Annotated in this window: 33 protein-coding genes, 3 tRNA genes and 2 pseudogenes (1 of these 38 running past the window's edge); 13 read left to right on the top strand and 25 right to left on the bottom strand. The window is 65.6% G+C overall.

Annotation, left to right across the window (positions count from 1 at the left end; all coding sequences use genetic code 11):
• From H977_RS0125370 to mtf2, 6 genes are all read right to left on the bottom strand, one after another.
• Nucleotides 1-464 carry the 5' portion of a GAP family protein gene (locus tag H977_RS0125370; protein ID WP_029110490.1) on the bottom strand. Its footprint begins 340 nt before the window's first position, so the window shows 464 of its 804 coding nt (coding positions 1-464); its start codon is at nucleotides 462-464; its stop codon lies off the left edge, out of view.
• Nucleotides 465-473: 9 nt separating this feature from the next.
• On the bottom strand, nucleotides 474-8213 hold the full coding sequence (locus H977_RS0125365; RefSeq protein WP_029110489.1) for a non-ribosomal peptide synthetase: 7740 nt from the start codon (nucleotides 8211-8213) through the stop codon (nucleotides 474-476).
• Nucleotides 8210-18535 carry a non-ribosomal peptide synthetase gene (locus H977_RS33895; protein WP_036477165.1) on the bottom strand — a complete coding sequence of 3442 codons (10326 nt, stop codon included), beginning with the start codon at nucleotides 18533-18535 and terminating at the stop codon, nucleotides 8210-8212. Before H977_RS33895 ends, H977_RS0125365 begins: the two co-directional genes overlap by 4 nt.
• 26 nt (nucleotides 18536-18561) lie before the next feature.
• Nucleotides 18562-18792, bottom strand: a complete 231-nt coding sequence (locus H977_RS0125355; protein WP_029110487.1) for an MbtH family protein — start codon at nucleotides 18790-18792, stop codon at nucleotides 18562-18564.
• A 545-nt stretch (nucleotides 18793-19337) separates the two neighbouring features.
• Entirely contained in the window at nucleotides 19338-19583 is a 246-nt protein-coding gene (locus H977_RS0125350) for a hypothetical protein (protein ID WP_029110486.1), read from the bottom strand.
• A gap of 68 nt (nucleotides 19584-19651) precedes the next feature.
• Nucleotides 19652-20470: a fatty-acid O-methyltransferase Mtf2 gene (gene mtf2, locus H977_RS33890; protein WP_051289069.1), complete on the bottom strand. Its 819-nt coding sequence runs from the start codon at nucleotides 20468-20470 to the stop codon at nucleotides 19652-19654.
• A 111-nt stretch (nucleotides 20471-20581) separates the two neighbouring features.
• Here mtf2 and H977_RS0125340 point away from each other — a divergent pair, with 111 nt between their 5' ends.
• Nucleotides 20582-21835: a glycosyltransferase gene (locus tag H977_RS0125340; RefSeq protein WP_029110485.1), complete on the top strand. Its 1254-nt coding sequence runs from the start codon at nucleotides 20582-20584 to the stop codon at nucleotides 21833-21835.
• Between the two features lie 12 nt (nucleotides 21836-21847).
• On the opposite strand, the gene H977_RS33885 is transcribed toward H977_RS0125340, so the two are convergent.
• The 5 genes and pseudogenes from H977_RS33885 to H977_RS0125315 form a co-directional block, all read right to left on the bottom strand.
• The gene (locus H977_RS33885; protein ID WP_502691204.1) at nucleotides 21848-22612 is read right to left on the bottom strand and encodes a TylF/MycF/NovP-related O-methyltransferase; all 765 of its coding nucleotides are present in this window, start codon (nucleotides 22610-22612) and stop codon (nucleotides 21848-21850) included.
• 165 nt (nucleotides 22613-22777) lie between these two features.
• Nucleotides 22778-23560: pseudogene (locus H977_RS33880) on the bottom strand (TylF/MycF/NovP-related O-methyltransferase); the annotation flags it as partial.
• A gap of 184 nt (nucleotides 23561-23744) precedes the next feature.
• Nucleotides 23745-25013: a glycosyltransferase gene (locus H977_RS0125325; protein ID WP_029110484.1), complete on the bottom strand. Its 1269-nt coding sequence runs from the start codon at nucleotides 25011-25013 to the stop codon at nucleotides 23745-23747.
• 31 nt (nucleotides 25014-25044) lie between these two features.
• Entirely contained in the window at nucleotides 25045-25845 is an 801-nt protein-coding gene (locus H977_RS0125320; RefSeq protein WP_029110483.1) for a TylF/MycF/NovP-related O-methyltransferase, read from the bottom strand.
• Nucleotides 25846-26291: 446 nt separating this feature from the next.
• Nucleotides 26292-27548: a glycosyltransferase gene (locus tag H977_RS0125315; protein ID WP_029110482.1), complete on the bottom strand. Its 1257-nt coding sequence runs from the start codon at nucleotides 27546-27548 to the stop codon at nucleotides 26292-26294.
• A gap of 488 nt (nucleotides 27549-28036) precedes the next feature.
• On the opposite strand from H977_RS0125315, the gene rfbA reads away from it, so the two are divergent.
• On the top strand, nucleotides 28037-28903 hold the full coding sequence (gene rfbA / locus H977_RS0125310) for a glucose-1-phosphate thymidylyltransferase RfbA (RefSeq protein WP_029110481.1): 867 nt from the start codon (nucleotides 28037-28039) through the stop codon (nucleotides 28901-28903).
• Nucleotides 28904-28910: 7 nt separating this feature from the next.
• On the opposite strand, the gene H977_RS0125305 is transcribed toward rfbA, so the two are convergent.
• Nucleotides 28911-29819, bottom strand: a complete 909-nt coding sequence (locus H977_RS0125305; RefSeq protein ID WP_036477191.1) for a sulfotransferase family protein — start codon at nucleotides 29817-29819, stop codon at nucleotides 28911-28913.
• Between the two features lie 907 nt (nucleotides 29820-30726).
• Between H977_RS0125305 and H977_RS0125300 the strand changes: the two genes are divergently transcribed.
• Nucleotides 30727-31065: a hemophore-related protein gene (locus H977_RS0125300; RefSeq protein WP_019348667.1), complete on the top strand. Its 339-nt coding sequence runs from the start codon at nucleotides 30727-30729 to the stop codon at nucleotides 31063-31065.
• 107 nt (nucleotides 31066-31172) lie between these two features.
• Here H977_RS0125300 and H977_RS33875 read toward each other — a convergent pair whose 3' ends face one another.
• The 4 genes from H977_RS33875 to H977_RS0125275 form a co-directional block, all read right to left on the bottom strand.
• Nucleotides 31173-34100: an MMPL/RND family transporter gene (locus tag H977_RS33875; RefSeq protein ID WP_036477162.1), complete on the bottom strand. Its 2928-nt coding sequence runs from the start codon at nucleotides 34098-34100 to the stop codon at nucleotides 31173-31175.
• A gap of 7 nt (nucleotides 34101-34107) precedes the next feature.
• Nucleotides 34108-36990 carry an MMPL/RND family transporter gene (locus tag H977_RS0125290; RefSeq protein ID WP_036477160.1) on the bottom strand — a complete coding sequence of 961 codons (2883 nt, stop codon included), beginning with the start codon at nucleotides 36988-36990 and terminating at the stop codon, nucleotides 34108-34110.
• On the bottom strand, nucleotides 36987-37406 hold the full coding sequence (locus H977_RS0125285; protein WP_029110478.1) for an MmpS family transport accessory protein: 420 nt from the start codon (nucleotides 37404-37406) through the stop codon (nucleotides 36987-36989). Before H977_RS0125285 ends, H977_RS0125290 begins: the two co-directional genes overlap by 4 nt.
• Nucleotides 37407-38761: 1355 nt before the next feature.
• Nucleotides 38762-38844 (bottom strand) — tRNA-Leu (locus H977_RS0125275).
• A 273-nt stretch (nucleotides 38845-39117) separates the two neighbouring features.
• On the opposite strand from H977_RS0125275, the gene H977_RS0125270 reads away from it, so the two are divergent.
• The 7 genes from H977_RS0125270 to pknB all read left to right on the top strand — a co-directional run bounded on the left by H977_RS0125270 (nucleotide 39118) and on the right by pknB (nucleotide 48853).
• Nucleotides 39118-40560, top strand: a complete 1443-nt coding sequence (locus H977_RS0125270) for an FHA domain-containing protein (protein ID WP_029110476.1) — start codon at nucleotides 39118-39120, stop codon at nucleotides 40558-40560.
• 131 nt (nucleotides 40561-40691) lie between these two features.
• Complete coding sequence (locus H977_RS0125265; RefSeq protein WP_029110475.1) at nucleotides 40692-41159, top strand: FHA domain-containing protein FhaB/FipA; 468 nt, start codon at nucleotides 40692-40694, stop codon at nucleotides 41157-41159.
• An 85-nt stretch (nucleotides 41160-41244) separates the two neighbouring features.
• Complete coding sequence (locus H977_RS0125260; RefSeq protein WP_029110474.1) at nucleotides 41245-42762, top strand: PP2C family protein-serine/threonine phosphatase; 1518 nt, start codon at nucleotides 41245-41247, stop codon at nucleotides 42760-42762.
• Nucleotides 42759-44174 carry an FtsW/RodA/SpoVE family cell cycle protein gene (locus tag H977_RS0125255; RefSeq protein ID WP_029110473.1) on the top strand — a complete coding sequence of 472 codons (1416 nt, stop codon included), beginning with the start codon at nucleotides 42759-42761 and terminating at the stop codon, nucleotides 44172-44174. Before H977_RS0125260 ends, H977_RS0125255 begins: the two co-directional genes overlap by 4 nt.
• Nucleotides 44171-45646, top strand: a complete 1476-nt coding sequence (gene pbpA, locus H977_RS0125250; RefSeq protein ID WP_029110472.1) for a D,D-transpeptidase PbpA — start codon at nucleotides 44171-44173, stop codon at nucleotides 45644-45646. Before H977_RS0125255 ends, pbpA begins: the two co-directional genes overlap by 4 nt.
• A 61-nt stretch (nucleotides 45647-45707) precedes the next feature.
• On the top strand, nucleotides 45708-46985 hold the full coding sequence (locus H977_RS0125245) for a protein kinase domain-containing protein (RefSeq protein WP_029110471.1): 1278 nt from the start codon (nucleotides 45708-45710) through the stop codon (nucleotides 46983-46985).
• The gene (gene pknB, locus H977_RS0125240; RefSeq protein WP_029110470.1) at nucleotides 46982-48853 is read left to right on the top strand and encodes a Stk1 family PASTA domain-containing Ser/Thr kinase; all 1872 of its coding nucleotides are present in this window, start codon (nucleotides 46982-46984) and stop codon (nucleotides 48851-48853) included. Before H977_RS0125245 ends, pknB begins: the two co-directional genes overlap by 4 nt.
• On the opposite strand, the gene H977_RS0125235 is transcribed toward pknB, so the two are convergent.
• Together H977_RS0125235 and H977_RS0125230 are read right to left on the bottom strand one after the other, a co-directional pair.
• Nucleotides 48831-49505 (bottom strand): aminodeoxychorismate/anthranilate synthase component II, encoded by a 675-nt coding sequence (locus tag H977_RS0125235; protein ID WP_029110469.1) that lies wholly within the window; start codon nucleotides 49503-49505, stop codon nucleotides 48831-48833. The two genes, pknB and H977_RS0125235, sit on opposite strands and share 23 nt — an antisense overlap.
• Nucleotides 49506-49536: 31 nt before the next feature.
• Complete coding sequence (locus H977_RS0125230) at nucleotides 49537-50286, bottom strand: DUF881 domain-containing protein (RefSeq protein ID WP_029110468.1); 750 nt, start codon at nucleotides 50284-50286, stop codon at nucleotides 49537-49539.
• A 94-nt stretch (nucleotides 50287-50380) separates the two neighbouring features.
• On the opposite strand from H977_RS0125230, the gene crgA reads away from it, so the two are divergent.
• Both crgA and H977_RS0125220 read left to right on the top strand, forming a co-directional pair.
• Nucleotides 50381-50665, top strand: coding sequence for a cell division protein CrgA (gene crgA, locus H977_RS0125225; protein WP_029110467.1), 285 nt, complete (start codon nucleotides 50381-50383; stop codon nucleotides 50663-50665).
• Nucleotides 50666-50820: 155 nt separating this feature from the next.
• A complete protein-coding gene (locus H977_RS0125220; RefSeq protein ID WP_029110466.1) occupies nucleotides 50821-51237 on the top strand; it encodes a PH domain-containing protein in 417 nt (138 codons plus the stop codon).
• Nucleotides 51238-51314: 77 nt separating this feature from the next.
• Here H977_RS0125220 and H977_RS0125215 read toward each other — a convergent pair whose 3' ends face one another.
• Nucleotides 51315-51860, bottom strand: coding sequence for a peptidylprolyl isomerase (locus H977_RS0125215; RefSeq protein ID WP_081681845.1), 546 nt, complete (start codon nucleotides 51858-51860; stop codon nucleotides 51315-51317).
• A gap of 128 nt (nucleotides 51861-51988) precedes the next feature.
• Between H977_RS0125215 and cwsA the strand changes: the two genes are divergently transcribed.
• Nucleotides 51989-52387, top strand: a complete 399-nt coding sequence (gene cwsA, locus H977_RS0125210) for a cell wall synthesis protein CwsA (protein WP_029110464.1) — start codon at nucleotides 51989-51991, stop codon at nucleotides 52385-52387.
• 20 nt (nucleotides 52388-52407) lie between these two features.
• Here cwsA and H977_RS36265 read toward each other — a convergent pair.
• From H977_RS36265 to H977_RS0125175, 6 genes and pseudogenes are all read right to left on the bottom strand, one after another.
• Nucleotides 52408-52605 (bottom strand): annotated as a pseudogene (locus H977_RS36265) (hypothetical protein); the annotation flags it as partial.
• 539 nt (nucleotides 52606-53144) lie between these two features.
• Nucleotides 53145-53217: transfer RNA gene (locus tag H977_RS0125195), tRNA-Ala, on the bottom strand.
• A gap of 155 nt (nucleotides 53218-53372) precedes the next feature.
• Nucleotides 53373-53446: transfer RNA gene (locus H977_RS0125190), tRNA-Ile, on the bottom strand.
• A gap of 56 nt (nucleotides 53447-53502) precedes the next feature.
• Complete coding sequence (locus H977_RS0125185) at nucleotides 53503-54429, bottom strand: DUF3566 domain-containing protein (RefSeq protein WP_029110461.1); 927 nt, start codon at nucleotides 54427-54429, stop codon at nucleotides 53503-53505.
• A gap of 52 nt (nucleotides 54430-54481) precedes the next feature.
• The gene (gene gyrA / locus H977_RS0125180) at nucleotides 54482-56986 is read right to left on the bottom strand and encodes a DNA gyrase subunit A (RefSeq protein WP_029110460.1); all 2505 of its coding nucleotides are present in this window, start codon (nucleotides 56984-56986) and stop codon (nucleotides 54482-54484) included.
• A gap of 35 nt (nucleotides 56987-57021) precedes the next feature.
• A partial coding sequence (locus H977_RS0125175) for a toprim domain-containing protein (RefSeq protein WP_029110459.1) occupies nucleotides 57022-57671 on the bottom strand: 650 nt, incomplete at its 5' end.

Here is a 57671-nt window from a genome sequence, read left to right as displayed (position 1 = left end):
TCCATGAGCCGCCGAACCGTGGTAGCCAGATTCGACATCATGCTGCGGATGCGCCCCGCCGGCGCTGCCGGGGCGGCCGGCTGATCCGGTTCCATGACCAGCACCGGTGACTCACCGCCGGCGTTCACGGGCGCGCCCTGATTCACTCGCTTGCGCATCCTCACCCGCACCGCGAGCAGCCCCGCGATCGCCACACAGACCAGACCCGAGACGAGTTGGAATGGCTTGACGGTCGAACCGGGTTCCGGGGTCACCAGATCCTGTGCCACCGAACTGAACGACGGCACCGAGGCCAGTACCAACGTCGAGATCACGAACATCGGGATGTTGATGATCAGGCTTCCGGCCCAGAACGCGATGAGATTCTGTATCGGCCGAGGCCGGGAGATCACCAGCAGGATGAAGCCGAGAAGCACCGGATTGAGTGACACCAATAGTGCCATCCCGAAGATATCGCCCCACACAGCGCTGCCCTAGAGCATCCCGAGCGACTGCAGGTCGGCCACATACTTCAGGATGACCTCCGGCGCGACTCGTGGAATATCGTTCGCGGCACCGACTTTCGCTCGGCGAACCGCGGCGCGGAACCGGTCGGCAGGCGCGTAGGAGCCCTGCGTCGGCTCGGGTGCCCGGAGCTCGCCACCTTGCTGTCGCAGCAGGGTCAGCATCTGCAGGACCGAGTTCTGCCGCTGCCGTTCCGGCAGGGCCTTCAGGCCGGTTTCGAACCGCTGCAACCATTCTCCGAAGTCGTCGACACGTTCGATCGGGTAGCCGGCCTCGATCAGCCAGTCGATGTAGGTGTCGATGCCGATACCGTCGTCGTGCGGGTTCATCACGTGGTAGGTCTCGAAACCCGCTGAGGCCGACCGGGCCACCTCCCAGCCCAACGTGGCGATGGACTCCGCGACGAAGTTGACGGGCAGCCCGTCGAAGTGCGCACGTTGCCGTTGGCCGTCGTCGCCCAGCCGGTAGAACGACGCGGGCGCAACGCCGGTGGCCACGATGCTCAGCACCATGCGGCTGACCGTGTCGGTGAGGTTCAACTGTCCCGCATAGGTCGGGTCGGCCATGATCATGCCGGAGCGGAAGACCGCGATCGGCAAGTGGCAGAGATCGTGCGCCTCACGTAGCAGGACCTCACCGGCCCATTTGCTGTTGCCGTACCCGTTGGCGTAGCCCGCATCGACGGTGCGGAGCGGGCTGGCAAACCGGATGTCGGCGTCCTCGGTGAACTTCGACGGCTCGATCTGGCGGCCCACATCGGAGGTAGACACGAAGTTGTAGGGCTTGAGCTTCGTGGTCAACGCGAAGCGGATCAACTCGGCGGTACCGACGACGTTGGGTCCGAACAACTCTCGGTAGGGCAGCACGCTGTTGACGAACGCCGCGGAGTCGACGATCAGGTCGACACGCTCGGCCAGCTGCCGCCAGCGCTCGTCGACCAGTCCGAGATTGGGTTCGCCCTTGTCGCCTGCGATGACCTCGAGCCGTCCGTCCGCGAGTTCCCGGAAGTGCCGGAGCAGCACCGGGTCGGTGTCGAAGGTGGCTTCCAGCCGCCGGCGCGCGTCGTCGTCGGAGTCGGCCCGCACCAGGCAGATCACCGAGTCGTCGACCCGGCGCAGCCGTTTGAGCCAGTCCAGCAACAGGTATCGGCCGAGAAATCCCGTGGCCCCGGTCAGCAGGACCGTCTGCACCTGCCCATTCGGTCGCGGCAGGGCCCGCGCGGTGCGCAACGTGGCTCCGTCGATGAACTTGTCGAGGGTCAGGTCCCGCGCGTACACCTCACCGACGACGGTTCCGTGCACCGACGTGAAGCTCACCCCGGTGGGTGCGGCCGCCACATCCGATCCAGCCTCGCTGGTCAATTGGAGGCTCAACCCTGCCACCGACGGCTTCTCGAAGAGCGTGCGCACCGGGAGCTCGGCTTCGAACGCCGTGTTGACCGCCGCGATCGCCCGCATCGCAGAGATCGAATCGCCGCCGAGATCGAAGAACGAATCGTCGATGCCGACGCGGTCCAACCCGAGCACCTGGGCGTAGATGCCGGCGAGCGTGTGCTCGGTCGGGGTGGCCGGGGCGCGGTACCGGGCGGCGTCCCGGTACTCGGGAGCCGGCAGCGCACGGCGATCGAGCTTGCCGTTGACCGTCAGCGGCAGTACGTCCAGCACCACGATCGCGGCGGGCACCATGTAGGCCGGGAGCCGTTCGCCGAGTTCCTTGCGCAACTGAGTCGGATCGGCGTTGCCGGTGATGTAACCGACCAGGCGCTTGTCGCCGGGACGGTCCTCGCGTGCGACCACCGCGGCCTGGTTCACTCCGTCCAGCTCGGCGAGTGCCGCCTGGATCTCGCCGAGTTCGATGCGATAGCCACGGATCTTGACCTGCTCGTCGGCCCGGCCGAGGTAGTGCAGCTGGCCGTTTTCATCCCACTTGACCAGATCGCCGGTGCGGTACATGACCTGACCCGGAGCGTCGTCGCCGCCGAACGGGCAAGCGACGAAACGGGATGCGGTCAGCCCGGAACGGTTGAGATATCCGACGGCCACACCGCGGCCGGCGAGATAGAGCTCGCCCACCACGCCTGCGGATACCGGACGCAGCCACTCATCGAGAACGAACGTGGCCCCGGAGGGAACAGCTGACCCGATCGGAACGCCACCACCGGCCGCACCCGCGGCCAGGGGTGCGCTCATCGCGCCGTAGATCGTGGCCTCGGTCGGTCCGTATGCGTTGATCATCACCCGGCCCGGTGCCCAGCGTTCCACCACCTCACTGGGGCAGGCTTCGCCGGCCACCACCAGAGTGGTGTTCTCCAGACCTTCCGGCGACAGCATTCCCACCGCGGACGGCGTCTGGTACAGCACGCTGACGCCTTCGGCGACCAGAAGATCGTGCAGATCGTCCGGCGAACCGGCCACCGCCTCCGGCACGATCACCAGTTTGGAACCATGCAGCAATGCGCCCCAGATCTCCCACACCGATACGTCGAACACCAGTGAATGCCATTGCGACCAGACCTGTCCCGGGCCTGCGGGCAGATCCGGATGCAGCCGCTCGAGCACCTGGGTGACATTGCCGTGCGTGACGGCGACGCCCTTGGGGGTGCCTGTGGTTCCCGAGGTGTAGATCAGGTAGGCGATGTCATCGGCAGAGGGCGGGAGCAGGTCGGCGGTCGGGTAGATCAGTCCCGCGGATTCCACGGCGGGATCGTCTATCTCGACGATCTGCACGTCCGCACTCTCGAGCCGGGATCGCAATTCGGCCGTCGTGATCGCGATGATCGGTGCGGCGTCGGACAGCATGAACTCCAGCCGGGTGGCCGGCACCGCGGGGTCGATCGGCAGGTAGGCCGCGCCGGTCTTGAGCACGGCCAGGATCGCCACGATCGCCAGGTCTGACCGCGGCGCCAGCAGCGCCACGGTTTCGCCCGGACCGGCACCCATGAGTGCCAACAGGTTTGCCAGCCTGCGGGCTTCCTCGTCGAGCTCGTCGTACGACAACGAGCGATCGTCGAAAGTCAGCGCCGGGGCGCCGGGATCACGGTCCACCTGCCGGCTGAACATCTCCGGGATCGAGACGGGTGCGGTCACCGGTTGGCCGAGGATCTCGCGGTGGCTCCACACGTCGAGCCGGTCGTGCTCAGAACTCTCGAGCACATCCATCGCCGAGAGCCGGCGCGTCGGATCGGCGGTCATGTCCACCAGCAGCCGCTGGAACCGTTCGACCAGTGCCTCGATCTGTTCGACGTCGAATACGTCGCTGTCGAATTCGAGACGCAGGCCCAGTTCGTGGCCGGGCAGGGCCATCACCGACAGCGGGTAGTGGTTGTACTCGCGGTTGTTGAACTCAGTGACGGCCAACTCCTGCACACCCATGAACGCACTGGTGTCGATCGGGTAGCTCTCGTACAGGAACAGGGTGTCGAACAGCTGCTCATGGCCGGCGAGGTGGTGAATGTCGGTGAGCGCCAGGTGTTCATGCTCGAGAGTGTCGTTGTGGGCACGCTGCAGCTGCTCCAGCAGCTCGGCCACCGTGGTCGTAGCGGTGGTGCGGGCTCGCACCGGCACGGTGTTGATCAGCAGACCCACCATCTGATCCGCACCGGCCAGGTCCGTGGGCCGCCCCGATACCGCGGTGCCGAAGGCCACGTCGTGCTGACCGGTCAACCACATCAGCAGCTGCGCCCAGCCGGCCTGCAGCACCGTGGCCACCGTGGTGCGCTGCGAACGCGCGAGCTCACCGAGCGCGCGGGTGGTCTCGGCCGAGACCCGGTAGGTCTCGATGCCCCTGGGGCCAGGCTCGGCCGGCGGCGCGACCAGGGTGGGAGTCTCGAAGCCCTCCAAGACGTTTCGCCAGGCTTCTCGGGCCGCGTCCCGGTCCTGGCCGACAAGCCAGCTGACGAAGTTGCGATAGGACGCCGGTGCGGGAAGCCGCTGCCCGAAGTAACTGGCGAAGACCTCGCGCAGCAGGATCGGCAGCGACCAGCCGTCGATCACGATGTGGTGGAAGGTCAGGACGAAGCGGTGTTCATTGCCCGCGGTGCGGATGAGCGCGGCCCGGAATGTCGGCCGTTCGGAGAGATCGCAGACCGCTGCCCGCTCGGTATCGCAGAGCTCACGGACCTCCTCGTCGGCCGTCCGGTCGTCACCGCGAAGGTCCAGGTAGCGCCACGCCATCACCGGGTCGGCGGGAATGACCTGCACGGGTTCGCCGAACTGCCCGCAGAACCGCGCCGCCAGATTCGGGTGCCGGGCCACCACGGTGTGGACCGCGTCGCGCAGCCTGTGCTGGTCGACGATTCCGGTGACGGTGATGTCGAGCTGTACCGCGTACACGTCGTCGTGGTGGCCGCGGCCCCGCGCGAATGTGGAGTGGAACAGCAACCCCTGCTGCACGGGGGTCAGCGGCAGCACATCGGCAACCGTGTATTCCCGTGCCAGCTCATCGATCTGGCGCTGGCTGAGTTTCGCCGGTAGGACATCGGACGGGGTCAACCCGCCGCCACCGGAGTTGACGTGGGCACAGATGCCCCGCAGCGCCTCGAACCACAACCGGCTGAGCCGGTCCACCTGATCCTGACCGACGACCGAGGGAGCCCAGGTCCACGCGGCCTGCAAGCACGGACCGGCGTCGGTGTCCATGGTGCCGGCATTGAGTTCGACGGTGTGCATCAATGGCATGGGCACCTCTGACACCACGCCGGTGGTCGACAACGCGTCCTGATCGATGCGCCACAGGTCCTCGCCGAGGTCTGCCATCCCGGCGGCGACCCGGCCGAGGTAGTTGAACCCGATCGTCGGGTCCGCACCGTCCAGCTCCACGTCGGCGTTGAGGTAACGCAGCATGCCGTAGGTCAGGTCGTCAGGCAGGGCGCGCAGCTGCTCCTTGGCCTCCTTGATGATCGAGCCCAGCTCGGCATCACCCGAAACCACTCGGGCCCAGGGCAGTTCCGGAGTTGCCAACGCGACCGGATACTTGGTGGTGAACCAGCCCACCGTGCGCGACAGATCGATGTCGGAGTCCAGATCCGCTCCCCCGAGATCCTCACTGCGGCCGTGACCTTCGACGTCGAAACCGATCGGGAGGCTGCCGGTACCGAGGTACTCGGTCCACGCCAGGCCGAAGGCGATCAGCAGGATGTCCTGTACCCCGGCGTGAAACGCCGCGGGTACCGGGCCGAGCAGCGCTCGGGTGGTCTCGACATCGAGCTCCACCGACAGCTGACCGGCGTTGGCGTAGGTGTCCACCTCGGGCCGCACCGGCGGCAGCGCAGCGGGCACCTCAAGCACCTTGCGCCATGCCTCGGCGTGCCGGACGACGTTCGCATCGCCGGCGTGTTCGGTCAGCAGGTGTGACCAGCGGGCGAACGAAGTACCGCCATGAGGCAGCTGCACCGGCTGCCCGCTGTGGCGCTGCGCCCACGCGATATTCAAGTCTTCCAACAGAATTCGCCAGGACACTCCGTCGACGGCCAGGTGGTGGATCATCAGTACCAGCTGGCTGGTGCCGGGTACCCACAACGCGCGCAGCACCGAGCCGCCGGCCGGGTCCAACTGCGTCAACGCCGCGACCAGCGCCTCGTCGGACAATTCCTCGACGGTGGACGTGCGATCGCGCGCGTCGACCACGCCCTTGTCCGGCACGCTCAGCGACCACTCGCCGTCCGCATCGGTCTCGGCGAGCATTCTCAAGGTGGGATGCCGATCGAGCAGCTCCTGCACCATGACCACCACATCGTCCTCGGTCACCCCGTCGGGGGCTCGCAGCACGACGGTCTGGTTGAACTGGTCGACCGGGCCCTGCACATCGCGCAGCCAGCGCATGATCGGTGTGGCCGACACCGGGCCGATGCCCTCGTCGACGACGGCGTGCTCCGGATCGGAGAAGACCGAGACCTGGGCGACCCCGGCCACGGTCTGCTCGACGAAGATGTCGCGCGGCCGGCATCGCACACCGGCCGCCCGGGCCCGGGCCACCACCTGCATCGACAGGATGCTGTCTCCGCCGAGGTCCAGGAACGAGTCGTCGACACCGACCCGGTCCACCCCCAGCACCTGGGCGTAGATGTCGGCGAGGATCTCTTCGACCGGGTTGCTCGGTGCCCGGTAACCGGCTCCGGCACTGCGATATTCGGGCGCCGGTAGCGCGCGTTTGTCGAGCTTGCCGTTCACCGTGAGCGGGAACGCGTCGATGACCACCACCGCGGCGGGCACCATGTACGCAGGCAGCCGCTTGGCCAGCGCGGAACGCATCTGGCCGGGATCGGCCGTCCCGGTGACGTAACCGACGAGTCGTTTGTCTCCCGGTCGGTCCTCGCGCGCGGTCACCACCGCCTGGGTCACCCCGTCCAGCCCGGCGAGTGCGGCCTGCACCTCGCCGAGTTCGATGCGGTAGCCGCGGATCTTCACCTGCTCGTCGGCACGGCCGAGGTAGTGCAGTTGGCCGTCCTCGCCCCACTTGACCAGATCGCCGGTGCGGTACATGACCTGACCCGGAGCGTCGTCGCCGCCGAACGGGCATGCGACGAAACGCGATGCGGTGAGCCCGGGCCGGCGCGCATACCCGACCGCTACCCCGGCGCCCGCTACGTACAGCTCGCCGACCACGCCCTCAGGTGCCGGCCGGAGCCATTGGTCCAGCACGAACAACGCCGCACCTGGGACCGGGGAGCCGATCGGCACGACGGCGCCGGCCGACTGCGACTTCGTCAGCGGTGCGCTCATCGCCGCGTAGACAGTTGCCTCTGTCGGTCCGTAGGCGTTGATCATGACCCGGCCCGGGGCCCATCGGTCCACCAACTCGCTCGGGCAGGCCTCACCCGCCACCACCAGCGTGGTCGATTCCAGCCCCTCCGGTGACAACATGCCCGCCGCCGAGGGGGTCAGGCACAGCACGCTCACCTTCTCGGTGAGCAGCAGATTGTGCAGCTCATCCGGCGAACCGGCGGCGGCCTCCGGCACGACCACCAGACGTCCGCCGTGCAACAGCGCACCCCAGATCTCCCACACCGAGACGTCGAAGACCAGCGAATGCCATTGCGACCACGCCTGTCCCGGCTCCGAAGGCAGGTCCGCGTGCAGGTGCTCGACCAGCTGGGTCACGTTGCGGTGGGTCACCGCGACCGCTTTCGGCACACCGGTGGTGCCCGAGGTGTAGGTCATGTAGGCCAGGTCATCCGGTTGCGGACCCGGCAGCGCGCCGCACGGCTGCTTCTCGACAGCGGGATCGTCGAGGCCGACGACCGGCACCTCGCCACCGTCCAGTCGGCCGCGCAGATCCGCGCTGCTGACCGCGACGACGGGCGCCGCGTCGCTGAGCATGAACCCGATCCGGTCGTCGGGATGTGCCGGGTCGATCGGCAGATAGGCGGCCCCGGTCTTGAGCACGGCCAGGATCGACACGATGGCCTCAGCCGAGCGGTGAATCAGCAGTGCGACCGTCTCACCCGGCCTGGCGCCATGATCAACCAGCAGGTGGGCCAACCGATTCGATTCCTCATCGAGTTCGCGATAGCTCCACGACCGGTCGCCGCAGACCAGAGCCACGGACTCCGGGGCGCGGACCACGTGGGCGGCGAACAGCACCGGGATCGTGACCGGGTCGGACGCCGGCCGGCTCAAGACCGACCGGTTGCCCCAGTCGTCGAGCCGGTCGTGCTCACCCTCGTCGAGCAGGTCGAAGGACAACAGCGTCCGGCTGGAATCGATGCTCATGACTGCTCCCTCGTGTCCGCGGTCATGGCATCTAGTACCCGCCTGAACCGCTTGACCAATCGCCCGATTCGGACCGAATCCAAGACGTCGGAATCAAATTCGACGCGTAAGCCCAGTTGATGGCCTGGAACCGCCTGCACCGAAAGCGGGTAATGGTTGTACTCGCGATTGGTGAAACCGGTGATCGACAGGTCGCCGACCCCTGACAACGCGGCCGTGTCGATCGGATAGTTCTCGTAGACGAACACGGTGTCGAACAACTGGTCGTGACCAGTTGCGCGATGAATCTCGTGGAGGGCCAGGTGCTGATGATCGAGGGTGTCGTTGTAGGCACCCTGCAGCTCCTGCAGCAGGCTGCCCACGGTGGTGGCCGGGGTGATCCTGGCCCGCACCGGCACCGTGTTGATCAACAGCCCGACCATTGATTCGGCACCGGCCACGTCGGCCGGCCGGCCGGACACCGCGGTGCCGAAGGCGACGTCACGCTGGCCGGTGAGCCACATCAGCAGCTGCGCCCAGGCGGCTTGCAGCACCGTGCTGACCGTGGTGTGGCAGCTGCGCGCCAGCTCGCCGAGAGCCTGGGTGGTCTCGGCCGACAGCTGGAACGATTCGACACCACGCCGGCCGAGAGCCTCGCGGCCCGGGATTCCGACGAGCGTGGGATTTTCGAAACCGTCAAAAACCTTGCGCCACGCCGTTTGTGCAGCGCCGATATCCTGCTCGGCCAGCCAGGTGACAAATCGCCGGTATGGAACGGGGGCCGGCAGCCGCCCGCCCAGGTAGCCGGCGAAGATCTCCTGCAGCAGGATCGGCTTCGACCAGCCGTCGAGCACGATGTGGTGGTTGGTGAGCACGAATCGGTGCTCATCAGCCGAGGTGCGGATCAGCGCGGCCCGGAATGGGGGCTGCTCCCCCAGACCGCTGACCTGGGCTCGCTCGGCAGCCGAGAGCTGCTGAACCTGCTGTTCCACAGCATCATCCGCATCACCGGTGAGGTCCAGGTACTGCCAGGCGAGCACCGGCTCTGCCGGCAGGATCTGCACGGGCACACCGAAGTCCTCGTAGAAGCGAGCCACCACGTTCGGGTGCCTGGTGAGCACGTTCTGCACGGCATCGCGCAGGCGGTTCGGATCCAGCTGACCCGCCACGGTGACGTCCAGCTGCACCGCATACAGGTCGTCGCCGCCTTCCCCGGCTTCGGTGTGAAACAGCAGCCCCTGCTGCAGCGGGGTCAGCGGCAACACGTCGGCGATCGCGTATTCCCGCTCCAGCTCATCGATCTGGGGCTGGGTCAGATGCGCCGGCGCGAGATCCGATGGGGTGAGCCCGCCTCCGCCGTGCCGGACATGAGCACAGATTCCGGCCAACGCCTCGAACCACAGTCGGCTGAACCGGGCTACCTGCTGCTGGTCCAGCGCCGAGGACGCCCAGGTCCACGTGGCGTGCAGGCGAGGACCGCCGTCGGCGGCAGAGTCCAGCGTGCCCGCGTTGAGCTCCAGGGTGTGTCCCAGCGGGGTGTCCACCGCCGTGGCCGACGCGGTGATCTCTACCGCCTGCTGATCGATCCGCCACAGTTCGTCGGACAGCTCACCGACCCCGGCACCGAGGCGGCCCAGGTAGTTGAACCCGAACGCCGGGTCTGGTCCGTCCAGGTCGACGTCGGCATTGAGATACCGCAGCAGTCCATAGGTCAGACCGTCAGGCAGATCCCGCAACCGTTCCTTGGCGGCCTTGACCACGCCGCCCAACTCAGCCTCACCCGAAGTCACCTGGTCCCAGGACAGTTCGCCCGGGCTCAGCGCCACCGGGTATTTGCTGGTGAACCAGCCGACGGTGCGGGACAGGTCGACGTCGGCGGTGAGTTCCTCGGCCCGGCCATGGCCTTCGACGTCGATGGTGATCGGACCGGGTTCGCCGTCCAGGAACTCCGCGGCCGCCAGGCCGAAGGCGATCAACAGGATGTCCTGTACCCCAGCGTGAAACGCTGCCGGAACCTCAGCGAGCAGCTGGCGGGTGGTCTCGGCATCCAACTCGACCGACAGCTGCCCGGCATTGGCGTAGGTGTCCATCGCCGGTTGGACCGCGGGCAATGCTGCCGGGATCGCCGCCACCTCGCGCCAGGCCCCCGCCAGCTCCACCACCGCCGGGGTATGCGCATGCTCGTTGAGCACAGCGGACCAACGGGCGAAGGAGGTCCGCGGCGCCGGCAACTCCACCTCCTGGCCGCTGCGGTACTGCGCCCAGGCGATATTCAAGTCTTCCAACATGATTCGCCAAGACACGGCATCGACGGCCAGGTGATGGATCATCAGTGCCAGGGTTCCGGTGCCGGGTACCCACAGCGCTGTCAGCATCCTGCCGGCCGCGGCGTTCAGCCGTGACCGCGCAGCGCGCAGCGCCTCGTCAGACAATTCGTCGACGACATGCACGCAGGCTTCCGCGTCCACGGCGCCGCGCTCGGGCACGGCCAGGGACCATTCACCACTGTCGGTGGTCTCCACCCGCAACCGCAGCATGGCGTGCCGGTCCAGCAGTGCCTGCACCAGGCCCACCACGTCGGCCTCGGTCACGCCATCGGGCGCCTGCAGGACCACCGTCTGGTTGAATTCGTCGATCGGGCCGCCGATTTGACGTAGCCACCGCATGATCGGCGTGGCTACGACCGGACCGATTCCCTCGTCGACCACGACGTCCTGACCGTCGGCGGAGACCACCACCTGGGCCAGTCGGGCCACCGTCTGTTCGACCAGGACATCACGCGGTCGGCAGACCAGGCCCGCGGCCCGGGCCCGAGCCACCACCTGCATCGAGGAGATGCTGTCCCCGCCGAGGTCGAAGAACGAATCGTCGACACCGACCCGCTCGACGCCGAGCACCTGGGCGTAGATGCCGGCCAGAATCTGCTCGACCGCGTCGTGCGGTGCCCGGTAGTGATCGGCGTCCTGGTACTCCGGCGCCGGCAGAGCCCGGGTGTCGAGCTTGCCGTTCACCGTGAGTGGCAGTGCATCCAGCGCCACCACCGCAGTCGGAACCATGTACGCGGGAAGGCGTTCGGCCAGCGCGCTGCGCGCCGCCGCCGGGTCAGCGGAGCCGATCACGTAGCCGACCAGACGCTTGTCGCCGGGGCGGTCCTCGCGGGCGATCACCGCCGCCTGGTGCACTCCGTCCAGTGCGGCCAGTGCGGCCTGAACTTCACCGAGTTCGATGCGGTAGCCGCGGATCTTCACCTGCTTGTCGGCGCGGCCTTCATATCTCAGCTGCCCGTCGGCACCCCATCGCACCAGATCGCCGGTGCGGTACATGCGCTGTCCGGGCGCTCCGAACGGGCAGGCCACGAACCGCGTCGACGACAGGTCCGGACGGCCGACGTAGCCCTCCGCCAATCCGGCTCCGGCCACGTAAAGCTCGCCGACGACGCCCACCGGGACCTGACGCATCCACTCGTCGAGCACGAAGAAGGCCAGGTGTTCGAGCGGCACGCCGATCGGGCTGGTATTGCCGTCCACATCTGCGCCGCCGATCTCGCGGTATGAGGCGTGGACCGTCGTCTCGGTGATCCCGTACATGTTGATCATCCGCGGCGCACCCGGGTGGCTCCGCATCCAGCTTGACAGCCGTTGTGGCTCAAGCGCTTCACCGCCGAACACCACGGTCTGCAGCTCAAGCCGGCGACCCAGTTCCGGCGCCAGCTCATCCGCGGTCTGCAGGGCGTAGAACGCCGACGGAGTTTGGCTCAGCACATTGACCCGCTCGCTGACCAGCAGGGCGTGCAGGTCTTCGGGCGACCGCACCGCCGCATCGGGGACGACGAGCAGGCGGCCACCGGACAGCAGCGGACCCCAGATCTCCCAGACCGAGTAGTCGAAGGCCAGGGAGTGGCACTGACTCCAGACCCGACCGGCGACCAGTTCACCGCTGAGCGCCTCGAGCAGCCTGGTGACGTTGCGGTGGCTGACCGCCACCCCCTTCGGCGCACCGGTGGTCCCCGACGTGTAGATGATGTAGGCGATGTCGTCGGGCGCCACGAGCGGCGAATCACCTGGTGTGCCCGGCAGTTCGGTACCTGGCTGGGAACCGGCGCTGTCGATCTCGAGCACCGGCACACCGGACGGCTCCAGCCGCTGACGCAACTGCTCGGTGGTGAGCGCCACCACCGGTGCGGCGTCCGCCAGCATGAATTCGATGCGGGCGTCGGGATGGGCCGGGTCGATAGGCACATATGCCGCCCCCGTCTTCACCACCGCCAGGATGGCGACGATGGCCTGCGCATCACGGGGAAGGAGCATGGCGACTCGCTGCCCCGGCCCGGCGCCCCGCGCGGACAGCAACTGCGCCAATCGGTTTGACGACTCGTCGAGCTCGCCGAAGGTCATCGACCGCCCGTCGGAGGTGAGTGCGACCGCATCGGGGTCGCGGGCCACCTGCTCGCCGAACAGTTGCGGTATCGAGGTCGGCTCGGTCTGCGGTCGGGTCAGGACGGCTCGGTTGCCCCAGCTGTCCAGTCGGCCGTGTTCGTCGGCGTCGAGCAGGTCGATCGACGCCAGCCTGCGGGCCGGGTCGGCGACCATGGTCTCCAGCACGTATCGCATCCGATCGACCAGGGCCGCAACGTCATTCGTGTCGAACACGCCGCTGTCGAATTCGATTCGGAGCCCGAGCTCGTCGCCGGGCATCGCCACCACCGACAGCGGATAGTGGTTGTACTCGCGGCTGGTGAAGTCGGTGATACCGAGTTCCTGCGCGCCCAGTAAGGCCTCGGCATCGATCGGGTAGTTCTCGTAGACGAAGAGAGTGTCGAACAGCCGGTCCTGGCCCGCCACCCGATGGATCTCGGCGAGCGCCAGGTGCTCGTGCTCAACGGTGTCGTTGTGCACCCGCTGCAGCTGGTCCAGCAGATCTGCCACGGAGCTGGCCGCGGTGATCGTGGCCCGGACGGGAACGGTGTTGATCAGCAGGCCCACCATGGCATCCGCGCCGGGCAGGTCCGCCGGCCGCCCCGAGACCGCGGTACCGAAAACCACGTCGTGCTGGCCGGTCAGCGCCATGAGCACCTGAGCCCAGGCGGCCTGCAGCACGGTGTTGACCGTGGTGTGCTGTGCGCGAGCGAGCTCAGTGAGTGCCCGGGTCGTCTCGGCAGGCAGCCGGTAGGACTCGGTCCCGCGCGGCCCGGCCGGGGTCGGGGGTCCGACCAGGGTGGGTGTCTCGAACCCGGCGAGGGCGTCGCGCCACACCACTTTCGCGGCTTCGTCATCCTGGCTCGCCAGCCAGCTGACGAAGTTGCGGTACGAGGGAGGCGGGGGCAGCCGGTGCCCGAAGTACTCGGCGAACACCTCCTGCAGCAGGATCGGCAGTGACCAGCCGTCGATCACGATGTGGTGGATGGTCAGGACCAGTTTGTGCTGCTGATCATCGGTGCGGATCAGCGCGGCACGGAAGGTCGGCTGCCCGGCCAGATCGCAGACAGCGCTGCGTTCGGCAGCGCACAACTGCTCGCTTCGAGCATCGATATCGTCTGCGGCGCCGGTCAATTCGACGTACTGCCACGCGGTCGCCGGGTCGGCCGCCAGTACCTGTACCGGCTCGCCGAACTCGTCGTGGAACCGTGCAGCCAGGTTGGGATGGCGGGCGATGACCGCGCTCACCGCTTGGCGTAACCGCTGCGGGTCGAGCTCGCCGGTGACGGTGACCGCCAGCTGCACCGCGTAGACGTCGTCGCCGACGGTCCCGGTGTCGTCGGTCAAGCTGGACTGGAAGAGCAGTCCCTTCTGCAGCGGGGTGAGCGGAAGGACATCGGCGATCCGGTATCGCTCGGTCAGCTGGTCGATCTGTTTCTGGGTCAGCTGCACCGGGGCGACATCCGACGGTGTGAGGCCGCCGCCGCCGGACTGCACGTGCGCACAGATGCCGGCCAGGGCCTCGAACCACAACCGGCTGAGCCGTTCGACCTGTTCACGACTGAGCACCGAGGGCGCCCACATCCAGTTGGCCTGCAGCTGCGGGCCGGCAGGGCCGTCCAGGGTGCCGGCGTTGAGTTCCACGCTGTGGGCCAACGCCATCGGGACCGCCGATGCCACGTCGGACATCGACAAGTTGTCCTGGCTGATCCGCCACAGGTCTTGGGACAGGTCGGCCGCACCTGCACCCAGCCGCCCGAGGTAGTTGAAGCCGACGGTCGGGTCGGCTCCGCCCAGGTCCACATCGGGATTCAGGTATCGCAACAGGCCGTAGGTCAAGCCGTCGGGCAGGGCGCGCAACTGTTCCTTCGCGGCCTTGATCACCGGCCCGAGGGCCGCGCCGCCACCGGCCACGTGTGCCCAGGACACCTGGCCGGTGGACATGGCCACGGGGTATTTGGCGGTGAACCAGCCCACGGTGCGGGAGAGGTCGACGTTGGGTGCCAGATCCTCGGCGCGCCCGTGACCTTCGACGTCGATCCCGATCGGTACGCTGCCGGTCCCGGTGCCGGAGAACTCCGCCCAGGCCAGTCCGAAGGCGATCAGCAGGATGTCCTGCACGCCGGCGTGGAATGCGGCGGGGATCTCCCCCAGCAGCATCCGGGTGGTCGCTTCGTCCAGGGCGACCGTCAACCGCCCGGCGCTGGCGTAGGTGTCCAGCTCCGGCTGTACCGGCGGCAGCGCGGCCGGGGTCGCCGCGACTTTCCGCCAGGTGTCGGCGTGCCGGACCACATCGGTGTCCCGCGCACGTTCGGCCAGCAGCTCCGACCAGCGGGCGAACGACGTGCCACCGGTGGGCAGTGCGACGGGCTGACCGCTGTGGTGCTGTGCCCAGGCGATGTTGAGGTCTTCCAACAGAATTCGCCAGGACACACCGTCGACTGCCAGGTGGTGGATCACCAGGGCCAGTTGGTTGGTGTCTCGGGCCCACAGAGCATGCAGCATCACTCCGTCGGCCGGATCGAGCCGCGATCGTGCACTTTGCACTGCCTCGTCGGACAACTCCGCAACGACGGTCAGACAATCGCGGGCCTTCACTGACCCCTTGTCCGGCACGGTCAACGACCAGTCAACACTGCCGGTCGCCGCCGGCACCTCGGCGCGCAGCCGCAATGTGGCGTGCCGATCCAGCAGCGCCTGCAGGACGATCTCGGTATCGGCCTGGGTCACCCCGGCCGGCGCCTGGATCACCAGGGTCTGGTTGAACTGGTCGATGCCGCCCGGCATCTCCTGTAGCCACTGCATGATCGGCGTCGCGTCGACCGCGCCGATGCCTTCGTCGATGACCGCCTCGCCACCGGCGAGCTTGGCCACGCCGCCCAGCCGGGCGACGGTCTGCTCCACGAAGACGTCGCGCGGCCGGCACCACACGCCGGCTGCCCGGGCCCGCGCCACCACCTGCATCGACAGGATGCTGTCGCCACCGAGATCGAAGAACGAGTCGTCCACGCCGACCCGTTCCACGCCCAGCACATCAGCGAAGATGCCGGCCAGGATCTCCTCGACGGCATCGCCCGGAGCCCGGTATTCGGCTCTCCCGCTTTGATATTCGGGTGCCGGCAACGCGCGGGTGTCCAGCTTGTTGTTGGCGGTCAGCGGCATCGCATCGAGCACGACCACCGCGGCCGGGACCATGTAGGGCGGAAGGTGGTCTGCCAGTTGCGCCCGGGCCTCCAGCGGATCGACGGACCCGGTGACGTAACCGACGAGTCGTTTGTCGCCGACGCGGTCCTCGCGCGCGATCACGGCGGCGTGTTCCACCCCGTCCACCCGCGCCAGCGCGGAACGGACCTCACCGAGTTCGATGCGGTAGCCGCGGATCTTGACCTGCTCATCGGCGCGGCCCAGATACTGAAGCTGTCCGTCCTCGCCCCACCGCACCAGATCGCCGGTGCGGTACATCCGCTGCCCTGATACGCCGCCGAAGGGGCACGCCACGAATCTCGAGGCGGTCAGATCCGGTCTGCCGATGTAGCCGCACGCCACGCCGTCTCCGGCCACGTACAGTTCGCCCACCACGCCGGTCGGTACCGGTTGCATCCAGGTGTCCAGAACGAACAGGGCAGCGCCGGGGACGGGTGAACCGATGGGAACGACAGTCCCGGCGGCTCCCGCGTGCAACGGCGCGCTCATCGCCGCGCAGATCGTGGTCTCGGTCGGGCCATAGGCGTCGAACATCACCCGACCGGCGGCTGCCCAGCGATCGACCAGCTCTGTCGGGCAAGCCTCGCCGGCCACCACCAACACCGCGGATTCCAGACCCTCGGGGGACAGCATCGCGGCTGCGGACGGGGTCTGGGTGAAGACGGTGACCCCTTCGGCGACCAGCAATCGATGGAAGTCCTCGGGAGAGCCGGCCACCGATTCGGGCACCACGACCAGACGGCCACCCCGGAGCAGGGCGTGCCCGATCTCCCACACCGAGGCGTCGAAGCCCAGTGAGTGGCACAGCGGCCACACTCCTCGGCGCGGCAGGCTGGCGTCCAGCGAGGTCATCAGCTGGGTCAGATTCTGATGGGTGACCGCCACGCCTTTGGGAGTGCCGGTGGTCCCCGACGTGTAGATGACGTATGCGATGTCGGCGGGAGCCGTCGCCGGCAACGGGGTGCCCGGCTGAGCCTCGATGAGCGGATCGTCGACGTCGATCACGACGCCGCGGTAGCCGTCGAGCCGGGACCTCAGTTTCGCCGTGGTGACGACGCCGATCGGGGCCGCGTCGGCCAGGATGAACTCCATCCGCGACGTGGGTACGGCCGGATCGATCGGCAGGTATGCCGCACCGGTTTTGAGTATCGCCAGCATTCCGACGACCGCCCGGGCCGAACGGTTCGAGAACAACGCCACCCGCTCGCCCGGACGGGCTCCCTGGGCTGCGAGTAGATGCGCCAACCGATTCGCCGCCTCGTCGAGCTCGCGGTAGGTCAGCGTGCGGCCTTCAAAGGTCAGTGCCGCGGCATCGGGTGCGGCAGCCACCTGTTCGGCGAACATGTCCGGTATCGACACCGGCGCGGCTGTGGGTTGCGTGAGCACAGCCTGATTGCCGATCTCGGCCAGCTCGGCACGTTCCTGGCCGGCCAGCAGGTCCAGTGAGGACAGCGGCCGCTCCGGGTCGGCAGCCATCTCCACCAGAATCCGTTGGATGCGGTCGGCCAGATCGGAGACTTCGAAGTCCGCGAACGGGCGCCCGGTACCCGCCGTACTCAGGAAGAGCTGGTCACTCGACCCGATGAAGAACAAACCGAAGTGTCCCATCGGCCCGTGGTTCGTATAGGACACCGTGACAGGGGCGCCCGCGAGATCCAGGGTGAGGCGGGACGGGATGAAGTTGACCGCCACTCGGTTGGACGCCTGCCGGGACCCACTCGCACCGTTGAGGGTGTGCACGGGGAAACGCTGATGCTGCAGGAGTTCTCGAAGACGTGAATCGACATGCCGGCAGAATTCTCCGACCGTCCAATTCGGCGGAGCCTTCAGTACCAATGGCACCACCCCGGCGAGCATCGCCGGCAGCGTCTTCGATTCCGGGGTAACGCGCCTGCTGACCGGGAAGTCGAGGGCCACCTCCGAGGCGTTGGCTGTCCATGCCCGCACGAGAAGGGCGCACGCCGCGGTGGTGACCGAGTATCGGCGGATACGCAGGGTCTTGGACAGTTCTTTGATGTGTCCGACGGCCGCCTGGCCGACCTCGACCGAGGCGGAAGGCGCGTACGCGTCACGCCCGTTCTCCGCCCGGGGCGGGCCCTGGTCCACACCTCCCTCGGTTGGGAGGTGGTCCCGCCAGTAGGCGAGATCATCCTGAAAGCTCTGGGACGCTTGGTATTCGGCTTCGCAGTCCACGAGATCCTGCAGCGATCCGAAGTACGCCGGCGGCACGGGATCTCCCGAGACCAGCGCCGTGTAGATCGTGGCGATCCGCCGGCTGACCAGCGCCATGCCGAGGCCGTCGACTGAGATGTGGTGTCCCAGCCCGAACAGGAAGTACTCCTCGTGTCGGGTCCTGAACAGGGCGAACTTCACCAGCTGACCGCTGAGCGGCAGCGGCGTGTGCTGGATCGCCGACGCGAGTTCCCGGGCCCTCTGTTCCGGGTCGGCGCAGTCCCTGACGTCATGGAACACCAGCTCGAGGTCGGAGTAGTCGACCGCCTTCTGGAAGACCCGGCCGTCCACCTCGAACACTGCCGCCCTGGCCGGCTCCGCCTCTTGCAGGGCCTGCCGGATCGCCTGCTCGAGGAGATCGCGCTGAACCGCGCCGTCAATTCGCCCGAGAAGGCCGAGTTGCCACTCGGTGCCGGCGAGGCCGCTTTCCTGTGAAAGCCAGATATCCAACTGCCCACGGGAAAGCGGCAGTGCTCCGCCCTCAGGTTCCATTATGTATTCAACTTCCCAATGACGATTCAGCGCTGAATAGACCCGTCCCGCGCCAACCGCTCGCGCAGGCTCTTCGGTCTGATGTCCGCCCAATTCTGCTCAATGAACTCCAAGCAGTCAGAACGGTTCGCTTCGCCATAGACCTTCCGCCACCCTGCGGGCACCTCGGCAAAGCTCGGCCACAAGCTGTGCTGCTCCTCGTCGTTGATCAAGACGTAGAAGCTGCCGTTGTCGTCGTCGAACGGGTTAATGCTCACGTTTCTCCAGGCTGGTCGGTGACTTCGCAAAGATATCGCAAACATACGGGAGGCCGCATCGCGCGGTTCCCGGTTTTCCACAACTCTGACCAGCGGTTACGCACAGCGAACTCTAGGTAGTATCGCTAATCAATTAACTGGAGTTTCAATATCATGTGTTTTTGTGAGGTCATCATCTTTTGACGAAAGCGTCACGCTATTGCGTATTCAGCGACACTGTGAATTTTGTGTGGTCTCACGGCCGGCAACCGGACGCCAAACTCGAATGGTTCCGGAAACCGCATTAACAGCAAATATGGCCTTCTCCCGAGGCCGAGACGGAAAAGGCTCCAACGCATTGAATTCAATTCTTCGATGCGGGGACGCAGAGATTAGCTGAAACTCGATGAAATAGGAGATCCCCCAGCCCACAGGCTGGGGGATCGGGCAGGTATGTGATTGCCAACCGCGACGTGGCACGCCACTGCGGGCGGACGCCCGCCGGCCGGCGACGCGACCAACCCTCAACCCGGGTCAGACAGCACAGCTATAGCAATGTGGGGAGGCTACTGATCGTCCTGTTCGGCGCTGTCCTGCGACGACTGAAGTGCCGACGAACCGGTCGGCATCAGCATCACGAACACCGGCACCTTGAACTTCACTCCACCGCCAACCGGCATCCGAATCGCCAGGGAGACGACCTCGAGCTCGAGGCGCCTCCCTCGCTGGGTCTCCATCTCGAGGTGACCGGGCAAGCGCTTGGGCGTCGCCAGCCAATCCAGGCCACGTTCGATCGACTCGAGGAGATTCATGCACTCACCATACCTGCGAGCAAAGAGCCGGCGCGGTGAGTCGAGGCCGATGCGCGGGCGCCTGACGGCTAATTACGAGGCTGGGCACCATGATTCGATGAAGTACCGGTGTTCTGGAAGGAGTACATCCGGTACTCCGAGGTTCCGCCGGGCCGCAGGCTCTCGCAGGCCTTCCGTGCCGGTGAGAAGCGCCGCGTAAGTCCACGTAGCGGCCGTGGTGCGACCCGATCGATCACGTACTGCCACTGCTGCATGCTTTTCTCCATCCCTCGCACCACATCGGCGCTGATCGTCCGCTGTGACATCACCCGGAACGGCGCGTCCGCGAGCGCCTCTTCCCAGGCGGGAATATCGCCCAGGAGACGGGCGTCCGTGTACAGGAAATAGCCATCCGGGCGCAGGACGCGGCTGACCTCGCTGAGGAACTTCGGGAATTGCGGATACAGATGTGAGGATTCGACGTTGATCACCGCATCGAAGGTGTTGTCGGCAAAGGGAAGTTCCTCTGCATTGCCCTGCACGAACTCCAGATCCTTTAACTTGTGCCGCTTTTGGCAAAAGGAGATGGCGGACGGATTGAGGTCGAGGCCCGTGTAGGACGCCGGGTGCAACGTTCGCGCCAGGTACGACGCACCGCCGCCGTGACCACAACCGACCTCCAGCACCCGTTTCCCCTGGATATCCACTTGCGTGGCGGTTGAGTGATAGAGCTGGATGAAGTAGCGATTGCGTTCGTCGGAGTCCGAAAGGGGCACTCCCATCGCCGGATCTTCCTCGTACCCATAGTTGAGGAACACCACGTCCTCGGCCTCGAGCTTGCGAGTGGCGTACGGGTAGATGAACTTTTGCACATACTGCGCCAGCTTCTCGTTCTGGTTCTTGATCATCCGGTCACGAGATTCACGTACGCGATCTTTGAGGTCCATAAGCTAACTATCGCAAAGTCGAAGGACGGTAAGGTCAACTACGCGAGATATCAAGTGAAAGGCTAGGGCCGCATGAGATTTGCGCTGGCATGCTATGGAACTCGCGGTGATGTCGAACCGTCGGTCAGCGTCGGGCGCGAACTTCAGCGCAGGGGCCACGATGTCTCGCTGGCCGTTCCTCCGGATCTGGTCGACTTCGTCCAGACGGCCGGACTCGAAACCGTTTCCTACGGGCCGAAATTGGAGGACTTTCTGCAGGATGACTTCCTGCGCAACTTCTGGACCCGGTTGCCGCGCAATCCCGTCGGCTCCCTGCGTGAACTCTGGGCACCCATCGCCCGCCATTGGCAGGAGACGAGCGAGACGCTGGTGGAACTGGCTGCCGGTGCCGATCTGTTGTCCACCGGGCTGAACTACGAACAGTCCGCCGCCAATGTCGCTGAGTACTACGGCATCCCGTTGATCGCGCTGCACCACTTCCCGATGCGCCCCAACGGTCAGTTGATTCCGGCGCTGCCGGCGCCTCTGGTCCGTTCGGCAGGCGCGGTGTCCGAGTGGCTGATGTGGCGAGCCACCAAGACGGCAGAAGATGCGCAGCGCCGAGACCTGGGCCTGGCCGCCGCCCGCACTCCTTCACCGCGACGGATGGCAGAACGCGGGGCGCTGGAGATCCAGGCCTACGATTCCGTCAGCGTTCCGGGCCTGGAAAACGAGTGGGCGAAGTGGAACGGACGCCGGCCCTTTGTCGGAGCGCTGACACTGGGGCTGTCGACAGATGTCGACGACGAGGTCTCGTCCTGGATCGCCGGCGGAACTCCGCCGATCTGCTTCGCCACCGGCAGCATCCCGGTCGAGTCGCCCGCGGCGACGATCGAGATGATCGGAACCGCCTGCGCCGAGCTGGGGGAGCGGGCGTTGATCTGCGCGGGCGGCACCGACTTCGGCGACCTCCCCATCGCCGACCACGTGCGGGTGGTCGGCCCGGTCAACTACGCCGACGTCTTTTCTGCCTGCCGCGCGGTCGTGCACCACGGCGGCTCGGGAACCACGGCCGCCAGCCTCCGAGCCGGTTCACCCACGCTGATTCTCTGGAGCTCGGCCGATCAGCCGTACTGGGGCAACCAGATCAAGCGGCTGAAAGTCGGTACCGCACGGCGTATTTCCGCCACCAGCCGGGAAACACTGGTGGCGGACCTGCGCCGCATCCTGAGCCCGGACCATGCGGCCCGGGCTCGCTCACTCGCCACGCGGATGACCAGCCCGGGCGACAGCGTCCTCAAGGCCGCCGACCTGTATGAGCAGGCCGTGCGGCGAAGCACGCGATGACCCGGCCGGAGTTCAGCCGGGTTCGCTGGATTGCGCACGTCCAGCGGACACCGGTGGTGGGCTGGACTGCTCGGGCGGCTTGACGAGCAAGCCCTGACCGGTGGGCAGCGCACATATCTGCACCCCGAGTTCACGCGCCACCTCGTCCATCGCGATGCGCTGGTCATCCCGCCCGCGGTTGGCGTAGTCATCGAGCAGCACGAGCGCGCCGGGGGACAACCGTGGCCAGAAGTAACGCAGCGTCGCGGCTTCTGGTGGGGCACAGTTCATATCGATGTGGAGGAATGCGATGGTCTTCGCCTCCACCTGCTCGAGCGTCTCGGGCACCGCGCCGACGACGATTCGCTGGTTCTGCCACTGAGCGAAGTTGGCCCGGACGCTGTCCACCGAACTTCCGTAGATTCCGAAGTCCAACGCCGCCTGGTTCTTGACCAGCGCGCCGGCCTGACGCTCGCCCGCGGTGACGAACCTCGGGTCCATGCCGGCGAAGGTGTCGAGCAGATAGAACATCTTCCCCAACCGGTCCCAGTCGAGGTACTCCATCACCGCACTGCTGAGGAAGCCGTGGCTGACACCGCACTCGACGAAGTCGCCTTCGACCCGGCTGGCGGTGGCAGCCGCCCACAGCCCCACGTGCACGCGCCAGTGCCAATGATGGATGTCCTTGCCGCCCAGCGCGAGAACCCCGCGCTGGTAGGCCCGCTGGAAGGCCGGATCGTCCATGAACGCATGGCTGTTGAAACAGATCAAAGCGTCGTCGGAATACACATCCGGCAGCACCTTGCGAGGGATCCAGTACGCCGTGCGTAGCGCGGCCCACGCGATCCGAAACTTGATCGGCCACTTGTTCGCCACAGGTGCCACCGTCGTGATCCGTCCGCGGCTGCTCTGAGCCACCAGGGACGGTTGTCCGTCCGACTCATCGCGCCGGCCTGTCCGGTCTGGTGGCTTGATCAGCAAACCCTGACCGGTGGGGAGGGCACAGATCGAAACGCCAAGTTCGTCGGCCACCTCGTCCATCGCGATGCGCTGCTCATCGCGCCCCCGGTTGGCGTAGTCATCGAGCAGGACGAAGGCGCCGGGGGACAGCCGCGGCCAGAAGTGCCTGAGCGCCGCCACTTCCGGTGGGGCACAGTTCATGTCGATATGCAGGAAGGCAACTGTGTCCGAATCGACCTCATCGAGCGTCTCGGGCACGGCACCGACGACGATGCGCTGGTTGCGCCATTGGGAGAAGTTGGCCCGGATGCCGTCCACCGAGCTGCCGTACATTCCGTTACGGACGTGCTCTTCGCTCTTCTCCAGGGCGCCGGACTCCCGCTCACCAGCGGTGACGAAGCGCGGGTCGAGACCGGCGAAGGTGTCGAGCAGATAGAAGGTCTTCCCGAGCTGGTCCCAGTCGAGATGCTCCATCACCGCACTGCTCAGAAAGCCATAACTGACACCGCATTCGACGAAGTCGCCCTCGATCCTGCTGGCGTTGGCGGCGGCCCACAAACCTACGTGCACCCGCCAATGCCACTGGTACCAGTCCGTATCGCCAAGTGCCTGCGCTCCCCGTTGGTAAGCACGCTGGAAGTCCGGATCATCCATGAACGCGTAGCTGTTGAAGCAGATCAACGCGTCGTTGCTGTAGACATCGGGCAACAGTTTGCGTGCCAGCCAGTATTCGGCGCGCACCGCCTTCAGCCACAGCTGGGTGCTGAGTTTCAGCCCTTCAGACATGGGCGCCACCGTGGCAACGGCGCGTGAAGGACAGGTGACGATGCGTCCCCGTCCCGCTGGATCGAGATTCGTCAAACATGTCGGCTCACAAGATGTTCAGGGAACTGTCGCTGGGACAGATCGGATCGGCTGCGTTCGGGCGTCGCACTCTCATGCCCGGGTCTTCGGGCGGTGGTTGTCGGTCTCAAGCCGAACACCTCTGGCGGGCATAGCTTTCGATCAGGTCGGCGGTTCGGGCCACACTTTCTGTGGCCGGGACCATCCGGGCGGCCACATCACGCGCACGGGCAGCGCACGCAGGGTCGAGGACCTTACCCAGATCAGCAACCAGCGTCTCCTTCGTCGTACTGGAGAAGCTTCGTACCGCACCGACATTCAGCAGTTTGACGCGGGACGCCCACACCGGCTGTACCCCGTCGATCCACAGCACCAGGGTAGGCACGCCCGCGCGAAGACTCGCCGCCAGCGTTCCGGCCCCACCGTGATGAACAGCCGCGCGGCAGGCGGGGAAGACCGCGGCGTAGTTCACCGCACCCACCACCTTCACATGGTCATGGTGCGGGACGTCGCTGTAGTCGCTCCAGCCGGAGCACACCAAGGCGCGCTGACCGAGCTCAGCGCACGCCGATGCGATCATTTCGACTGTGGCAGCCGGAGATTCCACCGGCATGCTGCCGAAACCAAAGCAGATCGGCGGTGTTCCCTCCGCAATCCACGACGAGACCTCCTCGTCTGCCTCGGTCGCGAGCTCCATCGTCAACGTACCGACGAACGGTCGCTCATCGCGCCACTGGGCCCACTCCTCGGCCAGTCCTGGGAAACACACCTCGTCGTACGCCTGAACCTCGAGTGCTCCGCGGGCCGCGATGCGTCGAGACACCGGCCCCGTCGCCTTCGGCAGACCCAGCTCACGACGCTGGGCGTCTTCGACCTTCTTGTTCAACCGCCACCCGAACCAGTCGTACGCCCACATCGCCGCACGCGCCAGCGGTCCCGGCAACCTCGAGAGCAACTTGCCGTTGACCCGCACCGGAGTGTTGTGCAGCGTGGCGAACGGAATGTCGTGATATTCGGCGACATTGGCGGCAGGTTCTTGATAGCTCTGGCCGGCGAACAGCAGATCGGCACCCGCGGCCAGGGAAGTCAGCGCTGCGCTCATCTGGGTCCATGACCGATCGCTGAGATCCCACATCTCCCGCCACAACCGCCTGAGCTCGCCCACCCGCCAGAACCGGTGGAAGAAGCAGGTCCAGAAGTCACGGTAGACACCAAGCCAGGCCTGGGTGTCCAGACCGTACGGAACCGCGACCAGCCCCGCGCTCTCCGCGAACCCGACCAGATCAGGCGGAACGGCCATCCGCACGTCATGCCCTCGTCGCATCAGCTCACGGCCGGCCGCGATCGAAGGTTCGAGATCTCCGCGGGTTCCATAGGCTGCCAGGACGAGTTTCATTGCTGATCCCTGCCTTTCAGGTGCGATGGGCTCATTCCTTGCGCCAGAGCACCCCGGTGCCGTCGATCTCGACAATCTCGGCCGAGATTCCGTGCCTGGCCCGGAAGTCCGTCACCGCCTTCCGGCAGCCTTCGATCGCGTGATAGTCGTCGATGATGCAGAAGCCACCCGGAGTCAGCCGGGAGTAGAGGCCGTCGAGCGCCTGGATCGTGGATTCGTAGAGGTCGCCGTCGAGCCTCAAAACCGCGATGCGTTCGATCGGCGCATCGTGAAGGGTGTCCTTGAACCAGCCGGGCAGGATGCGAACCTTCTCATCCAGCAGTCCGTAGCGCGCGAAGTTCGCCATGACATCCTTCTGCGACACCGCCAGGATGGGCGCCGCCAGATGCAGCTTGTCGCCTTTGTCGGCCTGGTAGTTCGCGGCATCCGGCGCAGGCACGCCTTCGAACGAGTCGGCGAGCCACACCGAACGGCTTTCGTCGCCGTAGGCCGCCAGGACCGCACGCATGAGGATCGAGGCGCCACCGCGCCAGACCCCGCATTCGACCAGATCGCCCGGGATGTCCTCGGCGATCACCGTCTCGACACAGTGCTGCAAACTCGTCAGCCGTTTCATGCCGATCATCGTCAGCGCATCAGCCGGCCAATCCAGACCCAGATCGCGCTTGTGCGGATCGAACGGCCGCTTGCGGACGAGCACCAGGTTGCCGAGCTTGAAAATTGGGCGGTGTAGCCAGTTCCACCCCACCGGCACCAATTCGTCGACCCCGTACCTGGTGAGGTCCTGGCGGAGCAGGTCCAGGTATGCAGATCGGGTGTCGTGATCTGTCACGGTCAAGAAACTGCCCCCTAACTCGGTTGCTGATCAGGCCCTGAGCCTAGCCTCCCGGCAGCGTCTCAAGTGCATTTCGGATACGACCAATGTCCTTGCCGGTCTGGCACTTTGGCAAATCGGCGGGGAATTTGTCGGCGTAATGCAAAAGACGCGAATTCGGTCGCGCGCGGATCCCCCTCGATTATGTGGGGTGATACCCGGTTCCGGCGCGAGCTGGCAAAGAAACCCCTGTCCAAGATCACGATCTCGACCCATCGGAGTCAGTGCGCCGGCCAGGTTCTTTGTCGCATCGAAAACGGCACGCCAAGGCCGCGCAGGCCACTGCGGCGTCTCCTGACGGCCCTCGCCGCAAACCATTCAGGCGATGGGCGACGGCGCCCGCACACCGGCAGATAATTGACGTCGACGGCACTGGATGCTGACCGGCGGAAATTAGCTGCTCATCAGCCTTTGACGAAGCGCTCGAGCAGATCCGCGGCTTTCGCCACGCTGTCGGGAGGAGAGGTCATCCGGACCGCCAGTTCACGTGCCCTCGCCGCATACTCGGGGGACAGGATGCGGCGCAGATCCGCCACCAGCGTTTCACCACTGGTTGTCGAAAACCGCCGCGCGGTACCGACTTTCAGTCTCTTGAGCTGATTGCCCCACACCGGCTGATCACCCACCGACCAGAGAATGAGGGTCGGCACGCCGGCTCTCAGGCTCGCCGCTGTCGTGCCAGAGCCGCCATGGTGCACGACCGCTCTACTGAGCCGGAAAACCTCCGCGTAGTTCACCACGCCGACCACTTTCACGTGATCGGCCACCGGGATGCCGGTCAGGTCGGTGCCCCCGGCGCAGATCAACCCCCGCTGTCCCAGTTCTGCGCAGGCGGCAGTGATCATCGCGACTGTATCGGCCGGGGACTCAACAGGAATGCTGCCGAACGCGAAGCAGATCGGTGGTGGGCCCGATGCCATCCACGCGGCCACGTCGTCATCGGCCCCGGTGGACAACTCCATCGTGAGGGCGCCGACGAACGGACGTCGTCCGTTCAGCTTCGACCACTCCGCCGCAAGGCCCGGTACGCAGGCTTCGTCGTACGCCTGGATCTCCAACACGCCCCGTTCAGCCATCCTTCGTGGCGATGGGCGGGTTGCCTTCGGTAAGCCGAGTTCGCGCCGCTGCGCATCCTCGTGCCGCTTGGTCAGCCGCCAGGCCAGCCAGTCATAGGCCGTCATCGCAGTGCGGCTCACCGGAGGCGGCACAATCGGAAACAGCTGACCGTTGGGCCGCCACGGCATGGTATGCAGTGCGACCAACGGGATCCCGTAGTACTCAGCGACGTTGGCCGCAGGCTGCTCGTATCCCACGGCGGTGGTCAGCACATCGGCACCGTCGGCGAACGACATGAGGGTGCGGCTCAGCTCGGCCCATTGTTCGGTGACGGTCTTGAGGGCTTCCCGGCACAGCACGACCAGGTCCTGAACTCGCCAGAAATGCCGCGCCCATGTCGTCCAGAGGTCGCGATAGCCGTCGAGCTGCGGCTCCACCTCCAACCCGTAGCCGATCGCAGGCAGGCCCGCCGCCTCGACGAACCTCACCAGGTCGGGCGGTACCGCCATCCGCACGTCATGCCCGCGGCGCAACAGCTCACGTCCCACCGCCACGGAGGGCTCGATGTCCCCCCGCGTCCCATAACTCGACAGTGCGATCTTCATGAAGCGCTGCGACCCCCTCGGCGTCGACATTAGTGGACTCACATACCGATTGGCGGCTCCGTTTCCGAATAATCCACGCCGCCAACGGCTTCTGTGACGGGCCGCCGAGAGAATTTCAATTCGGCCGACAAATTTCGCTAATCGGCAAACATGGGAAAGACGCGCCGTGGCGGCCTACAACCAACCTGCGCCATTCGTATCAGCAAATTTCGCTCAGGCGGTTACCGGCAACCGTCCTCGACGCCACCTTGGCTCGGGGGAGTGCTCCACGCGCCCACGCCGAGGGTTCGGGGACCGTACGGCGAGCGCCGCCGCCCATTGCACCGATCGGGACCACGCGGCACCGGGCGTCCGCCGCAAACCATTTCGTCGCCATTGCCGCGCGGGCACGATAAGGTGGCGTGCGTGTTGCGCGGCGACGATCCGTAACGCGTCCTCGCAGCCGCCGAACTCAGCGAATCCATTGTTTTCCAGGTGTAAGGGCACGCATGCGCGGAATTATTCTCGCCGGTGGTTCCGGCACACGGCTGCATCCGATCACAATGGGTGTCAGCAAGCAGTTGCTTCCGGTATACGACAAACCTCTCGTCTACTACCCGCTGTCCACACTGATAATGGCCGGCATCCGCGACATCCTGTTGATCACCACAGCGGCGGACGCCCCGGCGTTCGAACGACTGCTGGGCGACGGCTCGGCGTTCGGGGTGAGCGTGAGCTATGCCGTCCAGCCCCAGCCCGAGGGGCTCGCACAGGCCTTCATGATCGGCGCCCAGCACATCGGCAACGACACTGTCGCGCTCGCCCTCGGCGACAACCTTTTCTACGGGCCAGGCCTGGGCACCAGCCTGACCCGCTTCCAGAACGTCAGCGGCGGAGCAATTTTCGCGTACTGGGTGGCCAATCCATCCGCCTATGGCGTGGTCGAGTTCGGCGCGGACGGCACCGCGCTGTCCCTGGAGGAGAAACCGGCCACGCCCAAATCTCACTATGCGGTTCCGGGCCTGTACTTCTATGACAACAACGTCATCGAGATGGCCCGCTCGCTGCGCAAGTCTGCTCGCGGCGAGTACGAGATCACCGAGATCAACCAGCTGTACCTGAACCAGGGGCAGCTCTCGGTGGAGGTGCTGGCCCGTGGGACCGCCTGGCTGGACACCGGAACCTTCGACTCCCTGTTGGACGCCAGTGACTTCGTTCGCACCATCGAGCGCCGCCAGGGTCTGAAAATCGGTGTGCCCGAGGAGATCGCGTGGCGCGCGGGATTCATCGACGACGATCAACTGGCCGCCCGGGCCCGGCAGCTCCCGAAATCCGGGTACGGCGACTACCTGCTGGAACTCCTTCAGCGCACGTAGCGGGTGTTCAGGCCCATGTCCCCCGGCGTCCGTGGAGGAGCGCGACGCCTTCGAACAGAGGCTTGATGAAGGCCCGGGAGAACCGGTAGCGACGGTTGAACTGACCCTGGAAATCCTGTATCGCCGTGCGGAATCCATTCTCGCTGGCCCGGAACTCCTCGAAGACGCCGTCCAAGGCGGATTCCTCCCACGGCTCGTCGCGGGCCGCAGCGCTCAAGGCGTTGTAGGCCACGGACAGCCAGTCCGTCCCGAACGGCTCGATGAGCGGACCGCGTTGGCGTTGGTGACGCATGTCCTTCGCCAAGAACTTCTCCACCGCGACCTGGTCGCCGGTATCCAGATCCAGGGCAAGGCCGTGGGAGATGCGCTTGATCTCCCGGCTCCAGTCGTCGAGAAAGTTCGAGTAGTCGACGAACACCCTGGGCAATCCACGTGTCTCACGCTCAGCCAGCAGGTTGTACTTCAGCCACAGGGCGCTCGTCAGCTGGGGTGAGGCGTTCATCAGTTTGGCGAGCGACCCGATGACCTCCTGCGGATCGCGCACGGCCAACACCGCCGCGATGTCGTACCCCGCCTGATGCGCCGCGTCGAACCACATTCGCGCCAGCACCGAGATGTGCAGCACCTTCACCACCACCACCCGAGCGGCCGGCAACGTCTGCAGGTAGTCCCTGATCTTCGCGGTGAAGGCGGTGGTCTCTTCGGCGCTCAACCCGCCTTCCTCCTGGAGCCGCAAGGTCGGGTCGAAATAGCTGCTGCCGTGGCGGTACAGAAACTTCTCGTTCAGATACAGCCCGGCTCGGGGCTCCCAGTACCCGCGCTCATTTCCGCGGTCGGCTCCCATCATCCCGCCGGGCAACCCGGCACCGCACAGCGAAAGCACTCGGGTCAGTGCTGAGGTCCCGGATCGTCCCATGCCCAGTACGAACAACACCACTGAGCGGTCCGGGTTCGGCTTGGGCTCGTCCGGCGCACTCACGAACACTTCTCCGCGCTCAATATCGAGTGGGAGCCAGAAATACTCGACTCGAGCAAGAGGTTCGTCAATTCAAGCGCAGCATTGACCATCAGGTTCCCCCGTCCTAAATCTCTCCGACTGTACGTATCCCGACCAAACGTGAAAGCCGCTGCGGCACAGACGTTAGCCCGGCTTCGATGTTGAAAACAAGGCTTCACCACGAGAATTCCGTTATTTAACCGGGACGCAAAATGCGCTGCAGGCAGGTCACGATCAGCAATCCGAAAGCAGGGAGAATTCGGTTACATTGGCTGACCCGACACCCGATCGAGATCGCAAGTGGTTATAGCCGCGACCGCTGCCCGCGAGGCTTTGCCACACCAGGGCCATACGACGGTCTTCCTTGTCTCGGTGGGCGGGCTCCGCACCGGACCCGCCGCCTCAACCTGCTGGTTTTGATCTGTTCTCCGACATGGCTCCGGAGACGGCGCTTTGCACTGCGCGGCCCTGGCGTTGCTCGTGGTTCCCCGGAAGACGCCGCCGACCCCCGCTCGGCCACCACTCGGGTTCATCTCGCCGGCACGTTGTGAAATTCTTCTCACGCCACGCCAGCAACTTGATGACATCCGCTCTTGCCGCGTCTGTACTGGGAAAGACGCGCCCGACACCGTTCTCGGGAAATATTGCGGAATATCGCCCTGCCCGGGACGTAACACGGATGAATCAGAACCAGATATTCAAGGTGGGCGCCCGGCATAAAGTTTGGTATTGATTGATAAGTGGTAAATACCTCGACGGATCCACATCGGGCCTGAGGCGTCTCTGGACAATCAGAGTTTGAGCCACAGTTACCAGGAGGGGAAACATGAACAAACTTCCACTTACCAGGCTTGCCGCTGCCATCGGTGGTGCCGGCCTGCTGCTCAGCGCCGGAGCGGGTCTCGCGTCGGCCGAGCCCGATCTGGGGCCGTTGGTCGACTCGCCGTGCACCTACGATCAGGCGATTGCGGCGGTGCACGCCGAGAATCCGATGGCCGCGCAGTACCTCGACCAGTCACCACCCAACCTGCAGTTCCTGCGGGTGTTCTTGAGTTCCCCGAGGGATGAGCGGGTGAATCTGCTCAATCAGATCAAGAACAACCAGGGCGCAGACCAAGCCCTGCCCGTGTTCAAGCAAATGCTGACCAGCTGCGTCAAGTACTGACCCGGCACAGCAGAGCGTTGGGGCGTCGGCCACAGTGGCCGACGCCCCAAACTCGTTCTGGTGCAACCTTCTAGATCCTTGACCATCCGGGAGTTCCTCGGTGGCGGCTACTCGGACGTCCTGATCGGCTGTGTGACCGTATCGGGGGAGTCCTGGCCCAGCAGCGACCGCACTGCCTGCCGCGTGCCGTGTGGACGCAGCATGGAGCTCGCCGGACGCGGACGCACCCGCTGCGGCCACCAGAACCAGCGCCCTAGGAGGGCAGCAATCGACGGAGTCATGAACGAGCGCACAATCATGGTGTCGAACAGCAGTCCGAGGCCGATGGTGGTACCGATCTGACCGATGATCTGCAGGTCGCTGACGGCCATCGCCGCCATGGTGCACGCGAACACCACGCCTGCGGTGGTGACGACCTTGCCGGTTCCACCCATCGCCCGGATGATGCCGGTGTTGATGCCGGCAGCGATCTCCTCTTTCATCCGCGACACCAGCAGTAGGTTGTAGTCCGAACCCACCGCCAACAGGATGATCACCGACATCGCCAGCACCATCCAGTGCAGGTGTATGCCCAGGATGTACTGCCACAGCAGCACCGACAGCCCGAATGACGCACCCAGCGAAAGCGCCACCGTCCCGACGATGACCAGGGCCGCGACGAAACTCCGGGTGATGAAGAGCATGATGAGGAACACCAGGCAGATCGCGGCGATCCCAGCCATCCACAGGTCGTACTTGGATCCCTCTTGCCAGTCTTTGGCGGTGGCGGCCGCGCCGGCGATAGAGATCTTGCCGCTCGCCAGCGGGGTGCCCTTGAGCGCCTCTTCCGCCGACGTGCGAATCTGCTCGACGCGTTCGATGCCCGCCGGTGACTGCGGGTCACCGTTGTGGGAGATGATGAACCGCACCGATCGCCCGTCCGGGGAGATGAACGATTTCATCGCCTTCCGAAAGTCGGGGTTCTGGAACACTTCTGGCGGAAGGAAGAACGAATCATCGTTCTTCGCGGCGTCGAACGTCTGCCCCATCACGGCGGCGTCCTTGCTCGTCTCGTCCATCTGAGCCATCAGACCCGACATGGTGGTGTGCATCGTCAAGGTACTCAGACGCATGGTCTTCATGATCGCGATCATCTTCGGGAACTGGACCAGCAACTTGGGCATGATCGTGTCCAGCTCGTCCATGTTCTCGACCATGACCTGCAAGCTGTCGTCGAGCTTGTCGACACCGTCCATGGCGTCGAAGATCGACCTCAGCGACCAGCAGATCGGGATGTCGAAACAGTGTGGCTCCCAATAGAAGTAGTTCCGGATCGGCCGAAACATGTCATCGAAGATGGCGATGCTGCCGCGGAGATCTCGAGCGACCTCGTAAACCTCGTGGGTTCGCTGGACCATGTTGTGGGTGGTGGCGGCCATCTTCGACATCACGTCGTACGACTGCTGCATGGTGTCGATCATCACCTGCATGTCGGCAGCCTGCTGGACCATGTCGTCGATGCGTTTCTTCTGGAACTCCGTGGCTTGCACCTGACCCGCGCTCTGCAGGCTGAGCATGAACGGGATGGAGGTGTGGTCGATCGGCGTGCCCTCGGGCCGGGTGATGCCCTGAACGCGAGAAATGCCGCGCACCTTGAAGATTGCCTTGGCCAATCGGTTCAGCACGATGAAGTCGGCCGGGTTCCGTAGGTCACGATCGGTCTCGACCATCAGGACCTCTGGCGTCATCCGCGACTGGGAGAAGTGGCGTTCGGCGGCAGCGAATCCCATGTTGGCCGGAATGTCCCCGGGGATGTAGCGCCGGTCGTTGTAGCTCGTCTCGTAACCGGGCAGGGCGAGGAGGCCGACCAGCGCTGCCGCCAGCGACGCGACAAGGATCGGGGCCGGCCACCGAACGACCGCGGTACCGATTCCCCGCCAACGCCGAACCCGCAACGTGCGCTTGGGTTCCAACAGCCCGAATCGACTGGCCACCGCGATTCCGGCAGGCACCAGCGTCACCGCGACCGCCACCGCCACCGCCATACCGATGGCACACGGGATACCCATGGTTTCGAAGTACGGCAGCCGGGTGAACGTCAGACACAGAATCGCTCCGGCGATCGTCAGACCAGAGGCGAGCACCACCGGCGCGACCCCGCGATACATGCTGTAGTACGCCTGCTCCCGATCCTCGCCGGCCTGACGCGCCTCCTGATATCGGCCGAAAAAGAAGATGCCATAGTCGGTTCCGGCCGCGATGGCGAGGAACACCAGCATGTTGACGGCGAACGTGGAGAGCACGAAGACTTCGTTGGCGCCCAGAAACGCGACGATGGCCCGGGCTGCCGCCAACTCGATGCCCACCATGATGAGCAGCAGGATCACCGTGACGACCGAGCGATAGACCAGGAAGAGCAGGATGAAGATGATCACCACGGTTACCGCGGTGATCTTCAGGATCGACCGGTTTCCGCTGTGCTGCATATCGGAAGCCAGTGGCGCAGCGCCGGTTACGTAAACCTCCACGCCCGATGGCGGCGACGATCGGTCCACGATGTCGCGCACGGCGGCCACCGATTCGTCGCCCTGCGGTGTGCCCTGGTCGCCCGCCAGGTTCAGCTGGACGTAGGTGGCCTTGCCGTCCGGGCTCGTCACGCTCGATGCGGTCAGCCGATCGCCCCACAGATCCTGCACATGCTCGACGTGCTTCGGATCGCTTCTGAGCGCGCGGATCAACTCGCCGTAGTAGCGGTGCGCGTCGTCGTCGAGAGGTTGTTGTCCCTCGAGCACGATCATCGCTGAACTGTCCGAGTCGGACTCTTGGAAGTTGTGGCCGACGCGCTTCATCGCCAGTGCCGACGGCGCGTCCTTCGGCATCAGCGATACGGCGTTCTTCTCCGCGACCCGCTCGAGCGAGGGGATCGCAGCCGACCAGTCCCCACCGACCGACGCCAACGTCAAGATCAGGGTGACCGCCAGCCAGCCCACGATGATGAGCGGCGACAGCATCCGTACGGTGCGCGCGATGAACGGCGGCCGAGTTTTCTCAGTCATGCAGCCGCTAATCCCGCAACAACAAGTTGCGCACCAGCGGGCGCGGGCCCATCGGTCGCAACATGGCACTGGCGGGCCGCGGACGCACCTGCTGGGGCCACCAGAACCAGCGGCCCAGCAGCGCGGCGATCGACGGAGTCATGAAGGCGCGAACGATCAGCGTGTCGAACAGCAGTCCGAGGCCGATCGTGGTGCCCACCTGTCCGATCGTGAGCAGGTCGCTGACGATCATCGATGCCATCGTCGCCGCGAACACCAGACCCGCGGCCGTCACGACCTTGCCGGTGCCCGCCATGGCCCGGATGATGCCGGTGTTGATGCCCGCGTGGATCTCTTCTTTCATCCGCGAGACCAGCAGCAGGTTGTAGTCCGAACCCACCGCCAGCAGGACGATGACGGACATCGCCAGCACCACCCAGTTGATCTGGATCCCGAGGATGTACTGCCACACCAGCACCGACAGGCCGAACGATGCGCCCAGCGACAGCGCCACCGTGCCGACGATGACCAGCGCCGCGATGAAGCTACGCGTCATCAGCACCATGATCAGGAAGATGAGGGCCAGAGCCGTCACGCCCGCGATCATGAGATCGATCTTCGATCCGTCCACCAGATCTTTCACCCCCGCCGCGGTACCGGCCAGGTAGAGCTTGGAGCTCTCCAGCGGGGTGCCCTTGAGGGCCTCCTCGGCGGCGATCCGCAACGGCTCGACCCGGGAGATACCTTCCGGCGTCGCGGGATCGCTGCGCTGGGTGATCAGCATGCGCGCGGCTTTCCCGTCCGGAGACAGGAAGATCTTCATGACGCGCTGGAAGTCCTTGTTCTCCAGAACATCCGGCGGCAGATAGAACGAGTCGTCGTTGTTCGACGCGTCGAATGCCTTCCCCATGGCCGTGGCGTTGTCGCTGGATTCATCCATCTGGGTGAACAGACCGGACATGGTGCTGTGCATCGTCAACATCATGGTGCGCGTGCTCTGCATGGTCGCGATCATCTGCGGGAACTGCAGCAGCATCTGCGGCATGAGCATGTCCAGCTGATCGAGTTCCTTGACCAACCCCTGCATTTTGGTGGTCACCTCGTCGATCCCGTCGAGGCCATCGAATATCGATCTGATCGACCAGCACATCGGAATGTCAAAGCAATGCGGCTCCCAATAGAGGTAATTGCGCAGCGGCCGCCAGAAGTCGTCGAAATCTGCCATGTGGTCGCGTAACTCACCCATATCGGATTGGAGTTCATGGGTGGTGCCGACCATGCGGTGCGTGGTGCCGACCATCTGCTGCATCAGCTCGTACATGCGCTGCATCAGGCCGATCGTCGTCGACATGTCGTCGGCCTGTTTGACCAGATCCTCCATCCGCTCCTTCTGGAACGGGAGCGAAAGGCGCTGGCTGGCATTGGACATACTCAGCATGAACGGAATCGAAGAATGTTCGATCTGAGTGCCCTCGGGCCGGGTTATGGACTGCACGTTGGCAATTCCCGGCACCGCGAACACCGCTTTGGCCAGCTTGTTCAAGACCAGCAAATCGGTGGGATTGCGCAAGTCATGATCGGCCTCGACCAATAAGAGGTCGGGCGTCGTCATCTTCGATTCGGGGAAATGCCGGGAGGCCGCCGCGAACCCTTGATTGGCCGGAATGTCTTGCGGAATGTACTTCTGGTCGCTGTAGCTCGGGTTGTAGCCCGGCAGCGTCAGCAGCCCGATGAGGGCCACGGCCAGCGTGGCGAGCAGGATCGGGGCCGGCCACCGGACGATGGCGGTGCCGATGCGCCGCCACCGGCGGGTTACCACCAGCCGTTTGGGATCGAAGACGCCGAACCGGCTGCCTGCGGCGATACAGGCCGGCACCAGCGTGAGCGCGACCGCCACCGCGATCAAAATGCCCACCGCGCCGGGGATTCCGAGCGGCTGGAAGTACGGCAACCGGGTGAAACTCAGGCAGGCGATGGCTCCCGCGATCGTCACACCGGAGGCCAGGACCACTTTCGCGACGCTTCGATAGGCGGTGAAGTACGCCGACTCCCGGTCCTCACCGGACTGTCTGGCCTCCTGGTATCGGCCGGTGAAGAAGATCGCGTAGTCGGTTCCGGCCGCAATCCCTACCGAGACAAGCAGATTGACCACATACGTGGTGAGACCGACCCAGCCGTGCATGCCGAGGAAGGCGACGCATCCGCGGGCCACCTGCAGTTCGATGCCGACGGTGAACAGCAGGATGATGACGGTGATGAACGACCGGTAGAGCAGGAGCAACATCAGGAAGATCACCCCGACGCTGACCAGGGTGATCAGGATGACCGTGCGGTTACCGCTCTGCCCCATGTCTGCGACGATCGCTGCCGGTCCGGTCACATAGGTCTTGATCCCCGGGGGTGCTTCGGTGCGCTTGACGACGTCCTGGACCGCCTGGACCGATTCGTTCGCCTCGGCCTGACCGAAACTCCCGTGCAGGTTCAGCTGTACATACGCGGCTTTGCCGTCGGCGCTCTGGGCGGCACCCGCGGTGAGCGGATCGCCCCAGAAGTCCTGGATGTGCTGGATGTGCTTGGGGTCTTGCTTGAGCTGGCCGACCAGGCTGTCGTAATACTTGTGGGCATCGTCACCGAGGGGCTCCTCACCCTCCAGGACGATCACCGCCACGCTCTCCGAGTTCGATTCCTGGAACAGCTCGCCCATGCGGGTCATGGCCTTGACCGCCGGCGCGTCCGGAGGGCTCAGCGACACCGAATGGTCACGCTCGACCACCTCGAGGGGAGGGATGGCCACCGTCACCAGCACCGTGATCGCCACCCACCCCAGAATGATCAGGGGTGAGAACCGGCGAATCATCGACGCCAGCCGCGGCCTGGACGGTTGGTCTGTAGCCATAGTCTTCTCGCTCATGCAGCCTTCAGCAGACACGAGGTGAAGGCATTTATCTGATTAGAGGACTTCTCCGCCTTGACCTCATTGTCGACAGTTATGCGGCAGCCGATATTGCTACTGTTTCCTTGCGCCATGATGCTTCCGACGGCGGTGGTCTTGGTGATATCGAATTCCAGAGTCCAGGGCAGGCTGACTTTCTTTACGAACTGTGGATCGGCATTCACATCGAAATAGGCGATATCAGCCAGCGTGCCGGGAGGTCCGAACACCTCGTACGTGAGTTTCTTGGGGTCAAATGGCTTCGTGTCATTTATTTGTGTGTCGGCATATGTGGCGCGCTTGTCACTGCCAAAAATAGTGTGCAGCCTCGACACGGTGAACGCCGCCGCGGAGATCACCACAATCGCGAGTAACGGGATCCATAACCGCTTCAAGACCCTAAAAATCGTAGATCTCCTCCACTATCGCCGCACCCGGTAGAGATGCAGCGAATACGCACGACGCCTCACGGAGCCAGCTTGGTCGTTGAAGAGTAAACCATGTCCTGCTTCGGCTCATCAGCCTGTTCCTCGCAGCTTCACACGGAACTCTATAGCCGTACGCGGGCGTCAATATGCGTGCGAATTCGATTCAAAATTGTCGGCGTGTTTCCCATTTTCGGCCGGCGCGCATTGGGCAAAATCGTTACTTCCTCCCGCCAGGCCCTACGACCGCGGGCTAGTTCCGCCGGGGGTCGTTTCTGGCGAACACGGATCCGAAGGTCGAGTGGTTGCTGCAAGGACAGAGATCGGGATGGAAAGCCTCCGTCACCGCCGCCGCGGGATCGTCGCCGACCCGGGACGTACGCCTTGGCGACTGCCGGCTCAGCGGACTTCGCACGCCGTGCACCGGGCAGCGCCACGCAAACGGTGGCCGACGATCCAACGGGTATCTCCGACGGCGAGCGTGGGTTCGGTTAGATCGAGACTTCCCGAGCCTCGGCACTATCAGCCGACATGGCGACTATGTGAATTGAGGTATGACCGGCCACGAAGGTACCCAGGCCGCCGCAGTCTGTTCCACCGCGGGCGAGTTTCGGTACATCCCATTCAATTCGCTCGACCGGCTCGCTCATTGTCCAGGCTCGACCAGTGTTGCCAGGCCGCGCGATCGCATCGCGGTAGATACGAACAAGACGATCGCTTCGCTACGACTGGTTTCTCATTCTGCCAGTTAATTGCGATAGTTCCCGCTGTATTGCCTCGCCTTTCTTGCTCAAGCTCTGGCGTAACAGCATCTTTGTGTGCGGAGGGCGTCTGCGGTCATGGAAAGCGCACCGGGTGCGTGATTTCTCGGGTTGGCCAATATGTGTTTTGCGGCGCCCGCCGACATCGTCGAGTTCCGTTCATGGCGACGTACAGCGCGCTCGATTCACGAGACATTGGGAGATTCCGAGTTCATCTTCGTGCCTGGTCGGCTCATTATCTACTCCATTAAGCGCGTGGGATCTTTTGACCTGATTCTGAGCGGACCAGGCCAGTCCAATATGCGGCACCTTATGGCCGGCGAATAAAAGCCGTCGTGTTTCTCGGAAGGGTGAAAGCACGTTGACGTCGCCTATTGCACACTCAAATCCCGATGATGTGGCAGCCGGCGCGATGACACGACGCGCTATCTGGGTGTCCGCGGGAATCCGACGGTCACCGAGGTATGTGTGGGATTTCGCTCCCGATGTCCGCTCAAAGACAAAGGCCGCGAACTCGTTGGAGTTCGCGGCCTTTGTGCCTGCGGTTCCTAGAACCGCTCGCTGTGGGCGAAGGGGGACTTGAACCCCCACGTCCCGAAGGACACTGGCACCTGAAGCCAGCGCGTCTGCCATTCCGCCACTCGCCCGAATGACCGAGGCAGCGTAACACTGCGAGCGCACCGTTCCCAAACCGCCCGATCAGCGGGCCGCCAAGGGCCTGTCTGGTTGTCAGGAAATCCTTAACCTCATCTAGATCAGGTCACTGACCTGCATCGATCGGATTCTCAGAGTTCTGTTGGTCCCGCATTACGGCACCAGGCCGATACCATGCTTGTGAGCAGTGTGGCCAGAGCGACACGCGGGAGCACGGGTGACCGTGACGAGACGACGTACGACAACGAGAAAAGGCGGGCGGTGACATGGGTCTGGTCGACCGCATCGAACGCAAACTCGAATCGACCGTCGGCGACGCGTTCGCCCGGGTCTTCGGCGGCTCGATAGTGCCCCAGGAAGTAGAGACAGCGTTGTGCCGGGAAGCCGAGTCCCGAGCCCGTACCGTGGCCGGTGGACAAGTTTTGGCACCGAACGACTACAGAATTACCCTCAGTGGCACTGACTATCAGAAAGTAAGCGCCGATACTGACCTGACCTCGACCGCGTTCGCCAAACATCTGGGGGGATTCATTCGTGATCAGGGGTGGCAAACGTATGGTGATGTGGTCGTTAGATTCGAGCAATCACCTAACTTGCACACCGGACAGTTCCGCGCACACGGCGCGGTCAACCCCGATTCGACCGCTGGCGAATCCGCGCGAGCCCACGGCGACCATGCGTTCACCGCAGAATCAGGAGAACCACCTATGACCGATAACCCGAATTACCGCGGCGGCCAGGGACAAGGGCGGCCCGGCGACGAGTATTACGACGAGCGCTACGGCCATCCGCAGGATGACCCCCGCGCCGGCCAGTATCCGCCGGAGCAGGGCGGCTACCCCCCGCAGGAGCCGGGTGGCTATCCGCCCCCGCCGCCGCCGCGTGGTGGGTACCCCGCCGAGCGGGGTGGTTATCCGGATCAGGGCGGTTATCCGGACCAGGGTGGCTACCCCGATCAGGGCGGCTACCCGGACCAGGGTGGCTACCCCCCGCAGTCGTACGAGCAGCAGCGTCCGCCTGCCGGTCACGGCGGTCCGCCGGGCGGCGGTTATGACCGTGGCTACGGTGGCCCGCAGGGCGGTGGTTACGGCCAGCCCGCACCGGGCGGCCAGCCCGGTTACGGCGGCGGCGAGTACGACTACGGACGCCAGGACCCGCGCCAGGGCGGCGGCTACCCGGAGCAGGGTGGATACGGCGGCCCGCCGCAGCCTTACGGGCGCCAGGAGTACGGCCAGCAGCAGGATTATGGCCGTGGCTATGCCGAGCCCCAGCAGGGCGGCTATCCCGAGCAGGGCTACGGCGAGCCCGGGTATGGCGAGCCGGCCGGCTACGGCGGCGGCGAGTACGGCGCACCGCAGGGCGGCCAGCCCGGTTACGGGGCGCCGCAGGGCGGCTACGGCGGTGGCGACTATGCCGCCGGCGGCGCCGCGGTCACCCTCCAGCTCGACGACGGTAGTGGCCGCACGTACCAGCTGCGCGAAGGCGCCAATGTGATCGGCCGCGGTCAGGACGCCCAGTTCCGGCTCCCCGACACCGGTGTCTCTCGCCGGCATCTGGAGATCCGCTGGGACGGGCAGGTCGCGTTGCTGTCAGATCTCAACTCCACCAACGGCACCACGGTGAACAACGCACCGGTGCAGGAGTGGCAGCTGGCCGACGGCGACGTGATCCGGCTGGGCCATTCCGAGATCATCGTGCGCGTGCACTGAGCGTCTGAGACCGGACACACCTGAGTGGCAAGCACCCCGCTTCGCCCTCACGGCTATCGCCGTCCAAGTATCGTGACGTTGCCGACGGTAGCTGAGCGATACCACTGGGGCGGATACGGAGAGGACGTCAGATGCAGGGGTTAGTGCTGCAACTGACACGTGTCGGATTCCTCCTGCTGCTGTGGCTGTTCATCTGGTCGGTGCTGCGCATCCTGCGGACCGATATCTATGCGCCGACGGGCGCGGTGATGGTCCGCCGAGGTTTGGCTCTCCGCGGTTCCCTGCTGCCGAGCCGGGACCGACGCCATATCGCGCGGCAATTGGTGGTCACCGAGGGCGCACTGGCCGGAACCCGCATCACGCTGGGTGCACAGCCGGTGTTGATCGGCCGTGCCGACGACTCCACTCTTGTGCTCACCGATGATTACGCTTCGACGCGCCACGCCCGGCTCTCGCCACGAGGTTCGGAGTGGTACGTGGAGGACCTAGGATCGACCAACGGCACATACCTTGACAGGGCGAAGGTGACAACAGCGGTAAGGGTTTCGATCGGAACACCGGTTCGAATCGGTAAGACGGTAATCGAGTTGCGTCCGTGACGCCGCGCACGCGAGGAGCAGATAAGACACTGCGCACGCGAGGAGCAAGATCGATACCGCGCACGCGAGGAGCACGAGACACACCATGACCCTCGTTCTCCGATATGCCGCGCGCAGTGATCGCGGGCTGGTTCGCGCCAACAATGAGGACTCGGTCTATGCCGGGGCGCGGTTGCTGGCGCTGGCCGACGGAATGGGCGGCCACGCCGCTGGTGAGGTGGCCTCGCAGCTGGTGATCGCGGCGCTGGCTCATCTCGACGACGACGAGCCCGGCGGCGATCTGCTCAGCAAGCTCAATGCCGCAGTCGGCCAAGGCAATGCCGCGATCGCGGCCCATGTGGAGGCCGACCCCGAACTGGAAGGCATGGGCACGACGCTCACCGCGATCCTGTTCGCGGGCAACCGGCTCGGCCTGGTCCACATCGGCGATTCGCGCGGCTACCTTCTGCGCGACGGCGAGCTGACACAGATCACCAAGGACGACACGTTCGTCCAGACGCTGGTGGACGAGGGCCGCATCACCGCCGAGGAGGCCCACAGCCATCCGCAGCGCTCACTGATCATGCGGGCGCTGACCGGGCACGAGGTCGAGCCGACCTTGATCATGCGCGAGGCCAAAGCCGGTGATCGCTACCTGCTCTGCTCGGACGGTCTGTCCGATCCGGTCAGCCACGAGACCATCCACGAGGCGTTGCAGATCGAGGATGTCGCCGAGAGCGCCGATCGGCTGATCGAGTTGGCGCTGCGCGGGGGCGGCCCGGACAACGTCACCGTGGTGGTGGCCGACGTCGTCGACTACGACTACGGGCAGACGCAGCCGATCCTGGCCGGTGCCGTATCGGGAGACGACGATCAGAGTGTGCCGCCGGATACGGCCGCCGGACGGGCCTCGGCGTTCAATCCCCGCCGTAATGAACCCAAGCGGGTGGTTCCACAGCCGTCCGAGCCGGAGCGCCGGCCACGATCTCGTCGGCGGATCCTGATCGCCGCGGTGCTGCTGGTGCTGGTGCTCATCGGGGGGCTGGCGATCGGCCGGGAGATCATCCGCAACAACTATTACGTGGCCGAGCACGAGGGCACCGTGTCGATCATGCGGGGCGTACAGGGCTCTTTTCTGGGCATCTCGCTGCAGGAGCCCTACCGTCTGGGTTGTCTCAACGCCCGCAACGACCTGTCGCTCATCAGCGCCGACGACAGTCAGGCCAACCGTGACTGCCGGTTGATGGCGATCGATGATCTGCGTCCCTCGGAACGGGCCTCGGTGAAGGCCGGTCTGATCGGCGGGAGCCAGGACGAGGCCATCGAGCAGATCACCAAACTGGCCCGCGGCTCCGTCCTCCCGGTCTGCGCGCCGCGCACCCCGGCCACGACGTCGAAGCCCGCCCCGACACCCGGCCCGTCACCATCACCGTCGTCCGGTGTGACGCCGACGCCGGCCCCGACGCCCAGCGCGGAGCCGCCGGCCCCCGAGACGCCCGCGCCTGAAACACCGGTTCCCGGCGCTCCCGGAACCGCGCCTGCCCCGACCCCGGCACCGCCGACTGTGACCGCACTGCCTCCTCCACCACCCGAACCGGGGACGAACTGCAGAGCTGTGTCATGACGACTCAACCCCAGTCACCGGTTACCGTCGTGCCGCCGCTACCCAATCGGCGCAATGCGGAACTGCTGCTTCTGGGGTTCGCGGCCTTGATCACCATGGTCGCGCTGCTGATCGTGGAGGCCAACCAGGAACAAGGGCTGAGCTGGGACCTGGCTCGCCACGTCATCACGTTCATCGTCCTGATGGGCGCCGCGCACCTGGCCGTGCGACGGTTCGCGCCCTACGCCGACCCGCTGCTGCTGCCGGTCGTGGCACTGCTCAACGGGCTGGGCCTGGTGATGATCCACCGGTTGGACCTGGCCAAGGGCGAGCTGACCTCCGACGGGCTCGGCGGCAGCGCCAATCAGCAGATGATGTGGACGCTGGTCGGTGTCATCGGGTTCTCCGTCGTGGTGGCGCTGCTGACCGATCACCGCATGCTGGCCCGGTACGGATATATCTGCGCGTTGAGCGGCCTTGTGCTGCTTGTCATTCCGGCGTTGCTCCCGACGAAGTACTCCGAGCAGTACGGCGCCAAGATCTGGATCCAGTTCCCGGGCTTCTCGATTCAGCCCGCCGAGTTCTCCAAGATCCTGCTGCTGATCTTCTTCGCCGCGGTGCTGGTGGCCAAGCGCGATCTGTTCACCAGTGCGGGTAAACACTTCCTCGGACTCGACCTGCCGCGGCCTCGCGACCTGGCTCCGCTGCTGCTGGCCTGGGCCGCCTCGGTGGGCGTGATGGTTTTCGAAAAGGATTTGGGCACTTCACTTCTGCTGTACGCATCATTTCTGGTGCTGGTCTACATCGCGACCGAGCGGCTCAGCTGGGTGGTGCTCGGGCTTGCCCTGTTCGCCGCGGGAAGCGTTGTGGCATATCAGGTTTTCGGCCACGTCAGGGTGCGGGTGGAGAACTGGCTGGACCCGTTCGCCGATCCTGACGGTGCCGGTTACCAGATGGTGCAGTCCCTGTTCAGCTTCGCCACGGGCGGCATCTTCGGCACCGGTCTGGGCAACGGACAGCCCGGGACCGTGCCCGCAGCCGCCACCGATTTCATCATCGCCGCGATCGGCGAGGAGCTCGGATTGGTCGGGCTGGCAGGCGTTCTCATGCTCTACACGATCCTGATCATCCGCGGCATGCGTACGGCCATCGCGGTACGCGACAGCTTCGGCAAGCTCTTGGCCGCCGGGCTGGCCTCGACGCTGGCCATTCAGTTGTTCATCGTCGTCGGCGGAGTCACCAAACTGATCCCGTTGACCGGCCTGACCACCCCGTGGATGTCGTACGGCGGCTCGTCGCTGCTGGCCAACTACATCCTGCTGGCCATCCTGGTGCGCATCTCACATTCCGCGCGCCGGCCCATCACCACCACGCCGACGCCGAACCCCACACCCATCGCCGCGGCCAGCACCGAGGTGATCGAGAAGGTATGAACACCTCCCTGCGCCGGGTGGCAGTCACGATCATGGTGCTGATCGTGCTGCTGTTGGCCAATGCCACCATCACCCAGGTCTTCGTCGCCGACGGGTTACGCGCCGACCCGCGCAATCAGCGGGTCCTGCTCGACGAGTACTCGCGCCAGCGGGGCCAGATCACCGCGGGCGGCCAGCTGCTGGCCTATTCGGTGGCGACCGACGGCCGGTTCCGGTTCCTGCGGACCTACCCCAATCCCGAGGCCTACGCCCCGGTGACGGGCTTCTACTCCCTCGGTTATTCGAGCACCGGGCTGGAGCGGGCCGAGGACACCATCCTCAACGGCTCCGATGAACGGCTGTTCGGGCGCCGGCTGGCCGATTTCTTCACCGGCCGTGACCCCCGCGGGGGGAACGTCGACACCACGATCAAACCTCAGGTCCAGCAGGCCGCCTGGGATGCGCTGCAGCACGGCTGCGACGGCCCCTGCAAGGGCTCGGTGGTGGCCCTTGAGCCCTCGACCGGCAAGATCCTGGCCATGGCGTCGTCCCCGTCGTACGACCCCAACCAGCTCGCCACCCACGATCTGAACGCCCAGAGCCAGACCTGGCAGCAGCTGCGCGACAACGACGAGTCGCCCTTGCTCAACCGCGCCATCTCGGAGACCTACCCGCCCGGCTCGACGTTCAAGGTGATCACCACCGCCGCCGCGCTGCAGGCCGGCAGCACCCCGGACACCCAGCTCACCGCGGCGTCGAGGATTCCGCTGCCCGACAGCACCGCCACGCTGGAGAACTTCGGCGGGGCGTCGTGCGGGCCCGGCCCCACAGCCTCGCTGCGGGAGGCGTTCGCCAAGTCGTGCAACACCGCGTTCGTCGAGCTGGGCATCAAGACGGGTGCCGACAAGCTCAAGGCCACCGCCCAGGCGTTCGGGCTCGACTCACCTCCGCCGGCCATCCCGCTGCAGGTGGCCGAATCCACCACCGGACCCATCTCCGACGGCGCGGCGCTCGGCATGTCCAGCATCGGACAGCGCGATGTCGCATTGACGCCGCTGCAGAACGCGCAGGTGGCTGCGACCATCGCGAATGACGGCATAGCCATGCGCCCGTATCTTGTGGATAGCCTAAAAGGACCCGACCTGACCACGATCGCCACCACCGCGCCCGCCCAAGAGCGCCGGGCGGTGTCACCCCAGGTCGCAGCTACACTTACGGACTTGATGGTCGCCGCCGAGCAGGTGACTCAGCAGAAGGGAGCCATCGCCGGCGTGCAGATCGCTTCGAAGACCGGTACGGCAGAGCACGGGACGGATCCCCGTAACACTCCGCCGCATGCCTGGTATATCGCATTCGCACCGGCCAGCGACCCCAAGGTCGCGGTCTCGGTGTTGATCGAGGACGGCGGGGACCGGTTGTCGGCCACCGGCGGCGCACTCGCCGCCCCGATCGGACGCGCCACCATCGCGGCGGCGCTGCGGGAGGATTCATGAGCGACGCTTGCGAGCGAATCATCGTCTCGGAATGCGTCAACCGAGCTTGCGAGGTGGACGCATGAGTCCGCGGGTTGGAGTCACGCTCTCCGGGCGGTACCGGCTGCAGCGCCTGATCGCCACCGGCGGCATGGGCCAGGTCTGGGAGGCCGTCGACTCGCGGCTGGGCCGACGGGTCGCGGTCAAGGTACTCAAGGCCGAGTTCTCCACCGACGCCGAGTTCGTCGAGCGATTCCGGGCCGAGGCCCGCACCGTGGCCATGCTCAACCACCCCGGCATCGCCAGTGTGTACGACTATGGCGAGACGGAGTTGGACGACGCGGGCCGTACTGCGTATCTGGTGATGGAGTTGATCAACGGCGAGCCGTTGAACTCGGTGCTCAAGCGCACGGGCCGGCTGTCGTTGCGCCACGCCCTGGACATGCTCGAGCAGACCGGGCGGGCGCTGCAGGTCGCCCACACCGCGGGTCTGGTGCACCGCGACGTGAAACCCGGCAACATCCTGATCACCCCGACCGGCCAGGTGAAGCTGACCGATTTCGGTATCGCCAAGGCCGTCGACGCCGCCCCGGTCACCCAGACCGGCATGGTGATGGGCACCGCCCAGTACATCGCCCCCGAGCAGGCCCTCGGCCATGACGCCACCGCGGCCAGTGACGTGTATTCACTGGGAGTCGTTGGCTACGAATCGGTTTCGGGCAAGCGCCCGTTCACCGGCGATGGTGCGCTGACGGTGGCCATGAAGCACATCAAAGAGACGCCGCCCCCGTTGCCCGCCGATCTGCCGCCGAACGTCCGCGAGCTGATCGAGATCACCCTGGTGAAGAACCCGGGGATGCGTTACAAGTCGGGCGGCCCGTTCGCCGACGCGGTCGCCGCGGTGCGCTCAGGCCGCCGTCCACCACGTCCCAATCAGGCTCCGACGCTGGGCCGAGCTGCTCCCGCCGCGGTGCCTTCGGCCGCACAAGCGCGCGCCGCGGCCGACCTCTCGGGCCGCACACCGGTGACGGCCACCCGGGCAAGACCGACCACGGCCGCACACCGGCCCGCGCCGCCGGCACGGCGCACGTTCTCGTCGGGTCAGCGGGCCCTGCTGTGGGCCGCCGGCGTACTCGGTGCGCTGGCCATCGTGATCGCCATCCTGATCGTGCTCAATGCGCAGGACCGCAAGGATCAGCAGCAGTCACCACCGCCTACGGTCACCGACACGGTGACCCAGACGACCCCGTACCAGACGCCGGCAGCGTTGCCGGCCCTGGCCTTCCACGTGATCGTGCCCAGAGAAGCCGGGGCTGACGCTCCGGCCGCATCGCGGGCACCGGAACAGATACTGCGATGACGACGCCTCAGCACCTCTCCGACCGATATGAACTCGGTGAAATCCTCGGCTTCGGCGGCATGTCCGAAGTTCACATCGCCCGCGACACTCGGCTGCACCGTGATGTCGCGGTCAAGGTGCTGCGCGCCGATCTGGCCCGCGATCCCAGCTTCTATCTGCGGTTCCGCCGCGAAGCGCAGAACGCGGCCGCACTGAACCATCCCGCGATCGTGGCGGTGTACGACACCGGCGAGGCCGAAACTCCCAATGGGCCACTGCCCTACATCGTCATGGAATACGTGGACGGTGTGACGCTGCGCGACATCGTGCACACCGAGGGTCCGATCCCACCGAAGCGCGCGATCGAGATCATCGCCGACGCCTGCCAGGCCCTGAACTTCAGCCACCAGCACGGCATCGTGCACCGGGACGTGAAGCCGGCCAACATCATGATCAGCAAGAACAACGCTGTGAAGGTGATGGACTTCGGTATCGCGCGCGCCCTGGCCGATACCGGCAACAGCGTCACGCAAACCGCTGCGGTGATCGGCACCGCGCAATACCTCTCACCCGAGCAGGCCCGCGGTGAGACCGTCGACGCCCGCTCCGACGTCTATTCGTTGGGCTGCGTGCTCTACGAAATCCTCACGGGGGAACCACCTTTCATCGGCGACTCACCGGTGGCGGTGGCCTATCAGCATGTCCGCGAGGATCCGGTCCCGCCGTCGCAACGGCACACCGGCATCTCCCCGGAGCTCGATGCGGTGGTGCTGAAGGCGCTGGCGAAGAACCCGGACAACCGCTACCAGACCGCCGCGGAGATGCGCACGGATCTGATCCGGGTGCACAGCGGTGAGGCTCCCGAGGCGCCCAAGGTGTTCACCGAGTCCGAGCGGACCTCGATGATGAACTCCGGACCGATGCTGACCCAGGGTGGTCCCGCGCCCACGCAGAACCTGGTGGTGCCCCGCCCGGCCGACCGCAACGCCTCGGTGGCGCGCTGGTTGATCGCGGTCGCGGTGCTGGCGGTGTTGACCGTGGTGGTGACGGTGGCGATCAACATGTTCGACGGCAAGTCCCGTGACGTCCAGGTGCCGGACGTGAGTGGTCAGCGTTCGGCCGACGCCGTCGCCGCGCTGCAGAACCGGGGCTTCAAGACGCGCACCGAGGGCAAAGAAGACAACAAGGTTCCGCCGGAGATCGTGATCGGCACCGATCCGGCGGCCAACAGCATGGTGGCAGCCGGCGACGAGATCACCGTGAACGTCTCCCGGGGACCGGAACAGAAACTCATCCCCGACGTCGCGGGCCTGACGCCTTCTCAGGCCAGGCAGAAGCTCAAGGACGCCGGGTTCGAGAAGGTCAAGGAGTCCACGAGCCCGTCGACGCCCGAGCAGAAGGGCCGGGTGCTGGCCACCAACCCGCCGGCCAATCAGACCGCGGGGATCATCTACGAGGTCACGCTCGTGGTGGGTTCGGGTCCGGAAGACACCGTGGTGCCGGATTGCAAGGGCCAGAGCGCCGATGTGTGCAAGCAGATCCTCACCGCGTCGGGATTCACCAATACCGTGGTGATCGAGGTCGACAACACCGCACCGGCGGGTCAGGTGGTGGATACCGAGCCGACCGCCGGTACGTCGGTGCCCAAGGACACCCCGATCCAGATCCACGTCTCGAGGGGCAACCAGTTCGTCATGCCCAACCTGGTCGGGCAGTTCTGGGATGACGCCTACCAGCGCCTGAGCGCGCTCGGCTGGACGGGTGTCCTGGACAAGGGGGCGGACGTGCGCGACAGCGGTCAGCGCACCAACGCCGTGGTCACCCAGAGTCCGCCTGCCGGCACCGGGGTGAACCGCGACGCGCGGATCACGCTGAGCTTCGCGTCGTAGCCGCCGCTACGGCGCGGGCCACCTCGGCTTCGAGGGTGGCCACCAGGTGTTCCTCGGGAGCGGCACCGCACACGCCCAGCCAGTTGGCCAGCATGCGGTGCCCGCCCTGGGTGAGGATCGACTCGGGGTGGAATTGCACGCCGTGGATGGGCAGCTCCCGATGACGCACGGCCATGATGACACCGCCGTCGGTCTGGCCGATGACCTCGAGCTCGTCGGGCACGGTCTCGGGCAGGATCGTCAGAGAGTGGTAGCGAGTCGCGGTGAACGGATCCGGAAGTCCTTTGAGCACTCCGGCATCGGCGTGATGCACGACGCTCGTCTTGCCGTGCAGCAGTTCAGGTGCGCGGTCGACGGTGCCGCCGAAGGCCACGCCGATGGCCTGGTGGCCGAGGCATACGCCCAGCAGGGGAGTACCGGCCGCGGCGCAGGCGCGCACCAGCGGGATCGTGGCCCCGGCTCGTTCCGGGGTGCCGGGGCCCGGACTCAGCAGGACGCCGTCGAAGTCGGCTGCCACCGTGGCGAGGTCGGCCTCGGTGGCCAGGCGGTCGTCGTCGTTACGCCACACCTGCGCGTCCACCCCGAGCTGACCCAGATACTGGACCAGGTTGAAGACGAAGCTGTCATAGTTGTCGACGACCAGAACCCGCATCGACTCAGGTTACCGGCCCCACGAAACGGGATTAATAGCCGACGGGGCCCGCGGGTTTCGCGTAGCGCATCCGCAGCGGCTCGTTGTGTCCGACGAGTTCGACCTCGGCCCGGGGTTCTTCGACGTAGCCCAATCCGAACCGCACCACGTACTGCTTGTAGAGCGTGACGTTCGGAGCCGCCGCCAGGGCGGCCTGCATGGCGGCGGCGTCGCCGATCGCGGTGATCACGTAGGGCGGGCTGTAGGTGCGGCCGTTGAGCAGCAGGGTGTTGCCGACGCAGCGAGGGGCCGAGGTGGCGATGATGCGCTGGTCCTGCATCTGGATGCCCTCGGCACCGGCGCTCCACAGCGCGTTCAAGACGGCCTGGATGTCCTGTTGGTGCACCACCAGATCGTCGGGGGAGGCGTCGCGGGGAAAGCGGCCCTGGGCGTCGCGCTGGGCGTCGTTGAGCGTCACGACCAGGCCGGGTCCGCGCATCGGGACTGTGCCCGCGTCGGCGGCCAGCTCGGCCGAGCGCCGGGTGATGGCCCCGAGTGCCGCGTGTGATTCGGGGGATCCGCCGTGATGGCTGTCGATCTCCGTGGACAGCGAATCGCGCTGCACGGTCAGCCTGTCGACCGACTGCTGGGCCTCGCGGACCAGGTCGACCAGCCGCGGTGCATCGCTGCGGCGGATCTCGTCGCCGCCCGAGACGCCGTGGGTGGCGGCCAGCAGCAAGCCGGCGGCCAGGCAGACAGCCGGGACGCCGAAGCGCCACGGGGATCGATCCTGTTGGTCCATCGCTGTCTCTCTCCGACGTGCAGCTACGTTAGGCTCGTGAGGCATCCTGCCTCATCGTCGCACCGTGTGACGCCGACTGTCCGCGAAGGTACCCATGCCCAAGTCCAAAGTCCGTAAGAAGAACGATTTCACCATCAAGGCGGTGAGCCGGACCCCGGTCAAGGTGAAAGCCGGGCCGTCGAGTGTGTGGTTCGTCGCGCTGTTCATCGGCCTCATGTTGTTCGGCCTGCTTTGGCTGCTCGTGTTCCAGCTGGCCGCCACCAACCCGGTCGACACCCCGTCCTTCCTCCAATGGATGGCTGACTTGGGTCCGTGGAACTACGCGATCGCCTTTGCCTTCATGATCAGTGGGCTGTTGCTCACGATGCGCTGGCGCTGACCCCGGACGACGTCATAATGAATTCATCTTACGTTTTCAGCGTTACCGGTTCAGCAACCTCGGCGATGCTCAATCACATCGTTGTGATTCATCCCCATTGGGGATAGCACCTGTGGATAACTCCATTAGTCGCGGTAAGAGGGTGTGAAGAACCCGTGCAGCAAACTTGTTGGGGCCCACCTGCCGCCGGAGTCGCTGGTTGCGGCATAGCCGGAGTTACGATGGCTATCGCAGCTGTGACCCTGATCACAGACCCACCCGGACGTGTTCTTGCCGGCATAGCTGGAGTGGGATTGCTCACGTTCGCAACATTGTCGTGGCGGGCAAGGCCCAAACTGGCAATTAACCAAGACAGTCTCACGGTCGCCGGCTGGTGGCAGACCCGGACTTATCGTCGCAATGACATCCGGAAGATTCGCATCACGGAGTTCCGCCGGATCGCCCGCAAGGTCCGATTGCTCGAGATCGACACCACCGATGACCGGTTGGTGGTCCTGACGCGGTGGGATCTCGGAACGGACCCTCTCGACGTCCTGGATGCGCTCACAGAGGCCGGTTTCGCGGCCAGGTGAGGTAAAGGACCCCACACAACACGCGACGCCCCCGTAGGCCGGGGGCGTCGCGCATTTGTATGTGCGGGATTGACCCGTTATGACACGGTGACCGACTCGACCACGACCGGTTCCGACGGACGGTCCGAGCGATCGGTGGGCGTGGACGCGATCGCGTCGACGACCTTCTGCGACTCGGGATCCACAACCTCACCGAAAATGGTGTGCTTGCGGTTCAGGTGCGGGGTCTTGCCGACGGTGATGAAGAACTGAGAGCCGTTGGTGCCCGGCCCGGCGTTCGCCATGGCCAGCAGGTACGGCTTGTCGAACTGCAACTCTGGGTGGAACTCGTCGGCGAACTGGTAGCCCGGGCCACCACGACCCGTGCCGGTCGGATCGCCGCCCTGGATCATGAAGCCGTCGATCACCCGGTGGAACACCGCCCCGTCGTAGAACGGACCGGACGTGCTGCCCGACGCGTTCTCGGTGCTGTAGTCCTTGGTGCCCTGCGCCAAGCCGACGAAGTTGGCCACGGTCTTCGGAGCGTGGTTTCCGAACAGTGCGATCTTGATATCGCCGCGGTTGGTGTGCAGTGTCGCCGTCGCGGTCTGAATGGGGCTCGTCACGGCTACCCAGTCTGCCATCCCGTGAGCCGGTGGCCGTCAGATACCCCACCAACGCCCCCAGACCCGCGAAGAGATGGCAATCTGGATCTCAGCCGACAAACCCGGCCACAGCTCACCTCCGCCGCCAGTGCCCAGAAAGGTGCCAGATGACCGCGAACGTCGATACCCGCTTGGCCCCCCGTCAGCGCCTAGCCCGCGGCTTGAAATACAGCACAGTCGGTCCGGTTGACGTGACCCGCGGAGTGGTGGGCATCAGCGCCAACACCGTGTCCACCGCGGCGGCCGGTCTGCGCAAGCGTTACGAGTCGGGCAAGCTGCGCCGTCAGCTCGCCGCAGCCGCTCAGGCGGTGGCAGCGCTGCCCGAGGTACTGCAGGAGGCCGCGGCGCCGCCGCAGCCGAAGCGGCGCCGTCGACCACTGCTCATCGCCGCGGTCGCCGCGGCGGTTCTGGCAGGGGGAGCGGTCACGTTCTCGATCGTGCGACGGTCCATGCGCCCGGAGCCGTCGGCACTCCCGCCGAGCGTCGAGGTCAGCCCGAAGCCCTGACGCCATAGCGACGCCGGCCGCTAGCCGTCTCCGTCGTCGCCCGCGCCGTGATTGGGATTGGTGCAGATCGTGCCCTCACACGGGACATCTGACCCGTCACCGTTCGGATTGGGCATCACCGCGCCACCGTTCTCGTCCGGGTTGTCCCCGGCACCGTGGTTCGGGTTCGTGCAGATCGTGCCCTCACACGGCACGTCTGACCCGTCACCGTTCGGATTGGGCATCACCGCGCCACCGTTCTCGTCCGGGTTGTCCCCGGCACCGTGGTTCGGGTTGGTGCAGATGGTCCCCTCACACGGCACCATCGACCCGTCCCCATTGGGGTTGGGCATCATCGGCACCGTCGAGGTGGCAGGCGCCCCCGGCTTCTGCGGAGCCGCCGGGGCCGTGGGCGCGTGGCTCGACGAGGTCGTCGGCGTCTGGGTCTCGGAGGGGGCCTTTTGGCTGCTTTCGGTACCGCATGCAGCACTGCAGAGTACGAGTGCTGCCGCGACGGGAATTACCTTGTGCAAACACTTCATGTACGCCGACGCTATCAATTGACACTGGAATTCTCGGGGCATTGCCGAAGTCTCACTGGAACTGTTTGTGTCACAACATGATTCACGTGAAACGGTGCCACCGCCCACGCTCGACCGAAAACCGACCCGTCACAAGGCAAACCCTGAACACCGACAAACGACCGCGACGCGATCACGAAGAACAAAAGCGGCCCCGGTGGCTGACACCGGAACCGCTCATGACGTTCTTTGAATTGTGGAGCCTAGGAGATTCGAACTCCTGACATCTGCCTTGCAAAGGCAGCGCTCTACCAACTGAGCTAAGGCCCCGTATTCGGCCGGGGCGGCTCTACGTCCGCCTCGTGCCAAACTTCTTCACCGTGGCGCGATCGCCAGGCGATCACCGCCACGGCTGCGATGCCGGCCATAAGCACAAAACGCATGGCGCAACCTCTTCCGATGATCACCGGTTACACCGGGTGTCGTGGGCCTAGGAGGACTCGAACCTCCGACCTCTTCGTTATCAGCGAAGCGCTCTAACCGCCTGAGCTATAGGCCCGAAAATTGGGATCGACCGAGCGCAGAGATTACCGCACCGGGCCTCAGACTCCCAAATCAATCCCGGTCGGCCAGCGTTACCTCGACTCCACCGACCAGATCGGTGGTCAGGTTGTAGATGAAGGCACCGATGGTGGCCATCGCACACAACACCACGATGTTCACGAGGCCGACGAGCGCCGCCCCTCCGAAGATCGTTCCGCTGGAGACCAATTCGCCGCCCGAAGCGCCGCTGGCGCTGGTCAGCAGGTCCCCGACATTGCTGTTGAGCTTGCTCCACACGCCCATGGCACCCAGCACCAGGTAGAGGAAAGCGACCGCGATCATCCATACGAAGAACAGCACGACCGACAGCACCAGTGAGACCTTGAGCACAGTCCACGGGTCAACCCGGCGGATCTGCATGCTGGCCCGGACCGGGCCCTGATGCGCGGTGCGGCCGGCCACCTGGATCCGGGTGGTCGGAGTGTTGCTCGAGGACCTGGCGGCAGGACTTTCCGACGACGCCTTGCGTTGCGCGGGCCGCGGCGACGGTCCGGACAGGTCCGGAATCTCGCTCGCATAGGCCTCGGACCGCACCGGCTCGTTACGCGACGCCGAGGGAGCGGGCGAACCAGACGAACCCGACGACGCCGGCCGGGCCGGGCGCGCTTGCTGTTCGGTCTCCTGGCTCTCCGTTCCGGCGACGAATCGTTGCAGTCGGGCTTCCACACCGGGGGAGTGGGAGCCCGCCGTACGGACGCTCTCGTCGCGGGGCTCGGTTGCCGGCTGCGGCGTGGTCCTGCCGGTCCCGCCGGTCCCGCGCTGCCACGGCGGGACCTCGCCGGTCTCGGTGATCTGACCGCCCGCGGCCCGTGCCTGAACGCCGGTGGACTTGCTCGCGGTCGAGCCGCTCTCGGCTCCGGAGGCCCCGGTACCCGAGCCGTTGGTGCTGCCGGGCCGGTCGCCCGCTCGCGGGTACCCCGGCTCGCTCGGTGAACTCACCTAACAGCTCCTTAGCTCAGGCCGAGGTCCGCGTCGGGCCTCGGCGACGGCGTCATGCCTCGTCGGACTCGTCACCATCCGGATCCGAGTCCTCCTCGGCGTTGCGCGCAATCGCAATCAGTGTGTCGCCGTCGCCCAGGTTCATCAAGCGGACACCCTTGGTCTGGCGCCCAGCCTTGCGAACCTGACGTGCGGCGGTCCGGATCACGCCGCCACCGGAGGTGATGGCGTACAGCTCCGTCTCGTCATCGACGATCAGCGCTCCGACCAGACTGCCACGTTTGCGGTCGTACTGGATCGTCAGGATGCCTTTGCCACCGCGGCCCTGAACCGTGTACTCGTCGATCGCGGTGCGCTTGGCATAGCCGCCCGCCGTCGCGACCAGCAGATATGTATCCGGTTGGACCACGTTGAGGGACAGCAGCCGGTCATCCTCGTTGAACCGCATGCCCTGCACACCCGAGGTGGCCCGGCCCATCGGCCGCAGCGCTTCATCGGTCGCCGAGAACCGGATCGATTGGCCGTTCGCACTGACCAGCAGCAGATCGTCGTCCGCCGAGCACAGCACCGCACCGACCAGTTCGTCACCGTCGCGCAGGTTGACTGCCACGATGCCGCCGGAACGGTTGGAGTCGAAGTCGACCAGCTTGGATTTCTTGACCAGCCCGTTGCGGGTCGCCAGCACCAGGTACGGCGCATCCTCGTAGCTCTGAATCTGGATCACCTGGGCGATGCGCTCCTCCGGCTGGAATGCCAGCAAGTTCGCCACGTGCTGACCGCGTGCGGTCCGCGAGGCCTCCGGAAGGTCGTACGCCTTGGCCCGGTACACCCGGCCCTGCGTGGTGAAGAACAGGATCCAGTCGTGGGTCGAGCAGACGAAGAAGTGGTTGACGATGTCGTCGGCTTTGAGCCCCGCGCCCTGAACGCCCTTGCCGCCGCGCTTCTGGCTGCGGTAGAGGTCGGTCTTGGTGCGCTTGGCGTATCCCGTCTCGGTGATGGTGACCACCACCTCCTCGCGGGCGATCAGATCTTCGTCGCTCACGTCGCCGTCGGCCGGAACGATCCGGGTGCGACGGTCATCGCCGTGCTTCTCGACGATCTCGGCCAGTTCGTCGTGGACGATCGCCCGCTGACGTTCGGGTTTGGCCAGGATGTCCTCGAGGTCGGCGATCTCGGCCTCGATCTTGGCCAGATCGTCGACGATCTTCTGGCGCTCCAGGGCAGCGAGCCGGCGCAGCTGCATGTCCAGGATCGCCTGGGCCTGGATCTCGTCGATGTCGAGCAGCTCGATCAGCCCGGCGCGCGCGATCTCGACGGTTTGCGAAGCGCGGATCAACGCGATCACTTCATCGAGTGCGTCGAGCGCCTTGACGAGACCGCGCAGGATGTGGGCGCGTTCGTTGGCCTTGCGGAGCCGGTAGGTGGTCCGGCGGACGATCACATCGAGCTGGTGTGTGACGTAGTGCCGGATCATCTGATCCAGACGCAAGGTGCGCGGCACACCGTCGACGATCGACAGCATGTTGGCACCGAAGGACGTCTGCAGCTGGGTGTGCTTGTAGAGGTTGTTCAGCACCACCTTCGCGACGGCATCGCGCTTGAGCTCCACCACGATCCGCAGACCCACGCGGTCGCTGGACTGGTCCTCGATGTTGGAGATCCCGCCCAGCTTGCCGTCGCGCACCTGCTCGGCGATCGAGGTGATGAAGTTGTCGTGGTTGACCTGGTAGGGCAGTTCGGTGATGACGATGCCGGTACGGCCCCGGCTGTCCTCTTCGATCTCCACCACGCCGCGCATCCGGATCGAGCCGCGGCCCGTGGTATAGGCGTCGTGGATACCTTGCGATCCGACGATCAAGCCGCTGGTGGGGAAGTCGGGCCCCTTGACCCGTTCGCACATCGCGGCCAGCGTCGTCTCTTCATCGGCCTCGTGATTGTCCAGGCACCAGTACACGGCTTCGGCCAACTCCCGCAGGTTGTGCGGGGGGATGTTGGTGGCCATGCCGACTGCGATGCCGCCGGAACCGTTGGCCAGCAGGTTGGGGAACCGGCTCGGCAGGACGGTGGGCTCTTGCACCCGGCCGTCGTAGTTCGGGATGAAATCGACTGTCTCCTCGTCGATCTCACGCAGCATTTCCATGGCCAGCGGGGTCAACCGTGCCTCGGTGTACCTCATGGCGGCCGCGGGGTCGTTACCCGGCGAACCGAAGTTGCCCTGCCCGTCGACCAGCGGGTAGCGCAGCGACCACGGCTGGGCCATGCGAACCAGGGTGTCGTAGATCGACGAATCACCGTGCGGGTGATAGTTACCCATCGTCTCGGCGACCGAGCGGGCCGACTTCGCGTGGCTGCGATCGGGCCGGAAACCGGAGTCGTACATTGCGTACAGCACGCGGCGGTGCACCGGCTTGAGGCCGTCGCGAACCTCGGGCAGCGCCCGCCCCACGATCACGCTCATCGCGTAATCGATGTAGCTGCGCTGCATTTCGTGCTGGATGTCAACCGGCTCGATGCGGTCGCCGGCTTCGCCGCCGGGCGGCAGGGTGGTGTCAGTCATGTGATCCTCGGTTGTCTATCGAGCCGGTGGATGTCTTAAACGTCCAGGAAGCGAACATCTTTGGCGTTGCGCGTGATGAAGCTGCGCCGCGCCTCGACGTCTTCGCCCATGAGGATGGAGAACAGTTCGTCGGCCGCAGCGGCATCGTCAAGCGTCACCTGACGCAATACCCGCACCGTCGGGTCCATCGTGGTCTCCCACAGTTCCTTGGCATCCATCTCGCCGAGACCCTTGTAGCGCTGGATCCCGTCGTCGACGTTGATCCGCTTGCCCGCCGCCTTGCCCGCCTCGAGCAGGCCGTCCCGCTCGCGGTCTGAGTAGGCGAACTCCGGTTCCTGACGCTGCCACTTGAGCTTGTACAGCGGCGGCTGGGCCAGGAAGATGTGGCCGTGCTCGACCAGCGGTTTCATGAAGCGGAACAGCAGGGTCAGCAGCAGGGTCGAGATGTGCTGGCCGTCGACATCGGCGTCGGCCATCAACACGATCTTGTGATACCGCAGCTTGCTGAGGTCGAACTCGTCGTGGATGCCGGTTCCCAGGGCGGTGATGATGGCCTGGACTTCGGTGTTCTTCAAAACCCGGTCGATGCGGGCCTTTTCGACGTTGATGATCTTGCCGCGCAGCGGCAGGATGGCCTGGAACATCGAGTCCCGGCCGCTCTTGGCCGAGCCGCCGGCCGAATCGC

Source organism: Mycobacterium sp. URHD0025, assembly GCF_000426065.1.
In the GTDB taxonomy this organism is placed as follows: Bacteria; Actinomycetota; Actinomycetes; order Mycobacteriales; family Mycobacteriaceae; genus Mycobacterium.
Note: the sequence above shows the minus strand (reverse complement) of the source record. Positions and strands in the feature narration are given on the sequence as shown.

What these genes read in the sequence shown, in the direction of transcription:
- H977_RS0125245 (WP_029110471.1), top strand. Translation starts at nt 45,708, where the DNA reads ATGAGTCCGCGGGTTGGAGTCACGCTCTCCGGGCGGTACCGGCTGCAG.
- rfbA (WP_029110481.1), top strand. Translation starts at nt 28,037, where the DNA reads ATGCGCGGAATTATTCTCGCCGGTGGTTCCGGCACACGGCTGCATCCG.
- H977_RS0125270 (WP_029110476.1), top strand. Translation starts at nt 39,118, where the DNA reads ATGGGTCTGGTCGACCGCATCGAACGCAAACTCGAATCGACCGTCGGC.
- H977_RS0125230 (WP_029110468.1), bottom strand. Translation starts at nt 50,286, where the DNA reads ATGGACCAACAGGATCGATCCCCGTGGCGCTTCGGCGTCCCGGCTGTC.
- H977_RS0125305 (WP_036477191.1), bottom strand. Translation starts at nt 29,819, where the DNA reads ATGGGACGATCCGGGACCTCAGCACTGACCCGAGTGCTTTCGCTGTGC.
- H977_RS0125340 (WP_029110485.1), top strand. Translation starts at nt 20,582, where the DNA reads ATGAGATTTGCGCTGGCATGCTATGGAACTCGCGGTGATGTCGAACCG.
- H977_RS0125215 (WP_081681845.1), bottom strand. Translation starts at nt 51,860, where the DNA reads ATGGCAGACTGGGTAGCCGTGACGAGCCCCATTCAGACCGCGACGGCG.
- H977_RS0125255 (WP_029110473.1), top strand. Translation starts at nt 42,759, where the DNA reads ATGACGACTCAACCCCAGTCACCGGTTACCGTCGTGCCGCCGCTACCC.
- H977_RS0125300 (WP_019348667.1), top strand. Translation starts at nt 30,727, where the DNA reads ATGAACAAACTTCCACTTACCAGGCTTGCCGCTGCCATCGGTGGTGCC.
- cwsA (WP_029110464.1), top strand. Translation starts at nt 51,989, where the DNA reads ATGACCGCGAACGTCGATACCCGCTTGGCCCCCCGTCAGCGCCTAGCC.
- H977_RS33895 (WP_036477165.1), bottom strand. Translation starts at nt 18,535, where the DNA reads ATGGAACCTGAGGGCGGAGCACTGCCGCTTTCCCGTGGGCAGTTGGAT.
- H977_RS0125315 (WP_029110482.1), bottom strand. Translation starts at nt 27,548, where the DNA reads ATGAAGATCGCACTGTCGAGTTATGGGACGCGGGGGGACATCGAGCCC.
- mtf2 (WP_051289069.1), bottom strand. Translation starts at nt 20,470, where the DNA reads ATGATCAAGAACCAGAACGAGAAGCTGGCGCAGTATGTGCAAAAGTTC.
- H977_RS0125325 (WP_029110484.1), bottom strand. Translation starts at nt 25,013, where the DNA reads ATGAAACTCGTCCTGGCAGCCTATGGAACCCGCGGAGATCTCGAACCT.
- H977_RS0125260 (WP_029110474.1), top strand. Translation starts at nt 41,245, where the DNA reads ATGACCCTCGTTCTCCGATATGCCGCGCGCAGTGATCGCGGGCTGGTT.
- pknB (WP_029110470.1), top strand. Translation starts at nt 46,982, where the DNA reads ATGACGACGCCTCAGCACCTCTCCGACCGATATGAACTCGGTGAAATC.
- pbpA (WP_029110472.1), top strand. Translation starts at nt 44,171, where the DNA reads ATGAACACCTCCCTGCGCCGGGTGGCAGTCACGATCATGGTGCTGATC.
- H977_RS0125265 (WP_029110475.1), top strand. Translation starts at nt 40,692, where the DNA reads ATGCAGGGGTTAGTGCTGCAACTGACACGTGTCGGATTCCTCCTGCTG.
- H977_RS0125365 (WP_029110489.1), bottom strand. Translation starts at nt 8,213, where the DNA reads ATGAGCATCGATTCCAGCCGGACGCTGTTGTCCTTCGACCTGCTCGAC.
- H977_RS33875 (WP_036477162.1), bottom strand. Translation starts at nt 34,100, where the DNA reads ATGACTGAGAAAACTCGGCCGCCGTTCATCGCGCGCACCGTACGGATG.
- H977_RS0125290 (WP_036477160.1), bottom strand. Translation starts at nt 36,990, where the DNA reads ATGAGCGAGAAGACTATGGCTACAGACCAACCGTCCAGGCCGCGGCTG.
- crgA (WP_029110467.1), top strand. Translation starts at nt 50,381, where the DNA reads ATGCCCAAGTCCAAAGTCCGTAAGAAGAACGATTTCACCATCAAGGCG.
- H977_RS0125350 (WP_029110486.1), bottom strand. Translation starts at nt 19,583, where the DNA reads ATGAATCTCCTCGAGTCGATCGAACGTGGCCTGGATTGGCTGGCGACG.
- H977_RS0125235 (WP_029110469.1), bottom strand. Translation starts at nt 49,505, where the DNA reads ATGCGGGTTCTGGTCGTCGACAACTATGACAGCTTCGTCTTCAACCTG.
- gyrA (WP_029110460.1), bottom strand. Translation starts at nt 56,986, where the DNA reads ATGACTGACACCACCCTGCCGCCCGGCGGCGAAGCCGGCGACCGCATC.